We start from the raw sequence: 45,734 nt of genomic DNA, 5'->3' as shown, positions 1-45,734 counted from the left end.
GCTCTTTCTGAATAAGAAAGAACTACTTAGTAAAAAGGGCGTCTTATAGACGTCCTTTTTATACGTTGCAAAATTAAGAACCTATCTCATCAATCATTTCTAAATAATTATTGGTGAGATAGGCTCTGAAACAACGAATTAATAATTGCGTTGGTTCCTTTGCGCAGTTATATGAGATTTATTAAGGTTTTGCTCCGAAGATATGGTATATTTTACCGCTGCCACAAAAAGAACCTGGTTTTTCCTATTGGTGTGGCTGAAAATTTACTGAGCATGCTGAAAATCCTGCAAAATGGATAGCACTTGTGAAATGGAAAGTACTGACGAACGAATAGTACTTGCGAAATAGAATGTGGCTGCAATGGGCTGTATTTGCAGAACGAATAGCGCTAATTACCTCCATTAACAAGGCTAATTGTTTTAACTCGCGGGTGATGTTATTGATATCCCTATCAAATTTTGCAGGCTTAGTTTGTAGTAATTGAGGGATATGTTGGCATATTCTATTGGTTTGGCTTGATTGTTTTACCTTTGTAAGCAAACAGGCTTTGTACATACTTCATGGTAACAGGTTGAATTATGAGTGCGAATAGCGAAGCTCAAGGAAGTGGACGCAGTGCAGACATTTTCAAATGGGTGATTGTCTGTGCCCTATTAATAATTGCAATTGTTGGCAACTATTACTTCCGTCAATATAATCTCGCGCTGCGTGCTTTTGCAGTTGTGGCTGTGGTCGCTATTGCAGGTGCTGTCGCTTTATGGACAACAAAAGGTAAAGCAACACTGGCGTTTGCACGCGAAGCTCGTGTCGAGATGAGAAAAGTCATTTGGCCTACTCGCCAGGAAACATTACAAACTACTTTAATTGTTGCCGCAGTAACGGCTGTAATGTCATTAATACTGTGGGGATTAGATGGTATCCTGGTGCGTTTAGTTTCATTTATTACAAGCCTGAGGTTATTCTAAATGTCCGATTCACCTAAAAAGCGCTGGTATGTCATTCAGGCATTCTCTGGTTTTGAAGGTCGCGTAGCACAATCTTTACGTGAACATATCAAATTACATGCTATGGAAGATTCTTTTGGCGAAGTTATGGTTCCAACAGAAGAAGTTGTTGAAATCCGTAGCGGTCAGCGCCGTAAGAGTGAACGTAAATTCTTCCCAGGCTATGTCTTAGTCCAAATGGTCATGAATGATGACTCTTGGCACTTAGTACGTAGTGTACCTCGTGTAATGGGGTTCATTGGTGGGACTTCAGACCGTCCAGCACCAATTAGCGATAAAGAAGTTGATGCTATTATGAACCGCTTACAACAAGTTGGTGATAAACCACGTCCGAAAACATTGTTTGAACCAGGTGAAATGGTTCGCGTTAGCGAAGGTCCATTTGCTGACTTTAACGGTGTTGTTGAAGAAATCGACTATGAAAAGAGCCGCTTAAAAGTCTCTGTTTCTATTTTCGGTCGTGCAACTCCTGTCGAATTGGATTTTGGCCAAGTCGAAAAAGCCTAATCTAAACGACAAAACTGACTTGCAAAAGGCGTGAAATTTGACTACAATTTCGCGCCTTTTGTTTTTATGCTTTGCCAGTTTTGCTTCTTAATTGAGCTTATATTATAGGCAGGGCATGTTTAATGTAACGGGGAGCCTTACGAACGTTAAGGCGTTATCACCCATCTAGAGGAAATATCATGGCTAAGAAAGTTCAAGCCTACGTTAAGCTGCAAGTTGCAGCTGGTATGGCGAACCCAAGTCCACCAGTTGGTCCAGCTCTGGGTCAACAAGGTGTTAACATCATGGAATTCTGTAAAGCGTTCAACGCAAAAACAGACAGCCTGGAAAAAGGTTTACCAATTCCTGTTGTTATTACTGTTTACGCAGACCGTTCTTTCACTTTCGTTACCAAAACTCCACCTGCTGCAGTTCTGCTGAAAAAAGCAGCTGGCGTTAAGTCTGGTTCAGGCAAGCCTAACAAAGACAAAGTTGGTAAAGTGACCTCTGCTCAGATTCGCGAAATCGCTGAAACTAAAGCTGCGGACATGACTGGTGCTGATGTTGACGCAATGATGCGTTCAATCGAAGGTACTGCTCGTTCCATGGGCCTGGTTGTGGAGGACTAAGACAATGGCTAAACTGACTAAGCGCATGCGCAATATCCGTGAAAAAGTTGATGCTACTAAACAGTATGACATCGCTGAAGCCGTTGCACTGCTGAAAGAATTAGCGACTGCTAAATTCGTTGAAAGCGTTGACGTTGCTGTTAACCTGGGCATCGATGCTCGTAAATCTGACCAGAACGTTCGCGGTGCAACTGTACTGCCACACGGTACTGGCCGTTCAGTTCGCGTTGCTGTGTTCGCACAAGGCGCAAATGCTGAAGCTGCTAAAGCTGCTGGCGCTGAACTGGTTGGTATGGAAGATCTGGCTGATAAAATCAAAGCTGGCGAAATGGACTTTGACGTTGTTATTGCTTCTCCAGATGCAATGCGCGTTGTTGGCCAATTAGGTCAAGTTTTAGGCCCACGTGGTCTGATGCCAAACCCGAAAGTAGGTACTGTAACGCCTAACGTTGCTGAAGCGGTTAATAACGCTAAAGCAGGTCAGGTTCGCTACCGTAACGACAAAAACGGAATCATCCACACCACTATCGGTAAAGTTGATTTCGACGCTGACAAACTGAAAGAAAACTTAGAAGCACTGCTGATCGCGCTGAAAAAAGCAAAACCAGCTTCTGCTAAAGGTGTTTTCATCAAGAAAGTTAGCCTGTCTACCACTATGGGTGCAGGTGTTGCTGTTGACCAAGCAGGTCTGTCAGCGACAGTTTAATTGCTATAGCTTCGGCTAATGAGTAATTAGGCTTTACCTTTGCGTCGATTTTGTATAAAATTTGACGCCTTGAGTTTGTTGGGTATAGAAATGTATCCAACAAACCACAAATTTCGGTATGGAGTCTGGCCTTTCCAGACCCCGTCCAAGACCGCAGGTGTGCTATTTATAGTCACTTAATTTACCTGCGTAGACGGTGACAGAGATACCTAGAATTTTATTCTGGATTCTATTCTGCTCACCGTGTTTTAGCGCTCAAATACATGTTGTATTCGAGTGATGTGAGTCCCGGGGGTTTCCCGGTTAATCCAGGAGCAAGAAGCTAATGGCACTAAATCTTCAAGACAAACAAGCGATTGTTGCTGAAGTCAGCGAAGTAGCCAAAGGCGCGCTTTCTGCAGTTGTTGCTGATTCACGCGGCGTAACTGTAGCAAAAATGACTGAACTGCGTAAAGCAGGTCGCGAAGCTGGCGTTTATATCCGTGTTGTTCGTAACACACTGATTCGCCGTGCTGTTGAAGGTACTTCTTATGATGTACTGAAAGACGCGTTTGTTGGTCCAACCTTAATTGCTTTCTCTAACGAACACCCGGGCGCTGGCGCTCGTCTGTTCAAAGAGTTCGCGAAAGCGAATCCAGCATTTGAGATTAAAGCTGCGGCCTTTGAAGGTGAGTTAATCCAAGCGAAAGATATCGATCGTCTGGCAACTCTCCCAACTTACGATGAAGCAATCGCACGCCTGATGGCAACCATGAAAGAAGCCGCTGCCGGCAAATTGGTTCGTACTCTGGCTGCTCTGCGCGATCAGAAAGAAGCTGCATAAGCCCTTTCCTTCGTTGCTTTTTAACGTATAAACTATTTCTGAATTTTAGGAACACTTGTTATGTCTATCACTAAAGACCAAATCCTTGATGCAGTTGCAGAAATGTCTGTAATGGACGTTGTTGAACTGATTACTATGATGGAAGAAAAATTCGGCGTTTCTGCTGCTGCAGCTGTTGCTGTTGCTCCAGGTGCTGCTGCTGAAGCTGCTGAAGAAAAAACTGAATTCGACGTTGTTCTGTCTGCTATCGGCGGTAACAAAGTTGCAGTTATCAAAGCAGTTCGTGGCGCAACTGGTCTTGGCCTGAAAGAAGCTAAAGACATGGTAGAATCAGCTCCAGCGACTATCAAAGAAGGCGCAAGCAAAGACGAAGCTGAAACTCTGAAGAAAGCTCTTGAAGAAGCAGGCGCTTCTGTTGAACTTAAATAAGTTCAATTTCAAGAACGCAGCTTAATTTAATTAGGCTGACGGCTGGTGATTTTTTAATCACCAGCCTTTTTGCGCTGTAAAGCGTGATGGGTGTTAACAGCTTTTCACGCAGTTTTAATGTTAACAACAACCCTCCAATACTTCTTTCTATTGACGACTTAATATACTGTGTTCTTCGCTACGACCCGCTCGGGTAGCTCGGTAGCCAAAGCGCGCAATGAAATGATTTAAGAGTAATAGCAATGAGTATTAAGGAAAGTATTCATTTTCCATTTCTTATATAAAACGCGTTGCGGTTAAGACTCTTACTTTAAGAGCTAACCACTTGGGTCACTGATCAACGAGCTGAGGAAACCTATGGTTTACTCCTATACCGAGAAAAAACGTATTCGTAAGGACTTTGGTAAACGTCCACAAGTTTTGGACATACCTTACCTCCTTTCTATCCAACTTGACTCGTTCCAGAAGTTTATCGAGCAAGATCCAGATGGCCAGAATGGGCTGGAAGCAGCTTTCCGTTCTGTGTTTCCAATTCAGAGCTACAGCGGTAATGCTGAACTTCAATATGTCAGCTATCGTTTAGGCGAGCCTGTTTTTGATGTTAAAGAATGTCAAATTCGCGGTGTGACTTATTCTGCTCCTCTACGTGTTAAATTACGCCTGATCGTTTATGAGCGTGAAGCACCAGAAGGCACCGTTAAAGATATCAAAGAACAAGAAGTCTACATGGGTGAAATTCCACTCATGACTGAAAACGGAACTTTCGTTATCAACGGTACAGAGCGTGTTATCGTATCTCAGTTACACCGTAGTCCAGGTGTGTTCTTCGATAGCGATAAAGGTAAAACACACTCTTCAGGTAAAGTGCTCTATAACGCACGTATTATCCCTTACCGTGGTTCATGGCTTGATTTCGAATTTGACCCGAAAGATAACCTGTTTGTACGTATTGACCGTCGCCGTAAATTACCAGCGACCATTATTCTGCGTGCAATGGATTACAACACCGAAGAAATTTTAAACCTGTTCTTCGAAAAAACTGTATTCCAAATCCGCGATAACAAACTGATGATGACGCTGGTTCCTGAGCGTCTGCGTGGTGAGACTGCTTCTTTTGATATCGAAGCGAACGGTAAAGTCTATGTTGAAAAAGGCCGCCGTATCACTGCTCGTCATATTCGTCAGTTAGAAAAAGAAGAAGTTAGCAACATCGAAGTACCTGTTGAATATATCGCAGGTAAAGTTGTTGCAAGAGACTACATCGATGAAAGTACTGGTGAGCTGATTTGTGCAGCGAACATGGAACTTTCTTTAGACATGTTGGCACGTTTGAGCCAGTCTGGTCACAAAACAATCGAAACATTGTTTACCAATGACTTAGACCACGGTGCTTACATTTCTGAAACCGTTCGTGTCGACCCAACTAACGACCGTCTGAGTGCATTGGTAGAAATCTACCGCATGATGCGTCCTGGTGAGCCACCGACCCGTGAAGCAGCAGAAAACCTGTTCGAGAACCTGTTCTTCTCTGAAGATCGTTACGACTTGTCTGCTGTAGGTCGTATGAAGTTCAACCGTTCACTGAACCGTGATGAAATCGAAGGTTCAGGTATCCTGAGCGAAGAAGACATCATCGAGGTGATGCGTAAACTCATCGATATCCGTAACGGTAAAGGTGAAGTCGATGATATCGACCACTTAGGTAACCGTCGTATTCGTTCCGTTGGTGAGATGGCAGAGAACCAATTCCGTGTTGGTCTGGTTCGTGTTGAGCGTGCAGTGAAAGAGCGTCTTTCTCTGGGTGATCTTGATGCATTAATGCCACAGGATATGATTAACGCTAAGCCTATTTCAGCCGCAGTTAAAGAGTTCTTTGGTTCCAGCCAGCTGTCACAATTTATGGACCAGAACAATCCACTGTCTGAAATTACGCACAAACGTCGTATCTCTGCATTAGGCCCAGGTGGTCTGACTCGTGAGCGCGCGGGCTTCGAAGTACGTGACGTACATCCAACTCACTACGGTCGTGTATGTCCAATCGAAACGCCTGAAGGTCCAAACATCGGTCTGATCAACTCATTATCTGTTTATGCACAGACCAATGAGTACGGTTTCTTAGAAACCCCATACCGTTTAGTTCGTGATGGCTTAGTCACTGATGAAATCCACTATCTGTCTGCAATTGAGGAAGGTAACTTCATCATTGCTCAGGCGAACACCGTATTAGGTGAAGATGGTAGCTTTATCGAAGAGTTAGTCACTTGTCGTAACAAAGGTGAATCAAGCTTATTCAGCCGTGAACAGGTTGAATATATGGACGTTTCGACTCAACAGGTTGTTTCTGTTGGTGCGTCACTGATCCCATTCCTTGAACACGATGACGCCAACCGTGCATTGATGGGTGCGAACATGCAACGTCAAGCGGTTCCAACTTTACGTGCTGACAAACCATTAGTTGGTACAGGTATGGAACGTGCAGTAGCGGTTGACTCGGGTGTAACGGCTGTTGCAAGACGTGGTGGTTCAGTTCAGTACGTTGATGCGTCTCGTATCGTTATCAAAGTTAACGAAGATGAGATGTATCCAGGCGAAGCTGGAATCGATATTTATAACCTGACTAAATATACCCGTTCTAACCAGAACACCTGTATTAGCCAGATGCCTTGTGTATCTTTAGGTGAGCCAGTTGAGCGTGGTGACGTGTTAGCAGATGGTCCTTCAACAGACCTCGGCGAATTAGCACTGGGTCAAAACATGCGCGTGGCATTCATGCCATGGAATGGTTATAACTTCGAAGACTCCATCTTAGTTTCTGAGCGTGTTGTTCAAGAAGACCGTTTCACGACTATTCACATTCAGGAACTGTCTTGTGTGTCTCGTGACACCAAATTAGGGCCTGAAGAAATCACTGCGGATATTCCAAACGTCGGTGAAGCTGCGCTTTCTAAACTGGATGAATCTGGTATCGTTTATATCGGTGCAGAAGTGAAAGGCGGCGACATTCTGGTTGGTAAAGTAACACCGAAAGGTGAAACTCAGTTAACCCCAGAAGAGAAACTGCTGCGTGCTATCTTCGGTGAAAAAGCGTCAGACGTTAAAGACTCTTCTTTACGTGTCCCTAACGGTGTTTCTGGTACGGTTATTGACGTACAAGTATTTACCCGTGATGGTGTAGAGAAAGACAAACGTGCATTAGAGATCGAAGAAACTCAGTTACGTGATGCGAAGAAAGACTTAACAGAAGAGCTACGTATTTTCGAAGCTGGCCTGTTTGCCCGTATCCGTTCTGTACTGGTTAACGGCGGAATTGAAGCTGACAAACTGGACAAGCTGCCTCGCGATCGTTGGTTAGAGTTATCTTTAGCTGATGAAGAGAAGCAAAACCAGTTAGAACAATTAGCTGAACAGTACGACGAACTGAAATCTGAGTTCGAGAAAAAACTCGATGCAAAACGTCGTAAAATTACCCAAGGTGATGATCTGGCACCTGGCGTACTGAAAATTGTTAAGGTTTATCTGGCTGTTAAACGTCAGATTCAACCGGGTGATAAAATGGCGGGTCGCCATGGTAACAAAGGTGTTATCTCAAAAATCAACCCAGTTGAAGACATGCCTTACGATGAAAACGGTAACCCAGTTGACATCGTTCTGAACCCACTGGGCGTACCATCACGTATGAACATCGGTCAGATTTTGGAAACCCACTTGGGGATGGCAGCAAAAGGTATTGGTGAGAAAATCAATGCTATGCTTAAACAGCATGAAGAAGTTGCCAAACTGCGTGAATTTATCCAAAAAGCGTACGATTTAGGTGATGATCCACGCCAGAAAGTTGACTTGAACACTTTCTCTGACGAAGAAGTGATGCGTTTGGCTGAGAACCTGAAAAAAGGTATGCCAATTGCGACACCAGTGTTTGATGGTGCGAAAGAGAAAGAAATCAAAGAACTACTGAAACTGGGCGGTCTGCCAACTTCAGGTCAGATTACATTATTCGATGGTCGTACTGGCGAGCGTTTCGAGCGTCAAGTTACTGTCGGTTACATGTACATGCTGAAACTGAACCACTTGGTTGACGATAAGATGCACGCCCGTTCAACAGGTTCTTACAGCTTGGTTACTCAGCAACCGCTGGGTGGTAAAGCGCAGTTCGGTGGTCAGCGTTTCGGGGAGATGGAAGTGTGGGCACTGGAAGCATACGGTGCAGCCTATACTCTTCAAGAAATGCTTACAGTTAAATCGGATGACGTTAACGGCCGTACGAAGATGTATAAAAACATCGTCGATGGCAGCCATCAGATGGAACCTGGCATGCCGGAGTCTTTCAACGTATTGCTGAAAGAAATCCGTTCACTGGGTATCAACATCGAGCTGGAAGACGAGTAATTCGTTTTGTGCCGGAGGGTTCGCCTTCCGGCCTATGTAAGCACTGGGATTTGGGGAGAGTGTCTTTGAATACTCACCTGACAGGTCTAACTCCGACAGGAGCATTTTGTGAAAGACTTAATAAAGTTTCTGAAAGCGCAAACCAAGACCGAAGAGTTTGATGCTATCAAGATTGCTCTGGCATCACCTGATATGATCCGTTCATGGTCATTCGGTGAAGTGAAAAAGCCAGAAACGATTAACTACCGTACGTTCAAACCTGAGCGTGATGGTCTTTTCTGTGCGCGTATTTTCGGGCCAGTGAAAGACTACGAATGTCTGTGCGGTAAGTACAAACGTTTAAAACACCGCGGTGTGATTTGTGAGAAGTGTGGCGTTGAAGTTACACAGACCAAAGTCCGTCGTGAGCGCATGGGTCACATTGAACTTGCTTCTCCGACCGCACATATTTGGTTCTTAAAATCACTGCCATCTCGTATCGGTTTGCTGCTCGATATGCCACTGCGTGATATCGAACGTGTTCTGTACTTTGAATCATATGTTGTTGTTGAAGGCGGGATGACTAGCCTTGAGCGCGCACAGATTCTGACAGAAGAGCAATACTTAGATGCGCTGGAAGAATTCGGTGACGAATTTGATGCGAAAATGGGTGCGGAAGCTATCCAAGGCCTGCTGAAAAACCTCGATCTTGAGAACGAGTGTGAAACGCTGCGTGAAGAGTTAAACGAAACTAACTCTGAAACTAAGCGTAAAAAGCTGACCAAACGTATCAAACTGCTGGAAGCGTTCATTCAATCTGGTAACAAACCAGAGTGGATGATCTTAAACGTGCTGCCAGTATTACCACCGGATCTGCGTCCATTAGTTCCACTGGATGGTGGCCGTTTCGCAACATCAGATCTGAACGATCTGTATCGTCGCGTGATCAACCGTAATAACCGTCTGAAACGTCTTCTGGATCTGGCTGCGCCAGACATCATCGTACGTAACGAAAAACGTATGTTGCAAGAAGCGGTTGATGCGCTGTTAGATAACGGTCGTCGTGGTCGTGCTATCACAGGTTCTAACAAACGTCCTCTGAAATCTTTGGCTGATATGATCAAAGGTAAACAAGGTCGTTTCCGTCAGAACTTACTTGGTAAGCGTGTTGACTACTCAGGTCGTTCTGTTATCACCGTAGGTCCATACCTGCGTCTGCATCAGTGCGGTCTGCCGAAGAAAATGGCTCTTGAGTTATTCAAACCATTTATCTATGGCAAATTAGAATTACGTGGTCTGGCAACAACCATCAAAGCTGCGAAGAAAATGGTTGAGCGCGAAGAAGCGGTTGTTTGGGATATCTTGGATGAAGTTATCCGCGAACACCCAGTCATGCTGAACCGTGCACCAACACTTCACCGTCTGGGTATCCAAGCGTTCGAACCAATTCTGATCGAAGGTAAAGCTATCCAATTGCACCCACTCGTTTGTGCGGCATACAACGCCGACTTCGATGGAGACCAAATGGCGGTACACGTTCCTCTGACTCTGGAAGCTCAGTTAGAAGCACGTGCGTTGATGATGTCAACCAACAACATCCTGTCACCTGCAAGTGGTGAGCCTATCATCGTTCCTTCTCAGGACGTTGTATTGGGTCTCTACTACATGACTCGTGACTGTGTAAACGCGAAAGGCGAGGGCATGGTATTAGCCGGTCCTAAAGAAGCTGAGCGTGTTTACCGTTCAGGTCATGCTTCACTGCATGCCCGCGTTAAAGTCCGTATCACTGAAGAAGTGAAAGATTCGGAAGGTAACATCACTATCAACACGGGGTTAGTTGATACCACGGTTGGTCGTGCAATTTTGTGGATGATCGTACCAAAAGGTCTGCCTTACGCGTTGGTTAACCAAGCGTTAGGTAAGAAAGCGATCTCTAAAATGCTGAACACCTGTTACCGTGTTCTGGGCCTGAAGCCTACGGTTATTTTTGCTGACCAAATCATGTATACCGGATTTGCCTATGCGGCACGTTCAGGTGCATCAGTTGGTATCGACGATATGGTTATTCCAGAGAAAAAAGCTGGGATTATCGCCGAAGCAGAAGCTGAAGTGGCAGAAATTCAGGAACAGTTCCAGTCTGGTCTGGTTACAGCAGGCGAACGTTACAACAAAGTTATCGATATCTGGGCAGCGGCAAACGAACGTGTTGCTAAAGCGATGATGGAAAACTTGTCAACTGAATCCGTTATCAACCGTGATGGCGTCGAAGAACAACAAGTTTCTTTCAACAGTATCTTTATGATGGCCGACTCTGGTGCTCGTGGTTCCGCCGCTCAGATCCGTCAGTTAGCGGGTATGCGTGGTCTGATGGCTAAGCCAGATGGCTCCATCATCGAAACACCAATCACGGCAAACTTCCGTGAAGGTCTTAACGTTCTCCAGTACTTTATTTCGACGCACGGTGCGCGTAAAGGTCTTGCCGATACCGCATTGAAAACAGCGAACTCTGGTTATCTGACTCGTCGTTTAGTCGACGTTGCACAGGACTTGGTTGTGACTGAAGACGACTGTGGAACTCACGAAGGTATCCTGATGACTCCGGTTATCGAGGGTGGCGACGTTAAAGAGCCACTGCGTGAGCGTGTACTGGGTCGTGTGACTGCTGAAGATATCCTGATCCCAGGTACAGCGGACATTCTGGTTCCACGTAACACCCTGCTTCATGAAAAACTGTGTGACCTGTTAGAAGCTAACTCTGTCGACAGCGTGAAAGTACGTTCTGTTGTAAGTTGTGAAACAGACTTTGGTGTGTGTGCACACTGTTATGGTCGTGACCTTGCTCGTGGTCATATCATTAACAAAGGTGAAGCTATCGGTGTTATCGCGGCACAGTCAATCGGTGAGCCAGGTACACAGTTAACGATGCGTACGTTCCACATTGGTGGTGCGGCATCTCGTGCTGCAGCTGAATCTAGCATCCAAGTCCGTAACACAGGTACTCTGAAACTGGTTAACGCGAAATTCGTTACGAACTCAGAAGGCAAACTGGTTATTACTTCGCGTAATACTGAGCTGCGTCTGATTGACGAATTCGGTCGTACGAAAGAAAGCTACAAAGTACCTTACGGTGCACACCTGTCTAAAGGTGATGGCGCTGCGGTAACGGGCGGCGAGACTGTTGCGAACTGGGATCCACATACCATGCCAGTCGTCAGTGAAGTTTCTGGTTTCATTAGCTTCTCTGACATGCTTGATGGTCAAACAATGACGCGTCAGACTGATGAATTAACGGGTCTGTCTTCAATCGTTGTTCTGGATACTGCGGAACGTACCAGTGGTGGTAAAGACCTGCGTCCTGCTCTGCGTGTTATTGACGCAAATGGTAACGATGTTCTTATCCCTAACACGGACATGCCAACTCAGTACTTCTTACCAGGTAAAGCAATTGTTCAGTTAGACGATGGCGTTGCTATCAATGCGGGTGATACTTTAGCGCGTATTCCACAAGAATCTGTGGGTACTAAAGATATCACGGGTGGTCTGCCACGCGTAGCTGACTTGTTCGAAGCACGTCGTCCGAAAGAGCCTGCAATCTTGGCTGAAATCAGCGGTATTATCTCGTTTGGTAAAGAAACCAAAGGTAAACGTCGTCTGGTTATCACCCCATTAGATGGTAGCGATCCGTACGAAGAGATGATCCCTAAATGGCGTCAGCTTAACGTGTTCGAAGGTGAGATTGTTGAACGCGGTGACGTTGTTTCTGATGGTCCAGAATCTCCACATGATATTCTGCGTCTGCGTGGTGTCCATGCTGTTACGCGTTATATCACGAATGAGGTTCAGGAAGTTTACCGCTTACAAGGCGTTAAGATAAACGATAAACACATCGAAGTTATCGTTCGTCAGATGCTGCGTAAAGTCACCATCGCGGATGCAGGAAGTTCTGAATTCCTTGAAGGTGAACAAGTCGAGTACTCACGTGTTAAAGTTTCTAACCGTAAATTGGAAGTGGAAGGCAAAATTCCAGCCAATTACGCACGCGACCTGTTGGGTATCACTAAAGCATCTCTGGCAACAGAGTCCTTTATCTCAGCAGCATCGTTCCAAGAAACAACACGCGTACTGACAGAAGCAGCCGTTGCAGGTAAACGCGATGAACTGCGTGGTCTGAAAGAAAACGTTATTGTTGGACGTCTGATCCCAGCAGGTACTGGTTTTGCGTATCACCAAGACCGTATCCGTCGCCGTCATCTGAACGACGTTGTGGAAGCGCCACAAGTTAGCGCAGATGAAGCAACAGCGAACTTAGCTGAACTGTTAAATGCAGGTTTCACGAGTGACAACCAGAATTAATTTCTGATTTCCAAGTGTTTCTTGATAAAAACTGGTGTCGTAAGGCACCAGTTTTTTTATACCTAACAGATGATAAAAACGCCTATTTATTACTAAGCAATGATATTGGAACGGTGACTTTTCGACTTTCTTGCTTATCCTCCCAGCTTTTTATATCAAACATCCATAAATGATCGACTGTCATTTCATAAAAGCGTGAATGGCCATTACTACGTAATGCATTTAAGTTTACCTGAGTGAAAGAGGGCGATATTTCATCAAAAGGTGATTGGGTATAAAATTCTTCAAGGGCTTCTTCACATTCCGCATCCGTGAGCTCTCGTGCTTTCCCTGTAAATTGCATTCCATCTAGACCTGATTTTAGCATTTCAGGTAATGAGTGATTAAATAATGAGCCACTGATCTTTTCATTTTGTTGGATATTCTTAGAGTGCTTTGCTTGTCGAGATGAAAACCAAATAAAGCGTAGTGGGTTTAATTTGACGCAATGTTCGACGGTTGATGCCCAAGGTAATTGATCATTACCTTGTGTAGCCAGTGTTAAAAAGCGGGTATTTTGCAGTAGTAATAAACTGCGTGTTTTTAAATTCATATAGGGTCCTTTAATCAAAATTGTAGGTTTATTAGAAATAACTATGCGGTTTTCGATGCAGTTATAAGTAGGGCGTGGGGACATTGTAGGTAGTCCAAATATAGCTCTGTAGTTTCAGAATGGTCGGCAATTATGTTTCCATATTGAAGATAGCTGAATCCAGCCTGTAAAATAGTATTACCTAAAGTGTTATAGGAATAATAGTAAGTTTGTATTGTTTCATTATACGGAGGGAGGTAAATATTAAAATGAATGGATCTTTCATATTTTCTTGGTTGCTTTTCAATTAACCGAAAACCATAATTATAATAATATTCGTTATTTCCAGAAAAATCAGGGTTAATTGTTAATATCGTGAAGTGACCATTTGGTTTCAATACACAATAAATTGACTGCACAATAGAATGTATGTCATTCGTATGCTGGCAATAAGGAAAAACATAAATGGCAAGAGCTAAATCAAAATATTCAAAATAATTATCAAGATTAGAGGTGTAAATAATATTTGAATTATTCAGTTTTGCATTTTTTCTCGCCAAATTGAGCATATTGGATGAAATATCCAACCCAACTATATTTTTTGCTCCTTCTTTCTCTAACCAGTGTGATATAAACCCTGCACCGCATTCATAATCTAAAATAGCCAGTGTTTCTAGCTTATCTATATATGGTTTTATCGTAGGAATATCGATATGCATACGAAAGGGCCACTGAAAGGCATGACTGTAAATTTCAGTAAGTTGATCAAATTTTTTCATGTTACTTTAAATTATTTATTAAGTTGAATTAATCGTTTATTTTTATATTTATCATAATTTTTTAATTGGATATTTTTACTGGTTATTTGTTTTCTCTCACATGAGTTTTGAAAAAAATTTGAAATAATATAATGTTGGTAAATTTATATGTAAATATTGAGTTTTATTAGATGTTGTTAATTTTTATAGGATGATGATAAATAAAAAATAGTGATAATAAATGACCTCGATATCAATTAGAGGGAATAATAAGGGGATTAATTATTTTTTATTTTAAATTTTAAAGGAATATTAAATGGATAAAGATATTATAAATAATCAGAGTGATAATGAAAAAATGAACTTGTCTACCCAACAAGGGAATTTTTCGAATAATTTTGCCGCTATTAATACTTCCCAGATTGTCACTGGAAGTGGTTCTATTGCATTGGATTTAGTCGTTATTATTGATACCAGTGGTTCAATGTCAGATGAGTCAAATGACCTGAGTCAGCAAATTGATGCGGCTATCGAAAAAGCAGCTGCGAATTGTCCTTCTCAGTTAAGAGCCACTTTTTTAGGTATCCAAGGGACATGGGATAACACAAAATTTGACCAATCAGTGAGTGACTATTTAACTGCTTTAGGCGTTAATCAAAGTAGTTTACAGGCAAGGCAGCCTTTTAAAGAAGCTGATGGTATTGACCATGCAGGTAATAAAGAAGATTTGTGTCGCGCGGTGATTGATGTCAGTAACTATTTTGATTGGCGTGATAATGCACGTAGAGCGATTTTTGTCTTGGGGGATGAAGGCTTAGAAGGCGGCGGAGGGACGTTAACGAGCGCGGCGGTATTGAAAAATAACGAGGCTATTGCCGTTGCACAAAATGCCCATGTAAAAGTATATACTTATCAAGGCACACCAAATGATGATCCATCCAATATTGACCGTTTCCCAACCTTGAGTGACCGAGACAAAGTCACGAAAGAGTATGAGCGTTTAGCAGTACAAACGGGGGGACGTGCGTATATTTATACTACTGGAATAGCAAATTTTTCGTTGGTTCTGCAAGAGATTTTATGTGATAGCTTAACGCCTCCGAGTCGCCCAGATACAGAGAAGTCTAGCTGTGCAACGGTTTGTGAACAGCTCCCTTTAATTATCGCGACAGTTAATACATTGGCTGAAATTATCAATAAAACGATAGATGCTTGTTGTCCAGGAGGATCCGAGAAGCACCATGATGTGGTTAAGGCTTGCCAATGTGATCATTGATTTTTAAGCAAAAAAGAGGGAGTTTCTCCCTCTTTTCTATTTTGTGACTCATAGTCATACAGACTAATAGAAGATACCAATGATTGCACAGTGTGCAACAAAACCGACCATCAGCGGTACCGCCGTTCGTTTCACCACATCGAAAGGCTGTAGTTTTGCTCCACTGGATACGGCAATGATCACGCCTGCTACTGGGGACATACCACGACCCATATGGGAAGCTTGTTGCATCGGTAGGATCATCGAGATCGGGTTCACGCCCATGCTGTGTGCGATTTGCGGAATTAACTCCACAAACGCTAAGAATGGCGCATTACCTGAGCCCATGATAATTGCGGCAGCAAGTGTCACTAGGGCAAAGACGATCGCCATAGCAAATGGCGGTAAGCCGACTGATTCCGCCCCTAAAATCAGTTGGTCAATCGCACCACTGACTTTGATACCGTGAGCAAATACCCCAGCTGCAACGAGTAAGCCAACAACGTTACTAAAAGCATGCCCCATTCCGTTAAGGAACGTCTGAAAGCCATTACATACCAATTTAAAATTACGTACTCTTAGGGTTTCAATCACCATACAAATTGCCATCGCAATCAATACAATGGTCACCACATCTAAGTGAATACCTGCAAAGAATAGATTGGATGTACCGACCGCCATCACGATTGGTAGCATAGGAAGAAATGCATAGTATCCTGGAACGGATTTTTTGCTTTCAGCTTTCTCATTGGATTGAACGGCTTTACCGATTTCAGGCACAAAGCCTTGTTTACGGTCACAATGACGTTGCCAGAAAATATGTGTAATACCTACCACCAGCACCGTAGCTAATGCCGCAGGGCCTTGGTAGTAAAGGACATATTCAACGACAGACATATCAACGGCTTTTGCGCCACGAATCGCATCGATGGCGGTTGGTGTGTATGCAACACCGAGGGAGGTTGCAATAACCCCAGCCGCGGATGCAGGGGATAAACCCAAGCCAATCATTATCGGGAACATGGTTCCCATCAGTAATACAGCAAGACCAGTTGCTGACGGGATTGCCAGTTGTAGGATACTTGCCAATAAGAAAGAGAAAAACAGCAACACATATGGCGAACGCATGTTTTTCAGTGGCTTAGTGGCAACACGAACAACGGCTTCATTTGCACCGATATGGTCCATATACTGTGCAAAGCCCATCAAAGCCATGATCATCAAACCAAGATCTGCCGCACGACTACTGAAAAGGTCACGCATTACTTCAAATGGATCGAGCCAGGTTATCCCTGTTGTTGCGACGTTTTTAGGTAGGATTGGCCCCCAACCCAGTGCCATGGTGAAGATCATCAGTGCTAAACCCGCGATGAGTAACACAGGTTCTGCTTTGTAGCCCTTCAAAATAAACCGCGCAACCAAAACAACGATAATCAGAACCGTTAGAATTGGGATCATGCTTTCGCTCCTGGTTTGAAGCGTTCAGCCGTAATTTGGACCACTTGTTTCAGAACATCGCTTGCTGCGTACAGAGATTTTACTGGGAGGTATTCATAGATTGAATGGAAGTTATGAGCGCCAGTAAAAATATTCGGGCAAGGTAAGCCATTTTGCGACAATGCCGCACCATCATAACCCCCACGCATTGGAATAACTTTCGGTGTAATTCCGCAAGCTTGGTAAGCATCAACAGCAATATCAATCGGATAGCTGTTATCACCTTGCAGGCTGTTATACACATTTGAATAGCGGTCGGCTAATTTGCAAACGACGCTTTCTTTGCCCCACAGGTCTTCACAGTTTTCAGCCAGTTTTTTCAAGAAAGCCATACGTGCACGGTAGCCTTCTTCAGTAAAATCGCGAACGTCCATTTTTAATACAGTACGCGCGCTGTTTCCTGACATTTGTTTAACCCAGTAGTAGCCTTCACGCCCTTCGGTATATTCGGGTGCTTCACCCCCAGGTAACATGGCAATAAATTTTTGTGCCATCAGTAATGAGTTGATTAATTTACCTTTTGCAGACATTGGGTGGGCAGATTTACCTGTAAAGATAATTTCTGCATCCCCTGCGTTCCAGTTTTCATACACTAACTCACCAATACCACAGCAGTCGAGAGTATAGGCAAAGTCTGCACCAAACTCTTTAACATCAAACACTTTTGCACCGCGCAGGCCTTGTTCTTCATCAGGTACAAAACCAACTTTGATGGTTCCGTGTTTTACGTCAGGGTTTTGTTTGAAGTACTGCAGCATATCCATGATAGATGCGATAGCCGCTTTATCATCAGCACCTAATAAGCTGGTTCCATCGGTGACAATGATGTCATCGCCAATGTAATTGACTAGCTCAGGGAAGTCGCTCTTACGTAAGTAAATATTCAGTTCTTTGTTCATACACAAGTCTTCGCCGGTATAAGGCAATATTTGTGCTTTAGTATCATTAGTTTGTTCTGCACTTGTGTCTAAGTGCCCAAAAAATGCGACAGTTGGGACGTCGTAATCAAGGTTAGAGGGCAGTGTGGCGGTGACAATGGCAGTGTCACGCAGTTTAATATCTTCAACGCCCAGAGCCTCTAGCTCCTGAACCAGTTGTTTCGCAAGTACACGTTGCCCTTCTGAGGATGGCATAATTCCTGCCGCGCCCTTTTCCCTATCAGTGGTGGTGTTAATTTTGGTGTAAGAAATAAACCGCTCAACAATATTCATTCTTTTAATTCCCCAGTATCTTATAGAATGCGTTTTACATTAGTTATATCTGTGACTGTAATTTCATTTCACAGTATTATTCTTGTATCACAACTAAAGATATTTTGAATATCAGACCTGTTGAATTTTTCTAAGAAATGCTAGTGAGAATATAAAATTGATAATTAATAGTGGCATTATTCGTATAATGAATTAAAATGAGCGACTTTATTCCTACCTTATTTTTCCTAACTTTGCATTGTTAAATTATTGATATTGATACGTGATAATATTCTTTCATAATGTATATTTTATTTAACACCTAGTATTAAACTCGCTCTATCTTAAATTTAATTAATATATATTTTTGTTAGGTAATTAAAAGATAATTTATTCTAAAAATAAAAACAATTTTAATTTAACAACATTAATAGAAAAGTAGATGGAATGAATGCTTAAAATCATATTTTGACATTTTATTTCTTTATCTTTCATTTAGATAATTGAATAAATTTTATAATGCCCATTATATTGGTTGATTTTTATAGGGTAGTGATAAAAATTTTTCTTTGTATTGTTTCACATTGCCTCTATCCACCCCTTGTTTGAAAGTAAATGAAAACTTGCTGTCGACTGTTTAACTACCACTTGCTATGTAATTTCAAAGCAAAATTCCACTTTTGTGCTCAGTATCTCTGAATTATTTGTTTTCATTAAAAATCAGTTGATTATGGTTATTTTTCCTAAGTTGTTATCATCTTTTTACAGCGAGGTAATCGACTTATTTTCGATGAATTGCTTACTTTTTGTGATCTCTACTTGAATTTTGGTATTTTCGATCACTTACTTTTTGATCTTATGTAAAAGTATAAATAATATGTATTAACCAAAAACGAAAGAAAACGTAAACAAAAAGAGGATGAAGCAATGACTGTTTCGCGAAGAACCTTTATAAAAGGATTAGCAGCCAGCGGTGCAGCAATATCGGTTTCTAGTCCCATTTTAGCCAATGAAGGAAAACCTTCAAACGGTACACCTTATCGGCCTGATAATGCGCCTAATTTATTGATAGTATTTCCTGATGAAATGCGTGCCCATGCGCTACAATTTATGGGAGAAGATCCGTCAATTACGCCTAATTTAAATAAGTTTGCCAAACAGGCGAAAGTCATGACGCAAATGGCGTCAAATTACCCATTATGTTCTCCATTCCGTGGCATGTTTATGACAGGACAATATCCTGTTCGTAATGGTATCACTGGCAATGCACATGATTATGGCGGAAAGGTAGGGATTGATTTATCGCCTTATGCTAATTGTTGGTCTGATGTATTAAAATCACTAGATTACAGCACAGGTTATATTGGTAAATGGCATTTAGATGCGCCATACGCCCCTTTTATTGAAAGTTATAACAACCCGATGGAAGGGCGTTATTGGAATGAATGGGCAGCGCCAAATCGCCGCCATGGCTTTGATTTTTGGTACTCCTATGGGACATATGACCTGCATATGAAGCCAATGTATTGGGCCAACGATACGCCACGTGAAAAACCTGTTTATGTCGACCAATGGGGACCAGAACATGAAGCGGATATGGCCATAAAATTCTTACAGAATAAAAATGGGCAATATCGTGACAATACAAAGCCATTTGCGCTGGTTGTTTCAATGAACCCCCCACATTCACCGTATGACCAAGTTCCACAAAAATATCTCGATGTCTATAAAGGAAAAACATCACAAGAGTTAAATACTCGGCAGAATGTTAAATGGGATACGGAATACCAAGAAGGTTACGGCCCTCAATATTTTAAAGAATATCTGGCCATGGTAAACGGCGTCGATGAACAATTTGGTCGTATTGTTGATGAGCTTGAAAAACAAGGGCTTGCAGATAATACACTAGTCGTTTTCTTTTCGGATCATGGGAGTTGTCTTGGTGCAAATGGCCAACCGACGAAAAATAACCCATATGAAGAATCGATGCGTGTTCCGATGATGTTCCGCTTGCCAGGTAAAATTAAACCGGGGCAAGATGATGCATTAATGTCAGCGCCAGATATCTACCCAACTATTCTAGGTTTATTAGGGTTAGAGCAGTGGATCCCTGGCTCAGTTGAAGGCAGTAACTTAGCTGAGCGTGTCGTTACTGGTGAAGGTGAAGTCGCCAATTCTCAACTTTATTTATTTATTCCTTATGGTGAACCTTCGTTTGGTAAACGTGGCGTAAGAACGAAAACACATACATTGGTTATTGACCGCCAAGATGGACAACCTTTGAAATATACGCTTTATGATAATGTAAACGACCCTTATCAAATGAAAAATGTGGCAGACGAAAACAAGCCAATTATTGATGAATTAATTAAAGATGAGCTCATACCATGGTTAGAAAAAACGGGTGATTCTTGGAGACCAACAGAATTCATTACAGCAACAACAAATAAATTAAATAAAAAAGTTTCAGCTTGTGAAGTTAAATAAATCATTTTTTGCCACCTAATAAACTAGGTGGCATTAATTTAAAAAAATGAAAATATTATTCTCTAATAAAACAGGGAATCACTATCCTCGTGCTTAAATAGTACACAGCTTTGGAATAAAGATAATGAAAAAATTAATTATTGCTAGTGCAGTATTACTTTCAATTTCATCACAATATGCTCTTGCAAATAACTATAAAACAACAATTGAGTATCGCCATCAATATTTAGATGCATCAGGAAAAAGTGGAGATAGAATTAAGGCTTTTTTGGATACAGGGAAAAATATTGGATTTGAACTAGATGCTCGTTATGGGAATAAAGATGGTGCCTATGATGCAATGAAAATTGATGGCTCCGAATTCTCAGCATTTTATTATAAAAAATTGAACCCAAATTTAGTGGGACTAGTTGGTGCTTCTCTTGATTTTGATAAATTAGGTCTAGTGTATGTTCCTTATGTTCGTTTAAATTATACATTCGATAATGGCATTCGTTTGCAAGGCCGTTATAAATGGAAAGTATGGGATTATGGCCAAGCAGGGGAGAATGGCAGTAATTATCACTCTAAGATCCAAGAGTTTGATAGTTGGATCGGCTACAAATGGGGTAATTTAGATTTACAATATCAGTTAGATTTAATGTGGGAAATGGCTGACAACGCTCAACCTCTTTATAATGATAAGAAATTCGATTATCAACACAATGTTCGTCTTCGTTATGATATCAAAGCTGATGATGGTGCTTTGTGGCGCCCATTTGTTGAAGTGGGTAATGTAAAAGAAAATAGATTTTCAAGTGACCGACAAACACGTTTCCGTGTGGGTATTCAATATACCTGGTGATATCACTTTCTATTAAATAGCTATATGCCCACGAGTGATCGTGGGTTTTTTTATTGCTGGATATGTAAATAAAAGTGGAAGAATGATACGAAAAACAGTAAGAAAAATGGCCAATAAATTGGCCAAAAATAAATTAATGAAATGACAACTTGAGCAATGGTAAATTGGGTTGTAATAAATTAAATTTTGAGTTGAATAACTTCACTTGCTGCTAATAAATAGGCTCCAGCGCCATAATCCATATTATGGTCATACTGGACATCTCGTGGGTTGAATGCTGGAAGCTGCACCCAACCTAACATCCCATTGGGATGAATACAGCTTTGTAGTGCGCCCCATGATTTTTCGAGCAAAGGCAGGTAGTGTGTTTCTTCCAGTAAACCTTGGTTTAAGCCCCACGCTAAGCCATAGCAAAATAACGCAGTGGCACTACTTTCGGGAGCTGGAAAGCTTTGGGGATCCAGCAAACTGGTACGCCAGAAACCATCTTCTTGTTGGTATTGAATGACAGTTTCTATTAGCTGAGTAAATAAATCCACATACTGCTGACGAGCAGGAAAATCATCAGGTAAAGATTGTAAGATGCGCGGGATAGAAGCTATAACCCAGCCAATACCTCGACTCCAAAATACTTTTTCACCATTTTTTTCACGCAACTCACCACCTTTGCCATCAGGAATATAGCGATAATCACGATAAATTAAGCCAGTTTCAGGATCTCGTAAATGTTCTATCGCATCCCAATAAGCAGTATGCATATAATCTAAATAACGGCTGTCACTTGTATGTGCAGATAATGCTGCAAAAGCGGGAGGAGCCATGAAAAGAGCGTCACACCACCACCAGTCCTCTCGACCTGGTTTTGGCTCAACTAACATAAGGTTGAATGCGTTAATAGTGGGCTCAAGGACTTCTGGATGATCAAATTGTGAGCTTACGGCTAAATAGGCTTGGGTACAGACATGGTCATCGGCAAATCGCGGGTTAGGTCCTGTACGAAATCCTGTATGTAATGTGTAATCCAATACACCAGCGAGATATTCGTTATCCTGTGTTGCTTGCCATGCAGCAGCAACACAAGACCACAGAACACCACGTTCCCAGTCCGTATCTTTAATAAAACGGGTTTTGCCACTACGACGAAGCACACTGCGTACTTGGTTTTTTGATTGATAACGGTAAACCCGTTTCATATCGTCTAAAACTGTATTACGTTGTAATGGTTTTGGTAATGATGATTGTTCCATTCTTTTCTCCAGATGGGTTAGCGAGCTAACCAGCCACCATCAACCGCAATGGTATAACCATTAATATAGTCACTTGCTTTGGAGGCTAAAAAGATGGCAGGTCCTGCCAAATCCTCTGGTGTTCCCCAACGGCCTGCTGGAATACGTTCTAAGATAGCTGCGTTGCGATCTGCATCAGCGCGCAGTGCCGCCGTGTTGTCTGTTGCCATGTAACCTGGGGCAATTGCATTCACATTGATATTGTATTGGGAAAGTTCAGTGGCAAGTGCTCGAGTGAGCCCCATGACAGCTGACTTACTTGCCGTGTATGATGGAACTCGAATACCACCTTGGAACGAGAGCATTGACGCAATGTTAATAATTTTCCCGCCATTACCTTGTTTCACGAATTGGCGCGCAACGCGTTGAGATAAAAAGAATAAGGTTTTTTGATTAATATTAATCACATCGTCCCAATCTTTTTCACTAAACTCTAATAAGTCTTCACGGCGAATAATACCCGCATTATTGACAAGGATATCAACATGGCCCATGGCGGATACTGCATCATCAACCAAAGTTTGTAACCCATCTTGTTCCATTAAATTCATGATAATATAGTGAAATTTACGGCCTAAAGCTTCAACTTGAGCACGTGTTTCAGGGGCATCTTGGATACCAACCCCGACAATATCCGCGCCTGCTTGGGCTAAACCAATTGCCATCCCTTGACCTAAACCGGTATTACATCCAGTGACAATCGCAACTTTTCCTGTTAAATCAAATAAGTTCATCTGTGCCTCACTTACGATGTGACAGTACTGCCACATCGTTTTTTATTATGTTAAAAAGATAAAAGGGTTATTTCAGATCTTTCATCGCGACATGGTCCATATCGTGGAATACCTGGTTTTCCCCAACCATTCCCCATATAAATGTATAAGCCGCAGTTCCCACGCCTGAGTGAATAGACCAGCTTGGACTAATGACCGCTTGTTCATTACGAACAACAATGTGACGTGTTTCGGAAGGCTCACCCATATAATGGAAAACAACATTGTCTTCTTTCATGTTGAAATACAGATACACTTCCATACGGCGCTCATGGGTATGGCATGGCATGGTATTCCATAAACTGCCAGGCTCTAGAACTGTCATACCCATTGATAATTGGCAGGTTGGTAAAATAGATGGGTGTAAGAATTTATAAATGGTTCGAACGTTACAATTTTCAACATTACCCAATTTTTCTGGTGAAGCTTGTTCGATAGTAATTTTGCGTGTTGGATAGGTATGGTGTGCAGGAGCACTGTTGATGTAAAAACGTGCAGGGGTAATGGCATCGTTACTGATAAACTCGACAGATTTAGCACCCATACCAATATAAATAGCTTCTTTTGGTGCGATATCATAAGTTTCGCCATCAACGATAACTTGACCTGCCCCCCCAATATTAATTGCACCTAGTTCACGACGCTCAAGAAAGAACTCAACGCCTAATGCTTTTCCTGCCATAAGAGCGAGTGGCTTTTGTGTTGGAACAATGCCGCCCACAATAATGCGATCGATATGGCTATAAGTGAGATTCATTTCCCCTTCACGGAACAAGTTCTCGATCAGGAACTGTTTGCGTAAGCCTTCAGTATCAAGTGTTTTTGCATGCTCACTGTGAATTGGTTGACGAATTTCCATTATAAATACCTCATGATTTACTGATAGGTAACCAACCTTAATGGTCGGTATCCCCGAATACAGAGTGAACGTGTTCACCTCTGATGAATGTGTCTGTTAGATAAAAATTATTATCAACAACGGCAAAATTAGCTTGAGCCCCAACTCGGATGTAGCCAAATTGGTCATCAATTCCAAGGTATTGAGCGGGGACCGATGTGGCCATTTGTACAGCTTCCCACTCAGGAACATGAGCGAGTTGCACCATATTGCGCAGTGCGTTATCAAGGCTGCACGTACTACCAGCAAGAGAACCATCTGCAGTGCGAGCTTGCCCTTGGGTGACTTTCACCGTCTGTGCCCCTAGGGCATAATCACCATCTGGTAGCCCTCCAGCTCGCATGCAATCCGTGATTAACGCTAGCTGTTGGTAACCTTTCATTCGATAAGCCAACTGCATCATGACAGGGTGAACATGAATGCCATCGGCAATCAGTTCCGCAAGGACATCGTGGTACAACACTGCGCCACAACAACCAGGCTCTCTATGATGTAAACCCGTCATGCCGTTATAAAGATGCACGCCACAATCTGCACCATGTGAAAATGCGAGACTGGTTTGTATGAAATCAGCGGCAGTATGTGCAACACTAGTCTTAATACCGTGTTGTACTAACCAATCAATAGCCTCAATGGCGCCTTCTGCTTCAGGTGCAACAGCAACACGCAAAAGTGTGTGATTGGCACATTGCACAAGGTCTTCCAACTCATGAATAGTTGGTGCTTTCAAGTATTTAACAGGGTGTGAGCCCCGATGACGCTCAGTGAAGTAAGGGCCTTCTAAAAAACTACCCACTAATTGGGCGCCTGATGTTTGCGGCTTGGTGATAAATTCACACACTTGGATTAGTGCGCGTTTGATATCATCCATGGGGGCGGTGACGGTCGTTCCCACCCAAGCCACAACACCTGTTTTGACTAATGCATCAGCAATGGTTTGCAACCCTTGTTGGCTTGCATCCATGACGTCTGCACCAGCACGGCCATGAATATGGATATCAACAAATCCTGGTAGTAAGGAGCGGCCTTCAAGACGAATGACTGGGCAGTGTTCGGGGGCGGTATCCGTAATTTCCTGTATAATACCGTTACACACTCGAACATATTGCTGATAGCGAATTCCCTCTGGAGTAAAGGTGCGATCCGCTAAAATGGCATATTGCTGTTTCATAGGCCATCTTCTTCAAATTCAGGTGCTGATATCATAGCCAGTTGCTGACGTAGGTCTTGAATACTGCTAGTGCCAATATTGTGTAAGATAGACAGAAGTTCTTTTGTATCAACGCCTTCACGCTCTAATGCCGCATTGACGATCATCGGCAGATTAACGCCAGCTAAAACTTCAACGGATTTATCTTCCATCATAATTGCCATAGCGCGATTACAAGGGGTTCCACCAGGAAGGTCGGTGAGAAAAAGCACATGTTCACAATTCATGGTGTCCATTGCTGCTCGCATTTGTTGTTCCAATTCGTTGGGAGAAAGGGTCTCAACAAAATCAATAAACACCATATTTTCCTGTTCACCTGCGATGGCTTTAACTGCGGAAGCCATGCCACTTGCAAAATTAATGTGTCCAGAAACAATCAAACCAATCATTTACAACTCCTTGCTGGTGGGTAACTTAGTTACCCACCTAAAAACAATTTAATACGATTCTGTTACATCACACCAAGTACATGGCCAATAACACCGAAGGCTAAGACAGAGAAGATAAGTACTGGCGGTTTTGCCCAGAAACCAGTCCCTTTCACCATTTTGAACATCAAAAAGACAAGGCACAGAGGGAGCAAGTTAGGCATGATTTTGTCGAACAAGGCGGTTTGTAGTTCGACCACCTTGCCACCCACCTCGACTGCGGCGGTGGTTTGTACCTTTATGAAAGTGGCGGAAAGTGCTCCAATCACAAAAATACCCATGATGTTAGCGGCTTTAGCCAGTTTTTCTGTTGCGTCGCTCATGTTAACCATCGCTGCAGTACCTGCGCGATAGCCCATGAACATCAAGCCGAAATAGACAAAAAAGTGAACAATTTGATACAAAAAGAAGAAAACGAATGGGCCAGCAATTGAGCCTTCCATTGCGATAGATGCACCTAACGCTAAAGTCAGTGGCATCAATGTCATATGGTCGATAGCATCGCCAATTCCACCTGTTGGGCCCATACCCGCTACTTTCATGACGTTAACAGTAGAAGGCTTCTCTTTGTTTTCTTCCATGGCAACAGCAGTACCAAGTAAGAAAGTAAATAATTTTGGACTCGCATTAAAAAACTGTAAGTGGTTTTTCAGTGCGGTTGCATAATCACGTTTGTTATTACCATGAATTTTGCGTAGTGCTGGGATGATGGAGAATGCAAATCCTCCCCCCTGCATACGTTCAAAGTTAAAGTTACCCTCCATAAATAGCCCGCGAAAAGCACAACGCCATAGATCGCCTTTCGTGATGACTTTGCGGACAGTGGTATCTTGATACTCATCAATGCCATCAACGTAGGATTCCGCTGGTAAGTTTTTGGTTTCTACTGCAGTTTTGTTATCAGATACCATCTTCAAAATCCTCATTTTGTTGTGAGTTATTCTTGTTGTTGTTACCGCTGAAGAAGTAATACAGTGCCGCTGCAGATGCACCGAGTATTGCTACGGCCATAATTGGTAGTTTGAGATAAGTGGTCATAACGAAACCAACAAAGAACACGCCAGCCACTTCTTTTGACCACATGATTTTTAACAGCATAGCGAAACCAATTGCTGGAACCATTTTCGCCCCAATACCTAAGCCTTCGAGGAGCACTTTTGGCGTGTTTTCATCAATCCACTGTGCTGCGTGTTCACCAAAGTAAACTGTTACAAAGGCGACGATCGCATAGAGTAAAGAACGAACGGTAATTGTGGCGATTAATAATCGGGAGATCCCAGCTGCATCCGCTTTTTCCGCGTAGCGATCAGCTTTCCCCATGGTGAATGCGGTGATAGCGAAAAACCCGATAATGATCATTTGCATGAGAACGGCAATTGGCATTCCGATCCCCATAGCTACCGCTGGTGACTGGTTAGTCATGATGGCAAATGCAACAGCAGCGATAGTTCCTAAAGTGACATCAGGTGGCTGAGCCCCAGCATTTGGAACAAGCCCAAGCCAAGCTAATTCTAATGTTGCACCTGCAATTAAACCGACTTGCATATCACCCATAATCAGGCCAACTACAGGCCCTGTGATCAGCGGGCGGTGGATATTGAGTGCAACGTCATACTTATCTATACCGCAAAAGAAGGCCCATAAAGCCACAAGAGAAGCTTCATAAATCATAATAGTTTTCCTTAAACGCCTTAGTGTTAAGTTGTTATTTCACTCTGCCTATGCTGATGCGAGAGTCAGAACATTAACGGGGGTTTGATCGGGAGTATTTTGAATCGTGCAAGCTACTCCTTTGTTAACAAGCCGACGAAATGCATCTAAGTCGCTTTCATCCACTGACACCGTTTTGGCAATTTGGCGCTTTCCTTCATGGAAATGCATATTGCCGACGTTGCAGTGAGTGATAGGAACGCCGCCTTCGACAAGACGAGCAACATCTGTTGGGTTATTGCAAAGAATAAAGATTTTTTGACGAGGAGATGCTTTGTGAATGACATCAATGGTTTTTTCAATAGAGAAAAACCGGACGGCATATTCTCCACCCGCGGAGGCTTTCATTCCTGCTTGCATAAAAGCGGCGTTAGGGCCATCCGCAGCATCGTCATTAGCAACAAGAATTAAATTTGCTTCAGTGTGTTTACCCCAAGTGATTCGAATTTGCCCATGTAATAAACGCTCATCGATTCGGGTCCAGACAATATTTGGTGCGTGCATATAATTGCTCTCTTATTATTAGCTATATTTATCATTAAGAAGGTATGACGCCATCTTCTTGATATGAGAACGGGTAAATAGTGACACCTTGAACAACTCGATTAATTTCTCCAGTTGGAGATGGGTTATCAGGTGTATTCCCCAGTGCAATGGAACTATGGAATGCAAAGGCCTGTGCTAACATTAAATAAGGAAAAAACAGGGCTGAGTCTGAGCATTTCTCCATTTTTTTAATATAAACAAAACTTTCTTCTATTTGTGTGTCATCAGAAGAGGAGGTGACCGCGATCACTTTTGCTGAAGCATTATCGTGAATTACCTCTCTTAATAAGTCAGTTTCATACTGTCTGGTGTATTTATCGTTTGACAGAAACAGCACGACCAACGTTTCTTTATTGACGATAGATTTCGGTCCATGGCGAAAGCCTAAAGGAGTATCGAAGTTAGCAACGACCTTACCAGCCGTTAATTCCAACATTTTTAAGGCGGCTTCTTGTGCTAATCCTTGTAGGCCACCACTACCTAAATAAATGACTCGTTTAAATTTACCTGCATAATCTTCCCGGATACGACGGTTAAATTGGGTATAACTGTCGTGATAATCTTGGAAATAAGGTTTAATTTCGTTTAAATAGAAGGATTCGGTTAAGAAGATACACAGTGCAGCCATCATCATGGATGAAAAGCTTGACGTCATTGCTAATGAACGGTCATTTGACTCTTCAGGCATTAAAATGGCTAATGCATGGGTATTATTTTGGCAATAACGATATAACTGTCCTTGTTCGTTACAGGTTAAAACTAAGTGATAACATTGAGTTAAGCATTTTTCTGCCACATCGAGGGCGGCAACACTTTCGGGGCTATTGCCCGAGCGAGCAAAAGAAATGAGTAACGTTGGTACGTCTTCCGCTAAATATTCTTTTGGGTCGGCAACTAAATCCGTGGTGGCAATGGCATCTACGCGACGTTTTAAATGGCCTGTTAGAACAGGGGCAAGAGCGCGCCCTGCAAAGGCTGATGTTCCAGCACCTGTCATGATAATCCGTGCGTTTGATGCCTGAAGTACTTTAGCTAAAAATGCATCAATTTCAGCGCGTTGCTTTTGTATTAGCTGGTTTGTTTTTTCCCAACACTCAGGTTGTTGTTCAATTTCTTTTGCTGTCCAGAATGCGTTTAGCTTTTCGAGTTCAGGTGTTTGATAGCTTAAATATTCCATGTCAAACCTCAGTGACTAAATTTACATGCATCGGCATATACCGAAAGTACGTCGCGAATTTTTGCAAAAATAAAGGACTTCGCTGAGCCGTCGATCATGCCTTCTCTCAATTGTTGGAATTGATGCGGCATGTATTGGCTTAAAAGTGGTAAAGGGATCGGTTTTGAAGATAAGTTAGCCATCAGTGTTTCTATGGCTTGGTTAATTTCTTTATCAGGCCAGTAATAACGAATTCGGTCACTAAAGCTATAAACGCGTGCAAACGCTTGCTGCTGGGCATCACCATGGTAGTACTTTTGCCAAAATTCGGGCTCACGGCACATCAGCTGTTCCATTTTCTCTTTTAAGTGGGAACACTGTTCCGTCGGGAACATTTCATCCTCAATTTCACATAGAGAATAGAGGGCTTCTCGCATAGCAAATGTTAAAGCAGGGCCAACTTTTAAAATGGCAAAGTGGTCTTGAACGAGCTGCTTATAGGCATCTGGTGTTTGGTAATCGGTTGAGTGTGCTTCAAAAACGAGGTGAGGATAGTCATTAACAACTTTACTCAAGGCTTGTGCTTTTTGGGGTTGGTAATCAATAACACCAGTATGGTCAAATTCCACACCAGGTTGAACGACGAGGCCAATAACACGTGCCCAACAGTCACCGACACCTGCTTTTTCGAACGCTTTCGCATGGCAGTCTAAGGTTTTTCTCGCGGCTTGTGGATCTGTGACTTCAACTCCTTCAAGCGCTTCAGTTGCTCCACCTGGTACGGGGACTTCAGTACCAATAACATACACGATATCGCTGTAACCAAATTTTTCTTTGGCGGTTTTTTCTGCAATAACGGCGAGTCGGGCGGCACGTTGTGCAACAATTTCATCCGTGAGTGGAACGGGATCATCTGCACAGGACATACTGCAATCAAGGTGGATTTTCTTGAACCCTGCGGCAACGTAATGCTCAATTAAGACATCCGCATTATTCATGGCATCAGCGGCATTAAGCCCTTGCCAACGATTAGGGCCTAAATGGTCACCACCAAGAATTAACTTATTCAGAGGGAAATTGATTTTTTCTGCTTTTTCAACTACATAATTGAAAAAATCAGCCGGAGTCATACCCGTATAGCCACCAAATTGGTCAACTTGATTCGATGTGGCTTCAATTAAAAGAAAGGAATCATTATCCAGCGCTTGGTGCAATGATGCTTCAATCACAAATGGGTGGGCTGAGCAAACAGAATAAATACCATTCTGTTTACCAAGTTTATTTTGCTGAACAATCTTTTCTAAAGGATGCATTAATACTAACTCCACAATCAACACGGTTGTATTGTTAATGGAGTTAGCGAATTATTGCTCTTTATCGACGATGACTACTTCAATTTTATGGTTTTTCAACTCTTGGACATATTCTTCAGGAATGCCAGAGTCTGTCACCAAAACATCAATATCAGCGAATTCACGGATCATATGACAACTGCGCTTACCAAATTTCGTAGAATCAGCAACCGCAATAACTGTTTCCGAGATTTCACACATTAACCGGTTAAGGCTAGCTTCCTGTTCATTGTGTGTTGTGATACCAACGCGTAAATCGAATCCATCAACCCCAAGAAAAACCTTGTCAAAACGATAATTTCTGAGGCTATTTTCTGCTTGTGAGCCAGAAAACGATAAAGCATTTTTGCGCAATGCGCCGCCAGTCATTAGTACATCAACGCCTGCGGCTGTTGCTAACTCCATTGCGACATCTAAACCGTTAGTCATGACAACGACGTTATCCCGCGACTTTAAGTGTGTCGCAATTTCCCGTGTCGTTGTCCCCGAGTCTAAAATGATCGTGTCGCCATCATTAATGAGCGCGGCGGCGGCTTCCCCTATTAATGTTTTTGTGCCCGCATTCTGCCCACGCTTTTCGTGGATGCTTAGTTCAGCAATAAACCCAGTATTCGGAATTGCTGCCCCATGGGAGCGGACCACATAACCATTCTTTTCAAGAAAGCTTAAATCGCTACGGATGGTGACACTTGAAACTTTAAATATTTCGGCTAAATCTTCGACTCGTGCTTTACCTTGTTGGTTAATCATGTCGAGGATTTCCATACGCCGTTCAACTGCCGCTTTCACTTTCGTCTCCTTACGAAACCAAATGATTTGCTTTCATTTGATTTCGAATTAAGTTTACTACGCTAAAAAATACCGACAACGAAAAAAAACAAAACTTTTGATCTCTTTCACAAAGTTTCGATTTGCGTGTTGTTTGCTTACGGATATTTTCAAATTTTAAATATCATATCTTCGAATAAGAAAGTATCCAATCAATAAAGTATCAATAATTGTACTTTTACTGAGCAAACTCGGTATTTTGCATAAATATTAGCAATATTTGCAAAAAATTCGCGGAATATAAGCTCAAAAATCGGCATAAAGTGTGAAGGTGATATTTAAATTTCGAAAGGAAGAGAAGTTTCTTTAAATCAAAAACAAAAGTCAGCGGTTTACTGTATGTTATTTATACTCTCTTCAATTGTTCTAACTCAAACTACTTTCTTTCAAATTCTTTCATTTTGCTGTTTTGTGATTTCAATCTCTTTTGATTTTTCGTGTTTTGGGTAATGCTATAAAAATAACCTGACTGTTTCGGATTAATTTAAATGCCTGCAAACCAACCCACTTACTTTCATATGATGGCGAAACCCACGAGTTATCGCTGCAATATTAAATGCGAATACTGTTTTTATCTGGAAAAAGAAAATGTGTTTCACGAGCAACCTGCGCAAGACCAACATGACGTTATGCCTGATAACGTGCTACGTCGTTATATTAAAGACTATATCCAGTCCCATGCAGGTGAGCAGGTCGATTTTTCATGGCAAGGTGGTGAGCCAACACTTGCAGGGCTCGAATTCTTTGAGCGAGTTGTAAAATATCAAAAGCAATATGCCCAAGGAAAAACCATCACAAACAGTGTGCAAACTAATGCGATAGCGATTAATCGGCAATGGGCGCAGTTTTTTGCAGATCATCATTTTTTAATCGGTGTATCTATTGATGGTTTAGAAGCAGTTCATGATAAATATCGAATTTCCGTTAATGGCAACCCAACTTTTGAGCGTGTTAAAAAAGCAATTCAGCTTTTGATTGAATATGGTGTTGAATTTAATACCTTAACCGTTGTTAATGACCAAAATTGGCGGAAAGGGAAAGAAACGTACCGTGCGTTGAAAGCATTGGGTTCCACGTTTTTTCAGTTTATCCCTATTGTTGAGGTGGATAGGCGCTTTCCTCATATCCAAGGTGGCCATTATGCACCTGGGCCAAATGCCGTAATGGCACCTTTTTCAGTGCCCGCTGAAGGTTATGGGCAGTTTATGGCTGATGTTTTTGATGAATGGATCCATCAAGGAGATATTGGCAAAGTTTATATTCGTCTATTTGATAGCTTATTAGGGACTTGGATGGGCTATCCAGCATCAACCTGTGTGCAATCTAAAACGTGTGGGCAAGCGCTGATTATTGAATCTAATGGGGATGTCTATTCCTGTGACCACTATGTGTACCCCGCAAATCGATTAGGTAACGTACAACAACACTCCCTTTCTCGTATTGTCTCCTCTAAGCAGCAAGTCCGTTTTGGGCAAAATAAATATGACAAGCTAACTAATCTTTGCCAGCGCTGTGAGGTTCAAAGCCTTTGTTATGGTGGTTGCCCTAAGCACCGGATCACGGCGATAGAAGGTGAAAAATATCGCCATAATTATTTATGTCATTCATATAAAAAGATTTTTCATCATACCGCTTTAGGTATGCAGTTAATGCGCCAAGCGATATCACGTGGCGCTTTAGCCAGTGATGCACTGGGTGCAATACAGCATGCTTACAAGCAATAATCATATTATCTGGAGATATTTTTGTGAGATTACCTTCTATGAAGAGAAGCCTGCTAGCTGGATTGATAGCAGCGAGTAGCCTAGTGCCTCCCATTGCGGCGAATGCGGGCGGGACACCAGAAAAGCCGAATGTTTTATTGATTATCATGGATGACTTAGGAACAGGGCAGCTCGATTTTGTGCTTGATAGTCTTGATGTCAAAGAACTTGCACAGCGCCCGTCACCACAGCGTTATCAGGGTGATATTAATCAGATGGTGGAAGCAGCAAGAGTGGCAATGCCAAATGTTGCGGATATGGCTGCTGGTGGAATTAAGATGACCAATGCATTTGTTGCTCATCCTGTTTGTGGCCCATCACGAGCGGGTATTTTTACTGGGCGTTCTCCTGCGAGCTTTGGCACTTACAGTAATGATGATGCGATGTTAGGTATTCCACAAGACATCAAACTATTACCAGCACTATTCCAAGAAAATGGTTATGCCACAGCTAGTATCGGGAAATGGCATAATGCGAAGGTCTTGAAAAAACCTAAAATTGCATCAGAAAAGCAAACTCGTGATTATCACGATAATATGATTTCGACACCAGAGCCTGGTTTTTCACCTCATGAAAGAGGTTTCGATTATGCGTATAGTTTCTATGCATCGGGAGCGGCACTTTGGAACTCTCCGGCAATGTGGCGAAATGGTGAAAATGTGCCAGCGTCTGGCTATACCACGCATTTACTAACGGATGAAACTATTAATTTCATTGATGGGCACAAAGATAAACCTTTCTTTATCAATCTTTCATACAGCGTACCACACATCCCATTAGAAGAAGCCTCGCCAGCGAAATACATGGATAAATTCAACACGGGTAATGTTGAAGCCGACAAATATTTTGCTGCATTAAATGCGGCTGATGAGGGAATTGGCAAAATTATCAACACGCTAAAGGAAAATGGTGAATTAAATAATACGCTAATTTTCTTTATTTCTGACAATGGCGCGGTGCATGAGTCGCCAATGCCAATGAATGCGATGGATAAAGGCTTTAAAGGACAAATGTTTAATGGTGGTGTACGTGTTCCATTTGTCGCTTATTGGCCAGGGCATATTCCAGCGGGTAAACAGAGTGATGCGATGGTCTCTGCGATTGATATCTTACCAACTGCATTACAAAACGCAGGGATTTCCATACCTGATAGCATGAAGGTTGAAGGCAAAAATATTATGCCACTCTTAATGGGTAAAACAGAAAAGTCACCACATGACTACCTGTATTGGACAGGGCCAGGGACGAAACATTACAGCGAAGAAAACCAAGATTTTTGGCATGGCTACCATGAATGGATCACTTATCAACGCAAAGAAATTCCAAACAACCCAAATTTAGAAAAACTATCGAAAGGTTCATGGGCGATCCGTGATGGGGAATGGGCACTTTATTTTTATGATGATGGTTCTAACCAGCTTCAATTATTCAATGATAAACAAAACCCAGCCGAATCGAATGATTTAGCGGCGCAATATCCAGAAAAAGTAAAAGAGTTAAAATCTGCTTATTATCAATGGGTTAAAGATAAGCCTAAACCCGTTGTATGGGGGCAAGATCGTTACCAAGTTCTGATTGAATCAGCAAAATAAACACAAGATTTTATTTTAATCTGCGCGCAAGGATGCGCCTGTTTGCATCATAGAGAAATACGTATGACAATACCGACTGAACGCCCAAAGCTGCCTTATGAACACCCTGATATCAAAATTTATCAGAAGTTATTCAAAGAGAATATCATTCGAAGATTAATTAGAAAGTCAGCCTATCAATGTAACGATAACCACATCACCAAAGCCTTTCAAGATGAAAATCAACCCCTTTCAGTTCTTTGCGAATTATTAGTACGCTATACCACGGAAGCCTTTGTTCATTATCAAACATGGGGTTACTCCCACGCTTACTACCCTGGTAGCCCAGGCCAGCAAACAGTGCGAACTGATGCCCTAGAAGGGGTTAGTAGGGTACTACCTTTACTTGCTTCATGGCTAGTTCACAGCCAAAAAGCAACATTGAATGGGTTAAATTTAGCATCAATTGACCTTTCTGAAATCATCAAAAATGCATTTTTACATGGTACAGACCCTGCTCATAAAGGCTATTGGGGAAGGCTTGAAAATTATGACCAAAAAATTTGTGAATCTGCAGATTTAGCGCTGACTCTCTGGTTGAGTCGTGAGTGGGTATGGGAAAAATTGGATAACCTTGCGCAACAACGAATTATTGAGTGGTTTGAACAGGTTAATCATTGCGATATCGTTGATAATAACTGGCATCTTTTCCCGCTTACTGTGCAATTTGTGCTCCAAGCTCTCACTGGTCGAGATGCCATTGCAACGTGGCGGTATGAAAGAGTAAAACAATTTTACGTGGGTGATGGCTGGTTTCGAGATGGCGCGAAAGGTAACTTCGATTATTACAATGCATGGGGATTTTACTATTCATTATATTGGCTAAACCAAATTTGCCCAGACTTCGATGAAGAATTCATTCGTAGTTCACTAAATCAGTTTAACCATCATTATCGTTATTTTATGACACCACAAGGGATCCCCTTTTTTGGCCGCAGTGCATGTTATCGCCTCGCGGTGTCCGCGCCTTTACTTGCAGGCGTTGATTTAGGTGGTGATGCAGTGAGTGTGGGTGAGGCTAAAAATGCACTAGAAAGCACTTTACGTTATTTTATTGGTCATGGTGCTTTAAAAGCAGGAGCGCCAACTCAAGGTTTATTTGGTTATGATGCCCGCTTAGTCGATAATTATAGTGGTCCTGCGAGTAGTTTTTGGTCATTACGTGCAGTGATTATTGCTTTGTATTGTGGCAACCGCATTCAACTTTGGGATAGCCCTAGCAGTCCGCTGCCAATTGAACACTCAGACTTTCATTTCGAAATATCGTCCATTGCAGCAACGGTTATTGGTGTGAAAGAAACACAAGAGGTTACTGTGATATTTCGTGAAGATTACCTCAAACAACAATCTCCTCTGACACGTCGCTTAGAAAAGCAGTTATGTTCTCAGAAAGTAGTTGAAATGCTATTAGGTCAATCAAGGCGCCCTAAAAACAATCTGTTACGTAAAGGAGTCACGAGTTATAGCTCTAAAATGGCTCATTACTTCTAGCCTTTCTTTCATTTGCTTTCAGTGCGAAAGGGATGGAAATGTGATTTAGATCTTTTACCTTTCCTATTCTTTCGTTTAATATTAATCGAAATCAATCGAAAGTTAAGAGGCGACTATGTACTTGGTATCTACCCGTAATATGTTGAACAAAGCCCAACTGGGAGGCTATGCAGTTCCCGCATTTAATATTCACAATTTGGAGACCATTCAAGTTGTTATGGAAACTGCCGCAGAAATGGCGTCTCCCGTTATTTTAGCGGGGACACCGAGTACATTTTCTTATGCAGGAAGTGACTACTTGATTGCTATTTGTCAGCAAGCGGCTGAGCGCTATAAAGTCCCAGTCGCTTTACATCTCGATCATCATGAAGATATTCCAGATATTTTCCAGAAAGTCTCTGCGGGGGTGCGCTCTGCGATGATTGACGCTTCTCATTTTCCGTTTGATGAAAATATTCAAATCGTTAAACGGGTTGTTGATTTCTGTCATCAATGGGATTGCACAGTAGAAGCGGAGCTGGGGCGTTTAGGCGGACAAGAAGATGACTTAGTTGTTGATGCCGCGGATGCGCTTTTTACTGACCCTGATGCCGCCGTTACTTTTATTCAAAGAACGGGTATTGATTCATTAGCTGTTGCAATCGGAACAGCTCACGGTATGTACAAAAGTGAGCCACATCTGGATTTTGCTAGGCTAGAAGCAATCCGTAAAAAAACAGATGTGCCTTTAGTGCTTCATGGTGCTTCGGGGATCCCTGATGCGGATGTTAGGCATTGTATTGAGCTTGGAATTTGTAAAGTCAATGTCGCAACAGAACTCAAAATCGCATTTTCTGATGCAATTAAGCAGTATTTCATTGAAAACCCAGAAGCGACAGATCCCCGTCATTATCTGGTTCCCGGAAAGGCGGCGATGAAAGCGGTTGTGATGGATAAAATTCGTGTTTGTAAAAGTGATGGAACACTTTAATAAGCCAAAATAATCTGAATTTGTTTGATGTATAAACCAAATTTGTTGTTGATGATACGCAGTAGATCTTTTTAAAAAAAGGAATGTTATGAAACAAGTTGCTGTTTTACTCGCTGATGGTTTTGAGGAAGGAGAAGCGGTCGTTTTCATTGATGTCATGCGCCGGTTAGATATTCATGTAGATGTGCTGTCTTGCATGGATACGCTTGTTTTAAATACGTATTTTGGTACTAAAATTAGTGCAGATCATCTTTTAGTCGATAAGCTAGCCCATAGTTATGATGCGGTGATGATGCCTGGGGGGCCAAAAGGAACTGATCGCTTGTATGCGAATGAAAAGGTGGTTGATTTTCTTCGTCGGCATATACATGAGGATAAATATATTTGTGCACTATGCTCTTCAGGCGCAAAGGTATTAGCCGCACACGAGTTACTGGAAGGGAGATACTATAGTACAGGCGACAAGCTGGCTGAAAAATTTAATGATGGTATTTATCTTGATCAGGATGTTGTTGTTGATGGAAAGTTTATCAGTGCAAAAGGGCTTGGTGTGAGTTTTGAATTTGCATTTACAGTTGCAAAACATTTATTGGTCGACAATATTGATAAAGTGGATTGGCAAGCTAAGCATATCTATTTTAAACACTGGCCGCTTTCCTATCTATAATTTTTATTGGTAACTACGTACTTTTATATCGGCAATAAAGGTAATAAATAAAGCGGGAATAATATTTTCCCCCGCTTTATTTTTATCAACTAGTCGAATGAAAATAAAAATAGAGAATTAATAGCGTATGAAGCTATTTTTTATAATGATAAGAATAAATGATGATTTATAAATATCATAACAATTAGATTTAAATTAGAAATTTTCCGTTATAAACATTAAGCTGGTCAGATATATAATCACCGGTAAGGAATGAAAATGCGGAATATTGCTATTACAAAAAATAATATTATTTCTGGCTTTCAATGGTTCTTTTTTATCTTTTGTAATACGGTTGTTATTCCCCCGACGTTACAGTCTGCTTTTCATTTGTCACCACAAACCACGTTTGTTATTACTCAGTATGCTTTTTTATTAACAGCTTTAGCTTGCTTGTTGCAAGCATTTATAGGCCATAAACGCTCCGTGATGGAGGGGCCAACAGGGTTGTGGTGGGCAACAATTTTAACCGTAACTTTGTCAGAATCTATGCAAGGAACTCCTCTTGAGACGATTGGATGGAGTTTAGCCATAGGGATTTTTCTGTCTGGGATTATTACTATTCTTATTGGCCTAAGCGGTCTTGGTGGTTGGTTAGCGGGTTTGTTCAAGCCTGGTGTGCTGGTGGTCTTTATGTTTTTACTTGGCGCGCAACTGGTCACTATTTTTTTAAAAGGAATGTTAGGGCTACCCTTTGGTGTTGGCAGTGAAAATATTACAGTTAATTATCCTGTATTCTTTTTGGCGCTCGCAGTACTGATATTTGTAATAGGGGTAATTGTGTATTTACCCGTGAATATTAGCAAATATGCATTATTGATTGGAACAATCATAGGGTGGGTTGCCTATAGTGGGTTATTTGGTAGCACGATATCATCTGTTTCATCAGGGGAATGGGTATTATTTCCATTAGGCCGCTCTGATGAAATTAATATAAGCATTGTGATAACAGCGATTTTGGCTGGGATATTAAACACATCAAATACGTTTGGAGCAATGCGCGGAACGGATGTTTTTTACCCTAATTCATTACCCGTTAAGTCCTTATATCGGCGTAGTTTTATGATGTCAGGAGTTGTAACAATATTAGCAGCGCCGATAGGCGTAGTGCCTTTTTCACCGTTTGTTTCATCAATTGGTCTAATTACTCAAACAAAAGACTGTTCACGTATCTCTTTTACTATTGGCAGCCTTATTTTCTTATGTGTGGGCGGGGTTGCAGTATTGACTCAATTTTTCCGCTCTTTGCCGTTAGCCATTGGTAGCGCGGTTATGTTAGCAACTTATTTGCCGTTATTGTTTTCGTCATTTTCATTTCTGACGGATATGAAATTAAATGCACGTAATATTTATCGCCTCGCATTACCTATTTTTATTGGCATTTTTTTGATGTCAGCACCTGCTGCGGTACTAAATTCGTTACCAACAATGTTTAGTTCTTTACTGGGTAATGGTTTACTTATAGGCATTATATTGGCTCTTATTTTAGAAAATACGATCAAGTGGGATAAAATCTCCTAAATAATAAAAGAGCACTAAGCGGTTGTGCAGCTAATGCTCTTTTTCAGTAAAATTCTAACGGCCTAAATAACCATCCCAATCTTTCCAAACGGGCTGTAAACCGGCTTGCACAAGTGCATTCGCTACTTGTGCGGCACTGCGGTTATCATTTGGGGAAAATTGTTCTAGCTCTTCTTTGGTATCTGCATAGCCACCTGGTTGGGTTTTTGAGCCTGCGCTGACATTATTAATCGCGAGTGGTACTACATGGTCGCGAAAATACGGAGACTCACGAGTCGACAGTGAAAGCTCAACATTGGGGGCAAGTAACCGAAAGGCACAAATGAGTTGGACCAATTCCGCTTCATTCATCAGTGATGCAGGCTCAACGCCACCCGCACAAGGGCGCAAACGCGGAAATGAAATGGAATAGCGGCTTTGCCAATAATATTGCTGTAAATACAGTAAATGCTCGGCCACCATGTAGCAATCGGTGCGCCAACTATTAGATAAACCAATTAATGCCCCAAGACCAATTTTATCCACACCAGCTTCACCAAGGCGTTCAGGGGTGGCTAAACGCCAGTGGAAATCTTGTTTTTTACCCTTGAGGTGATGCAACTGGTAGGTTGGCTCATGGTATGTTTCTTGATACACCATCACACCATCTAAGCCCAATGTTTTCAATTCCTTATATTCGTCAGTGCTTAATGGCTGCACTTCCATCATCAACGAACTGAAATAAGGGCGAATGATAGGCAAGGTATGGCGGAAATAATCCATCCCCACTTTACTTTGGTGTTCCCCTGTGACTAACAATAAGCTATCAAACCCAATTTTGCGGATCGTTTCGCACTCATTGATTATCTCAGCATCATTGAGTGTTTTGCGTTTGATTTTGTTACTCATCGAAAAACCACAGTAAGTACAATCGTTTGCGCAGAGATTGGATAAATAAAGAGGAACGTAAAACCCAACTGCATGACCAAAACGTTGGCGGGTGAGTCTTTGTGCTTTTTGTGCCATTGCCTCGACATAAGGGCGTCCAGCAGGGGAGAGCAGCGCCATAAAATCATCGAGGGTGAGGATATCACTCGCTAAAGCGTGTTCTACATCGTGGGCGGTTTTGCTGTTGATTCGCAGTGTTGTGTCGTCCCAATCCAATGTACTTAAGCGCTCTTGGAAACGGGGGATCATGATAATGCCTCCAAAAAGCTGGTGAGTGGGCTGGAAGCTTGGGCTTGTTGCTTCGGTGCCGCTAATCCACTTTGATAAGCTAGTTCAGCGGCCTCGACGGCAAGTTTAAAGGCTTTCGCCATTAAAATGGGGTGCTTGGCAACGGCAATCGCGGTATTCACCAACACCGCATCAGCCCCCATTTCGATAGCCTCTGCGGCGTGGCTCGGTGCGCCAATCCCTGCATCGACAATAACGGGCACGGTGGCTTGCTCGATAATAATCCGCAGCATCTCTTTAGTGGCTAAGCCTTTATTGGTGCCGATAGGCGCACCTAATGGCATGACTGCCGCGCAGCCAACTTCTTCAAGACGGCGGCACAGTACAGGGTCTGCACTGCAATAAGGTAATACCACAAACCCTTCTTTGACGAGCTGCTCCGCGGCGAGCAGGGTTTCGATAGGATCGGGTAATAAATAGCGCATATCAGGGTGAATTTCGAGTTTGACCCAGTTGGTGCCCAGTGCCTCTCGAGCAAGGCGGGCAGCAAATACCGCTTCTTGGGCGTTTTTTGCCCCCGATGTATTGGGTAAAAGCTTTACGCCAAGCTCTTGGAGAGGTTGCAAAATACCATCATCCTGCCCACGCAAATTAATTCGTTTCATGGCCATGGTGACTAATTGGCTACCTGAGGCTTGAATGGCATCTTGCATTAGCCTGGCATTGGCAAACTTTCCTGTTCCTGTAAATAGATGTGATTGAAAGGTAAAATCGGCGATTTTTAACATTGTTAGCCCCCAGCGATAGCTTGAAATAACAAGATATTGTCTTGGTCATTAATGAGATGAGAATCCCACTGACTCTTTGGAATGATCACTTGGTTGATAGCCAGTGCTGTGCCAGCGGTGGAGCGGCCTAGCGTCTCAAATAACTGGTTGACAGTCAGCGGGGCATCAAGCGCCATAGTTTGGTCATTAATTAGGATATGCATGCTTCTTCCCGACAAACTGGACATTGCAGCGAAGGCGTTAACTGCAAAGTGTTCCACTGTTGTTGTTTTCCATCGAACAAGCGTAGTTTTCCGCTTAAAGATGAAGGCAACCCGACAAGTAATTTAAGGGCTTCAAGTGCTTGTAGCGTACCGATAACACCAACGACAGGCCCTAATACTCCCGCTGTGCGGCAGTTTCGCTCAGGTTCATCTTGATCGGGGTAAAGGCAGGCGTAACACCCTGAACTAAACGGCGGTTCGAGCACCATTAGCTGTCCACCAAAGCCCACTGCGCTACCGCTAACGAGTGGCGTGTTGGTCATGACACAGGCGGCATTGACGGCATGGCGTGTTGCCATGTTATCGCAGCAATCAAGCACTAAATCGACCTGCTCAACGAGTGGGATTAATGTTTCAACTTCTAGTTTTTGCACAACTGCTCGTGTTTTCACGAGCGGGTTGAGTTGATGAAGCCTCTTTGCTGCAAGTTGGGCTTTTGACTGTTCGATATCATCAGTATTGTAGAGCACTTGTCTTTGTAAATTAGAGACATGCAGGTTATCGTGGTCAGCAAGCCATAATTCGCCAACGCCTGCACCAGCTAAATAGAGGGATGCGGGAGATCCTAACCCACCTAAACCGACAATCAGCACTTTGCTATTTTTCAGTTTTTGTTGCCCTTCAGGGCTAATGTCTTCAAGTAATAGCTGGCGGCTGTAACGCATGAATTCTTGGTCACTTAACATGATTAAATTCCTCGAATTATCAACCGTGTGTCTATTTCACTAAATACACGGCTAATTATTTGATTATGAATTAATTAACAAGCGCGATGACGCTCAATTAAATTCAGTAACGTTTCAGTGGCTGCCCGCCAATCATCGGCTTTGGTAATTGCACTGACCAGTGCCACACTGCCAACACCTGTTGCTAAAACAGCAGGTACGCGCTCAATGGATATTCCACCAATGGCGACAGTTGGGTAATCAGGTGTTGCCTCAACCATCGCTTTTAGCGTTTCCAATCCTTGAGGAGATGACGGCATCTCTTTGGTTTGTGTGGGGAAAATATGCCCCATTGCAATATAAGAGGGGCGCACGGATTTGGCGATGGCTAACTCATGTTCATCGTGGGTTGAAATGCCTAACCGAAGCCCTGCTTGGTGGATTGCCAGCAAGTCAGTGGTTTCCAAATCCTCTTGACCAAGGTGTACGCCGTAAGCGCCAAACTCCACGGCTAAGCGCCAGTAGTCGTTGATAAATAACCGTGCGTTATGTTTTTTACCCAAAGCAATAGCTTTTTGGATATCATCGCGTACATCAGCATCCGCTTTGTCTTTGATGCGTAATTGAAGGGTGGAAACACCTGCACTAAGCAGGCGTTCAATCCATTCAACGGAATCAACAACAGGGTAGAGACCGAGGTATTGCTCGGTTTCGGGGAATGGCGATGTTGGCGTAATAATAGGATTAGGCGATTTTTTCATTATCAGCGACCTCTGCATTCACAATTTCTGCGCCATGGTATAGCTCGCTACCGTGGGCTCGGAAGGCTTCAGACATCTGTTCCATACCCGCTTCTTTTTCGTTTGCTTCTTTTTGGGCTGCGTAATCACGTACTTCTTGGGAGATTTTCATCGAACAGAATTTCGGCCCACACATTGAACAGAAATGGGCAATTTTCCCCGAAGCTTGTGGCAAGGTTTCATCGTGATATTTACGTGCGGTTTCGGGGTCTAATGCCAAGTTAAATTGGTCTTCCCAACGGAATTCGAAACGTGCTTTTGACATGGCATTGTCACGAATTTGTGCACCTGGGTGGCCTTTGGCAAGGTCAGCTGCGTGCGCTGCAATTTTATAGGTGATAAGCCCTTGTTTAACATCGTCTTTGTTCGGTAGGCCCAGATGCTCTTTTGGTGTGACATAACAGAGCATTGCACAACCAAACCAGCCGATCATTGCTGCACCAATGCCTGAGGTAAAGTGGTCATAACCTGGTGCAATATCGGTTGTGAGCGGCCCTAAGGTATAGAATGGGGCTTCGTGGCAATGCTCCAATTCTTCCGTCATGTTGCGGCGGATCATCTGCATCGGTACGTGGCCAGGGCCTTCAATCATCACTTGGACATCATATTCCCACGCAATTTTGGTTAACTCGCCAAGGGTATGAAGTTCGGCAAATTGTGCGGCATCGTTTGCATCTTGGATGGAGCCTGGGCGCAAGCCATCACCTAATGACAAGGAAACGTCGTAAGCGGCACAAATTTCACAAATTTCGCGGAAGTTTTCGTACAGGAAGTTTTCTTGGTGATGAGATAAACACCATTTTGCCATGATAGAACCACCGCGCGAGACAATGCCCGTCAAGCGTTTAGCGGTCATTGGTACGTAACGCAGCAAGACTCCAGCATGGATAGTAAAGTAGTCAACGCCTTGCTCGGCTTGTTCTAATAACGTATCGCGGAACATTTCCCACGTCAGGTTTTCCGCTACGCCATTGACTTTTTCAAGGGCTTGGTAGATGGGAACTGTGCCGATGGGGACTGGGCTATTACGTAAAATCCATTCACGGGTTTCATGGATGTAGCGGCCTGTGGACAAATCCATTACGGTATCTGCGCCCCAGCGCGTTGACCAAATCAGTTTTTCCACTTCCTCTTCGATGGATGAAGTGACCGACGAGTTGCCGATATTGGCGTTCACTTTCACCAAGAAGTTACGGCCAATAATCATCGGCTCAGATTCAGGGTGATTGATATTGGCTGGGATGATGGCGCGACCCGCGGCGACTTCTTGGCGAACAAACTCAGGCGTGATATTTTCGGGCAAATTAGCCCCAAAGCCTTGCCCTGGATGTTGTTGCAGCAAAACCTCACCACGAATACGTTCACGACCCATATTTTCGCGGATGGCGATAAACTCCATTTCTGGGGTAATGATGCCTTTACGAGCGTAGTGAAGTTGGGTGACGCATTTGTTGGTTTGCGCTTTTAATGGGTGTGGGCGGTTGTTAAAGCGTAAGTGGTCGAGACCCGCATCAGCGAGACGCTGTTGTGTGAAGTCAGAACTTAAGTTTTCGACTTCGGTGGTGTCTGAACGTTCGTTTATCCACGGTGCGCGAATTTTTTTCAGGCCTTTGTGAACGTTGAGTTCTGATGTTGGGTCGCCGTAAGGGCCTGAGGTATCGTAGATAGGAACGGGTTCGTTATCTTCAAATTGCGGGTTATCTTTGTCGCCACCAATGAGGGTTTGCGAAAGCTGGATTTCTCGCATCGGGACTTGAATATCGTCTCTTGAACCTTGGAGATAAATACGTTCAGAATTCGGAAATGAAACACCAGAAACGGTGTTGATAAAGTTTTCAGCGGCGTCACGTTGGGCCTTACGCGTGCGAGCAGGTGCAGCTTGTGGGGATAAATCAGCGGTCGGTATAACATTATTTGTAATATTGGACATAGCAATTTCCTGACATTGTCACGGCTATGATGCAAAGCGCACCAAGCGGGTTTATCGAAAGAAAGTTGCTTGTCAGGAGTTCGGAGGAGTAATAAAAAAGACGTTGCGTTTAAATTTTCACCAAAAGGAAAAGGTCAAAAATGGCGCTGAGTGATTACTCTTGTTCCCTTCGCGGGTATTAACCCGATCAGGTTCCGCGGATCCCGAATTAACGGTCTCAGCCTGATGCATTGCATGCTAGGCACTCCGACAAGAGATTTCAGTATAAGCTTTCCTCGTTATTCTTCAAGCGATAAGTGCGTTGGCTGCTCTCGGCTACCCAAGTCACATACTTATGTATGCTCCTTGGGATATCCTCATTTGCCGCCTTCTTCTCACTTGAATAATTTAGAGGAAAGTAAAATGGAATAAGGTTATTTCCTCGTCATTATTTAAACGATAAGTGCGTTGGCTGCTCTCGGCTACC

38 protein-coding genes and 1 riboswitch are annotated in these 45,734 nt (G+C 42.7%); of the genes, 17 read left to right on the top strand and 21 right to left on the bottom strand.

The genetic code is table 11. From position 1 onward, the window contains the following. Positions 1-579: 579 nt before the first annotated feature. The 8 genes from secE (at position 580) to rpoC (ending at position 12,796) form a co-directional block, all read left to right on the top strand. Positions 580-966 (top strand): preprotein translocase subunit SecE, encoded by a 387-nt coding sequence (gene secE / locus PSF27_RS19615; protein WP_004265885.1) that lies wholly within the window; start codon positions 580-582, stop codon positions 964-966. Next, positions 967-1,512 (top strand): transcription termination/antitermination protein NusG, encoded by a 546-nt coding sequence (gene nusG, locus PSF27_RS19610; RefSeq protein WP_004264378.1) that lies wholly within the window; start codon positions 967-969, stop codon positions 1,510-1,512. A 179-nt stretch (positions 1,513-1,691) separates the two neighbouring features. Continuing rightward, the gene (rplK, locus tag PSF27_RS19605; RefSeq protein ID WP_004264379.1) at positions 1,692-2,120 is read left to right on the top strand and encodes a 50S ribosomal protein L11; all 429 of its coding nucleotides are present in this window, start codon (positions 1,692-1,694) and stop codon (positions 2,118-2,120) included. Between the two features lie 4 nt (positions 2,121-2,124). Further along, positions 2,125-2,826: a 50S ribosomal protein L1 gene (gene rplA, locus PSF27_RS19600; protein WP_206086831.1), complete on the top strand. Its 702-nt coding sequence runs from the start codon at positions 2,125-2,127 to the stop codon at positions 2,824-2,826. Positions 2,827-3,151: 325 nt separating this feature from the next. Then, positions 3,152-3,649, top strand: coding sequence for a 50S ribosomal protein L10 (rplJ, locus tag PSF27_RS19595; RefSeq protein WP_154626049.1), 498 nt, complete (start codon positions 3,152-3,154; stop codon positions 3,647-3,649). A gap of 60 nt (positions 3,650-3,709) precedes the next feature. Then, positions 3,710-4,078 (top strand): 50S ribosomal protein L7/L12, encoded by a 369-nt coding sequence (rplL, locus tag PSF27_RS19590; protein ID WP_206086830.1) that lies wholly within the window; start codon positions 3,710-3,712, stop codon positions 4,076-4,078. Between the two features lie 357 nt (positions 4,079-4,435). Then, on the top strand, positions 4,436-8,464 hold the full coding sequence (gene rpoB / locus PSF27_RS19585) for a DNA-directed RNA polymerase subunit beta (protein WP_206086829.1): 4,029 nt from the start codon (positions 4,436-4,438) through the stop codon (positions 8,462-8,464). A gap of 108 nt (positions 8,465-8,572) precedes the next feature. Then, positions 8,573-12,796 (top strand): DNA-directed RNA polymerase subunit beta', encoded by a 4,224-nt coding sequence (gene rpoC / locus PSF27_RS19580; protein WP_225820899.1) that lies wholly within the window; start codon positions 8,573-8,575, stop codon positions 12,794-12,796. Positions 12,797-12,878: 82 nt separating this feature from the next. On the opposite strand, the gene PSF27_RS19575 is transcribed toward rpoC, so the two are convergent. Together PSF27_RS19575 and PSF27_RS19570 are read right to left on the bottom strand one after the other, a co-directional pair. Continuing rightward, a complete protein-coding gene (locus PSF27_RS19575) occupies positions 12,879-13,388 on the bottom strand; it encodes a pyridoxamine 5'-phosphate oxidase family protein (protein WP_272682099.1) in 510 nt (169 codons plus the stop codon). 41 nt (positions 13,389-13,429) lie between these two features. Then, a complete protein-coding gene (locus PSF27_RS19570; RefSeq protein WP_272682098.1) occupies positions 13,430-14,146 on the bottom strand; it encodes a class I SAM-dependent methyltransferase in 717 nt (238 codons plus the stop codon). Positions 14,147-14,483: 337 nt separating this feature from the next. Between PSF27_RS19570 and PSF27_RS19565 the strand changes: the two genes are divergently transcribed. Continuing rightward, on the top strand, positions 14,484-15,401 hold the full coding sequence (locus PSF27_RS19565; protein ID WP_272574384.1) for a VWA domain-containing protein: 918 nt from the start codon (positions 14,484-14,486) through the stop codon (positions 15,399-15,401). Positions 15,402-15,464: 63 nt separating this feature from the next. Here the strand turns inward: PSF27_RS19565 and dcuC are convergent, their stop codons facing one another. Beyond that, entirely contained in the window at positions 15,465-16,838 is a 1,374-nt protein-coding gene (gene dcuC, locus PSF27_RS19560; protein WP_206086824.1) for a C4-dicarboxylate transporter DcuC, read from the bottom strand. Continuing rightward, positions 16,835-18,088 (bottom strand): peptidase T, encoded by a 1,254-nt coding sequence (pepT, locus tag PSF27_RS19555; protein WP_272682097.1) that lies wholly within the window; start codon positions 18,086-18,088, stop codon positions 16,835-16,837. Before pepT ends, dcuC begins: the two co-directional genes overlap by 4 nt. A gap of 906 nt (positions 18,089-18,994) precedes the next feature. Here pepT and PSF27_RS19550 point away from each other — a divergent pair. Both PSF27_RS19550 and PSF27_RS19545 read left to right on the top strand, forming a co-directional pair. Continuing rightward, a complete protein-coding gene (locus PSF27_RS19550) occupies positions 18,995-20,554 on the top strand; it encodes a sulfatase-like hydrolase/transferase (protein ID WP_206086822.1) in 1,560 nt (519 codons plus the stop codon). A gap of 124 nt (positions 20,555-20,678) precedes the next feature. Continuing rightward, on the top strand, positions 20,679-21,398 hold the full coding sequence (locus PSF27_RS19545; protein ID WP_206086821.1) for an oligogalacturonate-specific porin KdgM family protein: 720 nt from the start codon (positions 20,679-20,681) through the stop codon (positions 21,396-21,398). Between the two features lie 179 nt (positions 21,399-21,577). On the opposite strand, the gene PSF27_RS19540 is transcribed toward PSF27_RS19545, so the two are convergent. From PSF27_RS19540 to agaR, 11 genes are all read right to left on the bottom strand, one after another. Continuing rightward, positions 21,578-22,645 (bottom strand): glycoside hydrolase family 88/105 protein, encoded by a 1,068-nt coding sequence (locus tag PSF27_RS19540; RefSeq protein WP_272574377.1) that lies wholly within the window; start codon positions 22,643-22,645, stop codon positions 21,578-21,580. Between the two features lie 17 nt (positions 22,646-22,662). Further along, positions 22,663-23,418: a 2-dehydro-3-deoxy-D-gluconate 5-dehydrogenase KduD gene (kduD, locus tag PSF27_RS19535; RefSeq protein WP_206086819.1), complete on the bottom strand. Its 756-nt coding sequence runs from the start codon at positions 23,416-23,418 to the stop codon at positions 22,663-22,665. Between the two features lie 67 nt (positions 23,419-23,485). After that, on the bottom strand, positions 23,486-24,316 hold the full coding sequence (gene kduI / locus PSF27_RS19530; protein WP_206086818.1) for a 5-dehydro-4-deoxy-D-glucuronate isomerase: 831 nt from the start codon (positions 24,314-24,316) through the stop codon (positions 23,486-23,488). A 37-nt stretch (positions 24,317-24,353) separates the two neighbouring features. Next, positions 24,354-25,526, bottom strand: a complete 1,173-nt coding sequence (gene nagA / locus PSF27_RS19525; RefSeq protein WP_272682096.1) for an N-acetylglucosamine-6-phosphate deacetylase — start codon at positions 25,524-25,526, stop codon at positions 24,354-24,356. Continuing rightward, positions 25,523-25,954, bottom strand: a complete 432-nt coding sequence (gene agaF / locus PSF27_RS19520; protein WP_272682095.1) for a PTS galactosamine/N-acetylgalactosamine transporter subunit IIA — start codon at positions 25,952-25,954, stop codon at positions 25,523-25,525. The genes nagA and agaF overlap by 4 nt, the downstream gene beginning before the upstream one ends. 62 nt (positions 25,955-26,016) lie before the next feature. Then, complete coding sequence (locus PSF27_RS19515) at positions 26,017-26,904, bottom strand: PTS system mannose/fructose/sorbose family transporter subunit IID (protein WP_206086815.1); 888 nt, start codon at positions 26,902-26,904, stop codon at positions 26,017-26,019. After that, positions 26,894-27,664, bottom strand: coding sequence for a PTS N-acetylgalactosamine transporter subunit IIC (gene agaW / locus PSF27_RS19510; RefSeq protein WP_094962833.1), 771 nt, complete (start codon positions 27,662-27,664; stop codon positions 26,894-26,896). The genes PSF27_RS19515 and agaW overlap by 11 nt, the downstream gene beginning before the upstream one ends. A 48-nt stretch (positions 27,665-27,712) precedes the next feature. Next, positions 27,713-28,207: a PTS N-acetylgalactosamine transporter subunit IIB gene (gene agaV / locus PSF27_RS19505; RefSeq protein WP_206086814.1), complete on the bottom strand. Its 495-nt coding sequence runs from the start codon at positions 28,205-28,207 to the stop codon at positions 27,713-27,715. Positions 28,208-28,241: 34 nt separating this feature from the next. After that, complete coding sequence (locus PSF27_RS19500; RefSeq protein WP_206086813.1) at positions 28,242-29,426, bottom strand: SIS domain-containing protein; 1,185 nt, start codon at positions 29,424-29,426, stop codon at positions 28,242-28,244. A gap of 8 nt (positions 29,427-29,434) precedes the next feature. Further along, positions 29,435-30,718: a tagatose-bisphosphate aldolase subunit KbaZ gene (gene kbaZ, locus PSF27_RS19495; RefSeq protein ID WP_272682094.1), complete on the bottom strand. Its 1,284-nt coding sequence runs from the start codon at positions 30,716-30,718 to the stop codon at positions 29,435-29,437. A 51-nt stretch (positions 30,719-30,769) separates the two neighbouring features. Beyond that, positions 30,770-31,546: a transcriptional repressor AgaR gene (gene agaR / locus PSF27_RS19490; RefSeq protein ID WP_206086811.1), complete on the bottom strand. Its 777-nt coding sequence runs from the start codon at positions 31,544-31,546 to the stop codon at positions 30,770-30,772. Between the two features lie 527 nt (positions 31,547-32,073). Between agaR and PSF27_RS19485 the strand changes: the two genes are divergently transcribed. From PSF27_RS19485 to PSF27_RS19460, 6 genes are all read left to right on the top strand, one after another. Continuing rightward, positions 32,074-33,309, top strand: coding sequence for an anaerobic sulfatase maturase (locus tag PSF27_RS19485; RefSeq protein ID WP_206086810.1), 1,236 nt, complete (start codon positions 32,074-32,076; stop codon positions 33,307-33,309). A 23-nt stretch (positions 33,310-33,332) separates the two neighbouring features. Then, positions 33,333-34,940, top strand: a complete 1,608-nt coding sequence (locus tag PSF27_RS19480) for a sulfatase family protein (protein WP_206086809.1) — start codon at positions 33,333-33,335, stop codon at positions 34,938-34,940. A 63-nt stretch (positions 34,941-35,003) separates the two neighbouring features. Continuing rightward, positions 35,004-36,470: a DUF2264 domain-containing protein gene (locus PSF27_RS19475; protein ID WP_272539921.1), complete on the top strand. Its 1,467-nt coding sequence runs from the start codon at positions 35,004-35,006 to the stop codon at positions 36,468-36,470. Positions 36,471-36,585: 115 nt separating this feature from the next. Continuing rightward, positions 36,586-37,440, top strand: a complete 855-nt coding sequence (locus tag PSF27_RS19470) for a tagatose bisphosphate family class II aldolase (RefSeq protein WP_206086807.1) — start codon at positions 36,586-36,588, stop codon at positions 37,438-37,440. Between the two features lie 88 nt (positions 37,441-37,528). Further along, positions 37,529-38,107: a DJ-1/PfpI family protein gene (locus tag PSF27_RS19465; RefSeq protein WP_206086806.1), complete on the top strand. Its 579-nt coding sequence runs from the start codon at positions 37,529-37,531 to the stop codon at positions 38,105-38,107. A 258-nt stretch (positions 38,108-38,365) separates the two neighbouring features. Further along, positions 38,366-39,667: a uracil/xanthine transporter gene (locus tag PSF27_RS19460; RefSeq protein WP_272682093.1), complete on the top strand. Its 1,302-nt coding sequence runs from the start codon at positions 38,366-38,368 to the stop codon at positions 39,665-39,667. A gap of 54 nt (positions 39,668-39,721) precedes the next feature. On the opposite strand, the gene thiH is transcribed toward PSF27_RS19460, so the two are convergent. The 6 genes from thiH to thiC form a co-directional block, all read right to left on the bottom strand. Beyond that, a complete protein-coding gene (gene thiH, locus PSF27_RS19455) occupies positions 39,722-40,843 on the bottom strand; it encodes a 2-iminoacetate synthase ThiH (protein WP_272539920.1) in 1,122 nt (373 codons plus the stop codon). Beyond that, on the bottom strand, positions 40,840-41,610 hold the full coding sequence (locus PSF27_RS19450) for a thiazole synthase (protein ID WP_272682092.1): 771 nt from the start codon (positions 41,608-41,610) through the stop codon (positions 40,840-40,842). Before PSF27_RS19450 ends, thiH begins: the two co-directional genes overlap by 4 nt. 2 nt (positions 41,611-41,612) lie before the next feature. Then, positions 41,613-41,813 carry a sulfur carrier protein ThiS gene (gene thiS / locus PSF27_RS19445; RefSeq protein WP_225820908.1) on the bottom strand — a complete coding sequence of 67 codons (201 nt, stop codon included), beginning with the start codon at positions 41,811-41,813 and terminating at the stop codon, positions 41,613-41,615. Then, positions 41,801-42,559, bottom strand: coding sequence for a HesA/MoeB/ThiF family protein (locus tag PSF27_RS19440; protein ID WP_272539919.1), 759 nt, complete (start codon positions 42,557-42,559; stop codon positions 41,801-41,803). Before PSF27_RS19440 ends, thiS begins: the two co-directional genes overlap by 13 nt. Before the next feature lie 74 nt (positions 42,560-42,633). Further along, complete coding sequence (gene thiE / locus PSF27_RS19435) at positions 42,634-43,299, bottom strand: thiamine phosphate synthase (RefSeq protein ID WP_206086800.1); 666 nt, start codon at positions 43,297-43,299, stop codon at positions 42,634-42,636. Then, the gene (gene thiC, locus PSF27_RS19430) at positions 43,283-45,268 is read right to left on the bottom strand and encodes a phosphomethylpyrimidine synthase ThiC (protein WP_206086799.1); all 1,986 of its coding nucleotides are present in this window, start codon (positions 45,266-45,268) and stop codon (positions 43,283-43,285) included. The genes thiE and thiC overlap by 17 nt, the downstream gene beginning before the upstream one ends. 147 nt (positions 45,269-45,415) lie before the next feature. Next, a riboswitch (TPP riboswitch) is annotated at positions 45,416-45,527 on the bottom strand. Positions 45,528-45,734 lie beyond the last annotated feature (207 nt).

The organism is Providencia sp. PROV129 (assembly GCF_028482245.1).
In the GTDB taxonomy this organism is placed as follows: Bacteria; Pseudomonadota; Gammaproteobacteria; order Enterobacterales; family Enterobacteriaceae; genus Providencia; species Providencia vermicola.
The sequence above is the reverse complement of the archived record's forward strand: the minus strand, read 5'-3'. Positions and strand labels throughout refer to the sequence as shown.

Bases quoted from the DNA above. Each gene is read 5' to 3' on its own strand.
- PSF27_RS19470 (WP_206086807.1), top strand. From the start codon at position 36,586: ATGTACTTGGTATCTACCCGTAATATGTTGAACAAAGCCCAACTGGGA.
- rplA (WP_206086831.1), top strand. From the start codon at position 2,125: ATGGCTAAACTGACTAAGCGCATGCGCAATATCCGTGAAAAAGTTGAT.
- PSF27_RS19565 (WP_272574384.1), top strand. From the start codon at position 14,484: ATGAACTTGTCTACCCAACAAGGGAATTTTTCGAATAATTTTGCCGCT.
- rpoB (WP_206086829.1), top strand. From the start codon at position 4,436: ATGGTTTACTCCTATACCGAGAAAAAACGTATTCGTAAGGACTTTGGT.
- rplJ (WP_154626049.1), top strand. From the start codon at position 3,152: ATGGCACTAAATCTTCAAGACAAACAAGCGATTGTTGCTGAAGTCAGC.
- agaW (WP_094962833.1), bottom strand. From the start codon at position 27,664: ATGATTTATGAAGCTTCTCTTGTGGCTTTATGGGCCTTCTTTTGCGGT.
- agaF (WP_272682095.1), bottom strand. From the start codon at position 25,954: ATGATTGGTTTGATTGTTTCTGGACACATTAATTTTGCAAGTGGCATG.
- PSF27_RS19575 (WP_272682099.1), bottom strand. From the start codon at position 13,388: ATGAATTTAAAAACACGCAGTTTATTACTACTGCAAAATACCCGCTTT.
- PSF27_RS19465 (WP_206086806.1), top strand. From the start codon at position 37,529: ATGAAACAAGTTGCTGTTTTACTCGCTGATGGTTTTGAGGAAGGAGAA.
- secE (WP_004265885.1), top strand. From the start codon at position 580: ATGAGTGCGAATAGCGAAGCTCAAGGAAGTGGACGCAGTGCAGACATT.
- thiC (WP_206086799.1), bottom strand. From the start codon at position 45,268: ATGTCCAATATTACAAATAATGTTATACCGACCGCTGATTTATCCCCA.
- rplL (WP_206086830.1), top strand. From the start codon at position 3,710: ATGTCTATCACTAAAGACCAAATCCTTGATGCAGTTGCAGAAATGTCT.
- PSF27_RS19570 (WP_272682098.1), bottom strand. From the start codon at position 14,146: ATGAAAAAATTTGATCAACTTACTGAAATTTACAGTCATGCCTTTCAG.
- thiS (WP_225820908.1), bottom strand. From the start codon at position 41,813: ATGCATATCCTAATTAATGACCAAACTATGGCGCTTGATGCCCCGCTG.
- PSF27_RS19500 (WP_206086813.1), bottom strand. From the start codon at position 29,426: ATGGAATATTTAAGCTATCAAACACCTGAACTCGAAAAGCTAAACGCA.
- thiH (WP_272539920.1), bottom strand. From the start codon at position 40,843: ATGATCCCCCGTTTCCAAGAGCGCTTAAGTACATTGGATTGGGACGAC.
- kduI (WP_206086818.1), bottom strand. From the start codon at position 24,316: ATGGAAATTCGTCAACCAATTCACAGTGAGCATGCAAAAACACTTGAT.
- thiE (WP_206086800.1), bottom strand. From the start codon at position 43,299: ATGAAAAAATCGCCTAATCCTATTATTACGCCAACATCGCCATTCCCC.
- PSF27_RS19550 (WP_206086822.1), top strand. From the start codon at position 18,995: ATGACTGTTTCGCGAAGAACCTTTATAAAAGGATTAGCAGCCAGCGGT.
- rplK (WP_004264379.1), top strand. From the start codon at position 1,692: ATGGCTAAGAAAGTTCAAGCCTACGTTAAGCTGCAAGTTGCAGCTGGT.
- PSF27_RS19475 (WP_272539921.1), top strand. From the start codon at position 35,004: ATGACAATACCGACTGAACGCCCAAAGCTGCCTTATGAACACCCTGAT.
- kbaZ (WP_272682094.1), bottom strand. From the start codon at position 30,718: ATGCATCCTTTAGAAAAGATTGTTCAGCAAAATAAACTTGGTAAACAG.
- kduD (WP_206086819.1), bottom strand. From the start codon at position 23,418: ATGAACTTATTTGATTTAACAGGAAAAGTTGCGATTGTCACTGGATGT.
- PSF27_RS19515 (WP_206086815.1), bottom strand. From the start codon at position 26,904: ATGGTATCTGATAACAAAACTGCAGTAGAAACCAAAAACTTACCAGCG.
- PSF27_RS19545 (WP_206086821.1), top strand. From the start codon at position 20,679: ATGAAAAAATTAATTATTGCTAGTGCAGTATTACTTTCAATTTCATCA.
- nusG (WP_004264378.1), top strand. From the start codon at position 967: ATGTCCGATTCACCTAAAAAGCGCTGGTATGTCATTCAGGCATTCTCT.
- PSF27_RS19485 (WP_206086810.1), top strand. From the start codon at position 32,074: ATGCCTGCAAACCAACCCACTTACTTTCATATGATGGCGAAACCCACG.
- PSF27_RS19460 (WP_272682093.1), top strand. From the start codon at position 38,366: ATGCGGAATATTGCTATTACAAAAAATAATATTATTTCTGGCTTTCAA.
- PSF27_RS19540 (WP_272574377.1), bottom strand. From the start codon at position 22,645: ATGGAACAATCATCATTACCAAAACCATTACAACGTAATACAGTTTTA.
- PSF27_RS19450 (WP_272682092.1), bottom strand. From the start codon at position 41,610: ATGTTAAAAATCGCCGATTTTACCTTTCAATCACATCTATTTACAGGA.
- agaV (WP_206086814.1), bottom strand. From the start codon at position 28,207: ATGCACGCACCAAATATTGTCTGGACCCGAATCGATGAGCGTTTATTA.
- dcuC (WP_206086824.1), bottom strand. From the start codon at position 16,838: ATGATCCCAATTCTAACGGTTCTGATTATCGTTGTTTTGGTTGCGCGG.
- pepT (WP_272682097.1), bottom strand. From the start codon at position 18,088: ATGAATATTGTTGAGCGGTTTATTTCTTACACCAAAATTAACACCACC.
- nagA (WP_272682096.1), bottom strand. From the start codon at position 25,526: ATGAAACAGCAATATGCCATTTTAGCGGATCGCACCTTTACTCCAGAG.
- PSF27_RS19440 (WP_272539919.1), bottom strand. From the start codon at position 42,559: ATGTTAAGTGACCAAGAATTCATGCGTTACAGCCGCCAGCTATTACTT.